The sequence below is a fragment of the Parabacteroides sp. KHUB-02 genome, from assembly GCF_056640955.1.
In genome coordinates this window covers 4,440,197-4,497,867 of the sequence record NZ_JBWQEV010000001.1, presented here as the reverse complement: position 1 = coordinate 4,497,867, position 57,671 = coordinate 4,440,197, and the positions used below count along the sequence as shown (strand labels likewise).

50 protein-coding genes and 1 riboswitch (2 of these 51 running past the window's edge) are annotated in these 57,671 nt (G+C 44.8%); of the genes, 14 read left to right on the top strand and 36 right to left on the bottom strand.

Annotated elements, in window-relative coordinates; translation table 11 throughout:
- The 8 genes from ACYIA1_RS18905 to rimP form a co-directional block, all read right to left on the bottom strand.
- Positions 1–572 carry the 5' portion of a GNAT family N-acetyltransferase gene (locus ACYIA1_RS18905; RefSeq protein ID WP_087342189.1) on the bottom strand. Its footprint begins 265 nt before the window's first position, so only the first 572 of its 837 coding nucleotides appear in the window; the start codon lies at positions 570–572; its stop codon lies beyond the left edge, outside the window.
- Positions 573–683: 111 nt separating this feature from the next.
- Entirely contained in the window at positions 684–2,036 is a 1,353-nt protein-coding gene (gene sufD / locus ACYIA1_RS18900; protein WP_480336253.1) for a Fe-S cluster assembly protein SufD, read from the bottom strand.
- Positions 2,029–2,784 (bottom strand): Fe-S cluster assembly ATPase SufC, encoded by a 756-nt coding sequence (gene sufC, locus ACYIA1_RS18895; protein WP_005859388.1) that lies wholly within the window; start codon positions 2,782–2,784, stop codon positions 2,029–2,031. Before sufC ends, sufD begins: the two co-directional genes overlap by 8 nt.
- 42 nt (positions 2,785–2,826) lie before the next feature.
- Entirely contained in the window at positions 2,827–4,272 is a 1,446-nt protein-coding gene (sufB, locus tag ACYIA1_RS18890; RefSeq protein WP_005859390.1) for a Fe-S cluster assembly protein SufB, read from the bottom strand.
- A gap of 30 nt (positions 4,273–4,302) precedes the next feature.
- Positions 4,303–4,794, bottom strand: a complete 492-nt coding sequence (locus ACYIA1_RS18885; RefSeq protein WP_005859392.1) for a CvpA family protein — start codon at positions 4,792–4,794, stop codon at positions 4,303–4,305.
- 2 nt (positions 4,795–4,796) lie between these two features.
- Entirely contained in the window at positions 4,797–7,718 is a 2,922-nt protein-coding gene (gene infB, locus ACYIA1_RS18880) for a translation initiation factor IF-2 (RefSeq protein ID WP_008772780.1), read from the bottom strand.
- A gap of 20 nt (positions 7,719–7,738) precedes the next feature.
- Entirely contained in the window at positions 7,739–9,004 is a 1,266-nt protein-coding gene (gene nusA / locus ACYIA1_RS18875; RefSeq protein ID WP_005867586.1) for a transcription termination factor NusA, read from the bottom strand.
- A gap of 4 nt (positions 9,005–9,008) precedes the next feature.
- Positions 9,009–9,476, bottom strand: coding sequence for a ribosome assembly cofactor RimP (gene rimP, locus ACYIA1_RS18870; protein ID WP_005867585.1), 468 nt, complete (start codon positions 9,474–9,476; stop codon positions 9,009–9,011).
- A 237-nt stretch (positions 9,477–9,713) separates the two neighbouring features.
- Positions 9,714–9,824: riboswitch (TPP riboswitch) on the top strand.
- A gap of 42 nt (positions 9,825–9,866) precedes the next feature.
- Here rimP and ACYIA1_RS18865 point away from each other — a divergent pair.
- Genes ACYIA1_RS18865 through ACYIA1_RS18855 form a run of 3 tightly spaced genes read left to right on the top strand, consistent with a single transcriptional unit; the run spans position 9,867 to position 13,364 of the window.
- Positions 9,867–12,065, top strand: a complete 2,199-nt coding sequence (locus ACYIA1_RS18865) for a TonB-dependent receptor (RefSeq protein WP_480336250.1) — start codon at positions 9,867–9,869, stop codon at positions 12,063–12,065.
- A gap of 34 nt (positions 12,066–12,099) precedes the next feature.
- Positions 12,100–12,687, top strand: coding sequence for a nicotinamide riboside transporter PnuC (gene pnuC, locus ACYIA1_RS18860; RefSeq protein WP_009016917.1), 588 nt, complete (start codon positions 12,100–12,102; stop codon positions 12,685–12,687).
- Between the two features lie 17 nt (positions 12,688–12,704).
- On the top strand, positions 12,705–13,364 hold the full coding sequence (locus tag ACYIA1_RS18855) for a thiamine diphosphokinase (protein WP_009016916.1): 660 nt from the start codon (positions 12,705–12,707) through the stop codon (positions 13,362–13,364).
- Between the two features lie 80 nt (positions 13,365–13,444).
- Here the strand turns inward: ACYIA1_RS18855 and ACYIA1_RS18850 are convergent, their stop codons facing one another.
- The 14 genes from ACYIA1_RS18850 to ACYIA1_RS18785 all read right to left on the bottom strand — a co-directional run bounded on the left by ACYIA1_RS18850 (position 13,445) and on the right by ACYIA1_RS18785 (position 30,182).
- On the bottom strand, positions 13,445–13,825 hold the full coding sequence (locus ACYIA1_RS18850) for a hypothetical protein (RefSeq protein ID WP_009016915.1): 381 nt from the start codon (positions 13,823–13,825) through the stop codon (positions 13,445–13,447).
- Positions 13,826–13,876: 51 nt separating this feature from the next.
- A complete protein-coding gene (locus ACYIA1_RS18845; RefSeq protein WP_480336248.1) occupies positions 13,877–15,361 on the bottom strand; it encodes a DUF3868 domain-containing protein in 1,485 nt (494 codons plus the stop codon).
- 8 nt (positions 15,362–15,369) lie between these two features.
- Complete coding sequence (locus ACYIA1_RS18840) at positions 15,370–15,927, bottom strand: DUF3575 domain-containing protein (RefSeq protein WP_480336247.1); 558 nt, start codon at positions 15,925–15,927, stop codon at positions 15,370–15,372.
- Positions 15,928–15,969: 42 nt separating this feature from the next.
- Entirely contained in the window at positions 15,970–16,257 is a 288-nt protein-coding gene (locus ACYIA1_RS18835) for an HU family DNA-binding protein (RefSeq protein ID WP_121960654.1), read from the bottom strand.
- 265 nt (positions 16,258–16,522) lie between these two features.
- On the bottom strand, positions 16,523–16,837 hold the full coding sequence (locus ACYIA1_RS18830) for a hypothetical protein (RefSeq protein ID WP_480336245.1): 315 nt from the start codon (positions 16,835–16,837) through the stop codon (positions 16,523–16,525).
- Positions 16,838–16,991: 154 nt separating this feature from the next.
- A complete protein-coding gene (locus tag ACYIA1_RS18825; RefSeq protein ID WP_347172325.1) occupies positions 16,992–17,807 on the bottom strand; it encodes an Rpn family recombination-promoting nuclease/putative transposase in 816 nt (271 codons plus the stop codon).
- A 521-nt stretch (positions 17,808–18,328) separates the two neighbouring features.
- Positions 18,329–19,855, bottom strand: a complete 1,527-nt coding sequence (locus ACYIA1_RS18820) for a hypothetical protein (protein WP_347172324.1) — start codon at positions 19,853–19,855, stop codon at positions 18,329–18,331.
- 50 nt (positions 19,856–19,905) lie between these two features.
- Complete coding sequence (locus ACYIA1_RS18815; protein WP_347172323.1) at positions 19,906–21,048, bottom strand: hypothetical protein; 1,143 nt, start codon at positions 21,046–21,048, stop codon at positions 19,906–19,908.
- A gap of 278 nt (positions 21,049–21,326) precedes the next feature.
- Complete coding sequence (locus ACYIA1_RS18810) at positions 21,327–23,366, bottom strand: DUF4906 domain-containing protein (protein WP_480336244.1); 2,040 nt, start codon at positions 23,364–23,366, stop codon at positions 21,327–21,329.
- A gap of 254 nt (positions 23,367–23,620) precedes the next feature.
- Positions 23,621–25,147, bottom strand: a complete 1,527-nt coding sequence (locus ACYIA1_RS18805; protein WP_480336243.1) for a fimbrial protein — start codon at positions 25,145–25,147, stop codon at positions 23,621–23,623.
- A 54-nt stretch (positions 25,148–25,201) separates the two neighbouring features.
- Complete coding sequence (locus tag ACYIA1_RS18800) at positions 25,202–26,329, bottom strand: fimbrial protein (RefSeq protein WP_480336241.1); 1,128 nt, start codon at positions 26,327–26,329, stop codon at positions 25,202–25,204.
- A 41-nt stretch (positions 26,330–26,370) separates the two neighbouring features.
- Complete coding sequence (locus ACYIA1_RS18795; RefSeq protein WP_480336239.1) at positions 26,371–27,282, bottom strand: FimB/Mfa2 family fimbrial subunit; 912 nt, start codon at positions 27,280–27,282, stop codon at positions 26,371–26,373.
- A gap of 42 nt (positions 27,283–27,324) precedes the next feature.
- A complete protein-coding gene (locus ACYIA1_RS18790) occupies positions 27,325–28,626 on the bottom strand; it encodes a fimbrial protein (protein ID WP_480336237.1) in 1,302 nt (433 codons plus the stop codon).
- 227 nt (positions 28,627–28,853) lie between these two features.
- Positions 28,854–30,182: an ATP-binding protein gene (locus ACYIA1_RS18785; RefSeq protein WP_211738937.1), complete on the bottom strand. Its 1,329-nt coding sequence runs from the start codon at positions 30,180–30,182 to the stop codon at positions 28,854–28,856.
- Positions 30,183–30,314: 132 nt separating this feature from the next.
- On the opposite strand from ACYIA1_RS18785, the gene ACYIA1_RS18780 reads away from it, so the two are divergent.
- From ACYIA1_RS18780 to ACYIA1_RS18760, 5 genes are all read left to right on the top strand, one after another.
- The gene (locus ACYIA1_RS18780) at positions 30,315–31,352 is read left to right on the top strand and encodes a phage integrase SAM-like domain-containing protein (RefSeq protein WP_480336235.1); all 1,038 of its coding nucleotides are present in this window, start codon (positions 30,315–30,317) and stop codon (positions 31,350–31,352) included.
- A 216-nt stretch (positions 31,353–31,568) separates the two neighbouring features.
- On the top strand, positions 31,569–32,954 hold the full coding sequence (locus ACYIA1_RS18775) for a hypothetical protein (protein WP_004312638.1): 1,386 nt from the start codon (positions 31,569–31,571) through the stop codon (positions 32,952–32,954).
- A gap of 4 nt (positions 32,955–32,958) precedes the next feature.
- Positions 32,959–33,825: a DNA adenine methylase gene (locus ACYIA1_RS18770; RefSeq protein ID WP_004312637.1), complete on the top strand. Its 867-nt coding sequence runs from the start codon at positions 32,959–32,961 to the stop codon at positions 33,823–33,825.
- On the top strand, positions 33,822–34,712 hold the full coding sequence (locus ACYIA1_RS18765) for an AAA family ATPase (RefSeq protein ID WP_004312636.1): 891 nt from the start codon (positions 33,822–33,824) through the stop codon (positions 34,710–34,712). The genes ACYIA1_RS18770 and ACYIA1_RS18765 overlap by 4 nt, the downstream gene beginning before the upstream one ends.
- A 75-nt stretch (positions 34,713–34,787) precedes the next feature.
- Positions 34,788–35,387 (top strand): hypothetical protein, encoded by a 600-nt coding sequence (locus ACYIA1_RS18760; RefSeq protein WP_008640975.1) that lies wholly within the window; start codon positions 34,788–34,790, stop codon positions 35,385–35,387.
- Positions 35,388–35,553: 166 nt separating this feature from the next.
- Here the strand turns inward: ACYIA1_RS18760 and ACYIA1_RS18755 are convergent, their stop codons facing one another.
- From ACYIA1_RS18755 to ACYIA1_RS18730, 6 genes are read right to left on the bottom strand one after another with little or no spacing between them, the layout of a single operon-like run.
- Complete coding sequence (locus tag ACYIA1_RS18755) at positions 35,554–36,876, bottom strand: sigma-54-dependent transcriptional regulator (protein WP_004312633.1); 1,323 nt, start codon at positions 36,874–36,876, stop codon at positions 35,554–35,556.
- Positions 36,869–39,097 carry an ATP-binding protein gene (locus ACYIA1_RS18750; protein WP_217315537.1) on the bottom strand — a complete coding sequence of 743 codons (2,229 nt, stop codon included), beginning with the start codon at positions 39,095–39,097 and terminating at the stop codon, positions 36,869–36,871. The genes ACYIA1_RS18755 and ACYIA1_RS18750 overlap by 8 nt, the downstream gene beginning before the upstream one ends.
- Before the next feature lie 15 nt (positions 39,098–39,112).
- Positions 39,113–40,474 carry an efflux transporter outer membrane subunit gene (locus ACYIA1_RS18745; protein WP_004312631.1) on the bottom strand — a complete coding sequence of 454 codons (1,362 nt, stop codon included), beginning with the start codon at positions 40,472–40,474 and terminating at the stop codon, positions 39,113–39,115.
- On the bottom strand, positions 40,475–43,588 hold the full coding sequence (locus ACYIA1_RS18740; RefSeq protein ID WP_005822092.1) for an efflux RND transporter permease subunit: 3,114 nt from the start codon (positions 43,586–43,588) through the stop codon (positions 40,475–40,477). It lies immediately after the preceding gene.
- A complete protein-coding gene (locus tag ACYIA1_RS18735; RefSeq protein ID WP_004312628.1) occupies positions 43,585–44,703 on the bottom strand; it encodes an efflux RND transporter periplasmic adaptor subunit in 1,119 nt (372 codons plus the stop codon). The genes ACYIA1_RS18740 and ACYIA1_RS18735 overlap by 4 nt, the downstream gene beginning before the upstream one ends.
- Positions 44,704–44,718: 15 nt before the next feature.
- On the bottom strand, positions 44,719–45,273 hold the full coding sequence (locus tag ACYIA1_RS18730) for a GNAT family N-acetyltransferase (protein ID WP_004312627.1): 555 nt from the start codon (positions 45,271–45,273) through the stop codon (positions 44,719–44,721).
- A 281-nt stretch (positions 45,274–45,554) separates the two neighbouring features.
- Between ACYIA1_RS18730 and ACYIA1_RS18725 the strand changes: the two genes are divergently transcribed.
- Both ACYIA1_RS18725 and ACYIA1_RS18720 read left to right on the top strand, forming a co-directional pair.
- Complete coding sequence (locus ACYIA1_RS18725; protein ID WP_433741555.1) at positions 45,555–46,646, top strand: sensor histidine kinase; 1,092 nt, start codon at positions 45,555–45,557, stop codon at positions 46,644–46,646.
- Positions 46,627–47,382, top strand: coding sequence for a LytR/AlgR family response regulator transcription factor (locus ACYIA1_RS18720; protein ID WP_004312625.1), 756 nt, complete (start codon positions 46,627–46,629; stop codon positions 47,380–47,382). Before ACYIA1_RS18725 ends, ACYIA1_RS18720 begins: the two co-directional genes overlap by 20 nt.
- A gap of 220 nt (positions 47,383–47,602) precedes the next feature.
- Here the strand turns inward: ACYIA1_RS18720 and mobA are convergent, their stop codons facing one another.
- The 3 genes from mobA to ACYIA1_RS18705 form a co-directional block, all read right to left on the bottom strand.
- A complete protein-coding gene (gene mobA / locus ACYIA1_RS18715; RefSeq protein ID WP_004312624.1) occupies positions 47,603–48,037 on the bottom strand; it encodes a conjugal transfer protein MobA in 435 nt (144 codons plus the stop codon).
- 279 nt (positions 48,038–48,316) lie between these two features.
- On the bottom strand, positions 48,317–48,784 hold the full coding sequence (locus ACYIA1_RS18710; protein WP_004312623.1) for a DUF3408 domain-containing protein: 468 nt from the start codon (positions 48,782–48,784) through the stop codon (positions 48,317–48,319).
- 260 nt (positions 48,785–49,044) lie between these two features.
- The gene (locus ACYIA1_RS18705) at positions 49,045–49,281 is read right to left on the bottom strand and encodes a hypothetical protein (RefSeq protein ID WP_005822095.1); all 237 of its coding nucleotides are present in this window, start codon (positions 49,279–49,281) and stop codon (positions 49,045–49,047) included.
- 65 nt (positions 49,282–49,346) lie between these two features.
- On the opposite strand from ACYIA1_RS18705, the gene ACYIA1_RS18700 reads away from it, so the two are divergent.
- Both ACYIA1_RS18700 and ACYIA1_RS18695 read left to right on the top strand, forming a co-directional pair.
- Complete coding sequence (locus ACYIA1_RS18700; protein ID WP_004312622.1) at positions 49,347–49,658, top strand: helix-turn-helix domain-containing protein; 312 nt, start codon at positions 49,347–49,349, stop codon at positions 49,656–49,658.
- A gap of 46 nt (positions 49,659–49,704) precedes the next feature.
- The gene (locus ACYIA1_RS18695; protein WP_005822096.1) at positions 49,705–50,010 is read left to right on the top strand and encodes a helix-turn-helix domain-containing protein; all 306 of its coding nucleotides are present in this window, start codon (positions 49,705–49,707) and stop codon (positions 50,008–50,010) included.
- A 290-nt stretch (positions 50,011–50,300) separates the two neighbouring features.
- On the opposite strand, the gene ACYIA1_RS18690 is transcribed toward ACYIA1_RS18695, so the two are convergent.
- From ACYIA1_RS18690 to ACYIA1_RS18680, 3 genes are read right to left on the bottom strand one after another with little or no spacing between them, the layout of a single operon-like run.
- Positions 50,301–50,723, bottom strand: coding sequence for a virulence RhuM family protein (locus ACYIA1_RS18690; RefSeq protein ID WP_004313907.1), 423 nt, complete (start codon positions 50,721–50,723; stop codon positions 50,301–50,303).
- Positions 50,724–50,744: 21 nt separating this feature from the next.
- Complete coding sequence (locus tag ACYIA1_RS18685) at positions 50,745–51,965, bottom strand: site-specific integrase (RefSeq protein ID WP_004313906.1); 1,221 nt, start codon at positions 51,963–51,965, stop codon at positions 50,745–50,747.
- Between the two features lie 13 nt (positions 51,966–51,978).
- Entirely contained in the window at positions 51,979–53,208 is a 1,230-nt protein-coding gene (locus tag ACYIA1_RS18680) for a site-specific integrase (protein WP_004313905.1), read from the bottom strand.
- 150 nt (positions 53,209–53,358) lie between these two features.
- Here ACYIA1_RS18680 and ACYIA1_RS18675 point away from each other — a divergent pair, with 150 nt between their 5' ends.
- Positions 53,359–53,670 (top strand): tyrosine-type recombinase/integrase, encoded by a 312-nt coding sequence (locus tag ACYIA1_RS18675; protein WP_480336231.1) that lies wholly within the window; start codon positions 53,359–53,361, stop codon positions 53,668–53,670.
- 103 nt (positions 53,671–53,773) lie between these two features.
- On the opposite strand, the gene ACYIA1_RS18670 is transcribed toward ACYIA1_RS18675, so the two are convergent.
- Positions 53,774–54,136, bottom strand: coding sequence for a PD-(D/E)XK nuclease family transposase (locus ACYIA1_RS18670; RefSeq protein ID WP_122143914.1), 363 nt, complete (start codon positions 54,134–54,136; stop codon positions 53,774–53,776).
- 160 nt (positions 54,137–54,296) lie between these two features.
- Here ACYIA1_RS18670 and ACYIA1_RS18665 point away from each other — a divergent pair, with 160 nt between their 5' ends.
- The gene (locus tag ACYIA1_RS18665) at positions 54,297–55,664 is read left to right on the top strand and encodes a fimbrial protein (protein ID WP_005867551.1); all 1,368 of its coding nucleotides are present in this window, start codon (positions 54,297–54,299) and stop codon (positions 55,662–55,664) included.
- An 857-nt stretch (positions 55,665–56,521) separates the two neighbouring features.
- Here ACYIA1_RS18665 and ACYIA1_RS18660 read toward each other — a convergent pair.
- Positions 56,522–57,671 carry the 3' portion of a fimbrial protein gene (locus ACYIA1_RS18660; protein ID WP_480336229.1) on the bottom strand. 215 nt of this gene lie beyond the right edge of the window, so the window shows 1,150 of its 1,365 coding nt (coding positions 216–1,365); its start codon lies beyond the right edge, outside the window — the gene reads right to left on this strand; it ends in the stop codon at positions 56,522–56,524.

The following is a 57,671-nucleotide window of genomic DNA, read 5'->3' as shown; positions in this document are numbered from 1 at the left end:
GCAAGGTTCATGATCTCCGCCTTGCCACCCTCCTCCTTGCGAACCACGATCACGCCGGCAACGGAATTTCGTACCGTAGCGATAAAGCAATCCGAATCCTTTAGGTAAGCCTCTACTTTCTCCCGATCCGGATCGGCTTCCAGCAGTAACTCATAAGGAGGAAATAAAGCTACTTGTATCTCCGGCTCCCCGTTAGCGACGATCTCTACTATATTTCCGTCAGGATCTCGGATTACACCCTCATAGTAACCATCCCCGGAAGTGCGGGTCTCACCGGCGATCGTGTATCCATCCATCCGGAAACGTTCGATCATTTGATCCACTTGCTCCTTCGTATCCGCATGAAAAGCCAGATGAGCCAAGCCGATATGATCCTTGTCGTAAGCCTCATTAATATCTTGCCGTTGCATGATCTCCAAAGCGGGGCCACTCTCGAAAGAGACGAAATAGGAGGCGAATCCTTTTTTCGAATTCACATATTTCTCGTTACTCTTACCATTGAAATACTTTACATAGAAATCCCGTAAACGTTCCAGATGATTCGTCCATAGGGCGATGTGTGTTAACTGCATAAGTTGGAGGTTTTAATTTGTCACTGCCAAAGATACGAAAAATCAGACATGGTTCCCTACATTATCGTCGGGATAATCCATGCCTGATTATAGTTTTCCTCTTATTCGCAATTATTTACAAATCCGGCAACCGGCGCATTTGGCCAGCTCACCGCGGAAACGTTTCTCTACCAGTTTATGCAAACGGTCTTTCAACGCCTCCAAGCGTACATGGTCGATCACGTCGGAAGTGAAAGCCACGCTCAATAACATACGGGCCTCGTCACGCGGGATACCGCGACTTTGCATATAGAACAAGGCGTTCTCATCCAACTGGCCGGTAGTCATACCGTGCGAGCATTTTACGTCGTCCGCATAAATCTCCAATTGCGGCTTGCTGTACATACGGGCCTCACGGGTAGCGCACAGATTACGGTTCGTCTGGTAAGCGGCAGTCTTCTGGGCATCCTCTTTCACCAAGATACGTCCACTGAAGACACCTACGGCATGATCATTCAGTACATTCTTGAACAACTCGTTGCTGGTACAATTCGGGACCGCATGGGTAATATGGCTATAGGTATCCATCTGTTGCTCCTTGTCCAGAACGGACATACCGCATAAGGTAGACTCGGCATACTCGCCATTCAGTTCCACGTAATAATTGTTGCGAGTCAAGCCATTCGTCAACGTAATACCGTTTACCAAGACATTGGTCGAAGCCGCCTGCTTTACGTGTACGGAAGAGAAACGGGTCGTAGACTCGCTGCTTTCTTCCAAATCATAATAATCAAAGCGAGCACCTTCCTCCGCGAAAATCTCAACCACTTGAGTCGCCAAGAATTTCACGTCGTCGATACTATGATCGCAAACCAATAGCTTCGCTTCCGAATGAGGTTCCATAATCACCAGAACACGACGGTTCGCCATCGTATCCACATCGCTACGGAAAATATTCACCAATTGGATAGGACGCTCAACTACGACATTTTTCGGTACATACACCACGAAACCATCTTGGGCTAACATCGTATTCAACGCGATAATACCATCCTTGCTACTCGGCGCCGCCTTTCCGTAATACTTGGAAGCGATCTCCGGATATTGCTCCGTAAAAGCCTTCAACCCTCCAGCATACACGCCTTCCGGCAAATGCGCTTTCGGTAAGTCCTTATCGTAAAACGTATCGTTCACGACAAAGTATAACGACGTGCTTAAGTTCGGCACGTCACAACGGAACACGTCATAAGGATTCACCGGGATAGCGACCCGGTTGATATTCAAACCGTAATCCGGAGCGAACGCTTGGGCTACATCCGTATATTTATAATCCTCGCTTCTCGTGGAGGGGAATCCGAGTCGATCAAAGTTCGCCAAGGCATCAGCCCTAAGGGCATTCATCACCGGCGTACTATGACGACATACCAGATCCTCACATTGGGCGAAAAGATCGATATATTGTTGCTCGGCCTTCATATTACTCATCTCCCATCTCTTTCTTGATCCAGTCGTAACCTTTCTCTTCCAGTTCCAAGGCCAATTCCGGACCGGCGGTCTTCACGATACGGCCTTTGTAAAGCACATGAACCACATCCGGCTTGATGTAATCCAGCAGACGCTGATAGTGCGTGATTACGATAGCGGCATTCTCCGGAGTCCTCAACTGGTTCACGCCATGCGCTACGATACGCAAGGCATCGATATCCAAACCACTATCCGTCTCATCCAAGATCGCCAATTTCGGCTCCAGCATCGCCATCTGGAAGATCTCGTTCCGCTTTTTCTCTCCACCGGAGAAACCTTCGTTCACGCTACGGCTGGCTAGTTTATTATCCAGCTCGACGATCGCACGCTTCTCACGCATCAATTTCAAGAAGTCCGTAGCCGAAACCGGTTCCAGACCGTTATATTTACGGTGCTCGTTCAACGCCGCACGCATAAAGTTCACCATACTAACTCCCGGGATCTCGACCGGATATTGGAAGCTCAAGAAAATACCCTCACGGCTACGATCCTCGGGAGAAAGATCCAGCAGATTCTTACCGTTGAAGATAACCTCTCCTTCCGTTACCTCAAAAGCGGGATTACCTACCAATACACTACTTAACGTACTTTTTCCGGAACCGTTCGGTCCCATGATAGCATGTACCTCACCCGCTTTCACCGACAGGTTGATACCTTTCAATATCTCTTTGCCATTTACGTTGGCATGTAAATTCTTAACCTCTAACATCTTTTCTAATTGAAAATTGAAAGTTGAAAATTGAAAATTATTCTATCCTACGCTGCCTTCCAGCGAGATCGTTAGTAATTTCTGAGCCTCGACGGCGAACTCCATCGGCAACTTATTCATTACCTCACGGGCATATCCATTCACGATCAAACCGACAGCCTCTTCTACCGAGATACCCCGTTGCTGGCAGTAGAACAATTGCTCCTCGCTGATCTTACTCGTCGTAGCCTCATGCTCCACGATCGCCGTCTCATTCTGAATATCAGCGTAAGGGAACGTATGAGCTCCACAAGTAGAGCTTAGTAACAAACTATCGCATTGGCTATGGTTACGGGCGCCTTCCGCACGGGCGGACACCTTTACCAATCCCCGATAGCTATTCTGGCTATGACCGGCAGAGATACCCTTGGATACGATCGTACTTTTCGTATTCTTACCCAGATGGATCATCTTCGTACCCGTATCGGCCTGTTGGTAATTATTGGTCACGGCAACCGAGTAAAACTCACCTACCGAGTTATCACCTGCCAAGATACAGCTCGGATATTTCCAAGTGATCGCCGAACCGGTCTCTACTTGCGTCCAAGAGATCTTGCTACCCTCACCTTTGCACAAACCTCGTTTCGTCACGAAGTTATAGATACCGCCTTTACCTTCCTTATCACCCGGATACCAGTTCTGTACGGTAGAATACTTCACCTCAGCACGCTCGTTCGCCACGATCTCCACGATAGCGGCATGCAATTGGTTCTCGTCACGCATCGGTGCCGTACATCCTTCCAGATAACTTACATACGCCTCATCGTCAGCGACAATCAAGGTACGCTCGAACTGTCCGGTATTAGCGGCATTGATACGGAAATACGTACTCAACTCCATCGGGCAACGTACGCCCTTCGGTATATAAACAAACGAACCGTCCGAGAACACGGCCGAATTCAAGGCGGCGAAGAAATTATCACGATAACCAACCACGCTGCCCAAATATTTCTGCACCAAGTCCGGATGATGTTGTACAGCCTCGCTGAACGAACAGAAAATAATCCCCTTCTCCGCAAGATTCTCCTTGAAAGTAGTCTTCACGGAAACACTATCCATCACGGCGTCTACCGCCATTCCGCTTAAATGCTTCTGTTCTTCCAAAGGAATACCCAGTTTATCGAATGTTTTCAACAACTCAGGATCTACCTCATCCAAGCTCTTTGGTCCCTCTTTTTTCTTAGGGGCGGCATAATAGATAATGTCCTGATAATCGATCGGCGGGATATTCAAGTGAGGCCATGTAGGCATCTCCAACGTCTGCCAATGACGAAAAGCCTTCAAACGGAACTCGAGTAACCATTCCGGCTCGTTCTTCTTGGCAGAGATAATACGGACCGTCTCCTCGTCTAATCCACGATGGATCACCTCCGTATCAATATCGGTAACGAAGCCGTATTTATAATCTCCGCTCGTTACCTCATTAATTATATGATTTGAATCCTGCATAATTAAAAATTAACCATTGATAAAAGCCCTTCATTCTCCTAATGAAAACAAATTATGTGGGAAAATTGTTGGTACTATTTGCTTCACGCTATAATAAAAACGAGATTCTATCTTTGATTGGCGATGAATCAAGACCGATCCACGATCCACGAACTCCAGCGCGTTCAACAGCAAACTGGTAAAGACCAAAACGACCAGCAACCCGAAAAAACCACCAAACAAATGGTTGATAACGCTCAACGGTGTCGCCCCTACCACCTTGGTAACCAGTTCTCCCGCTAGAATAAACACCCCCATAATCAAGATAAAACCCGCTATATAACTCAAGATCGTAACCCCTTCTTCCGGAAACCAACCCAACGCCAAGATATATCCTTTCAGCCAAGCCGCCGCTTTTCCGCAGAAAAAGATCGCGATCACTAGGGCTATAAGCGAAACAACCTGTTTGATGATTCCATCAAACAGGCCTTTCACAAATCCTATCCCTGCCAGACATAGCAATGTAATGTCCAACCAGTTCATCGTTATAACGTCTTCTTAATTTCTGTCTCTTCGTAAGCCTCGATCATATCGCCCACTTGGATATCGTTGAAGTTCGTAATATTCAAACCGCAATCCAAGCCAGCCACGACCTCTTTCGCATCGTCCTTGAAACGTTTCAAAGAACCTAGCTCGCCGGCATAGATAACGATACCGTCACGTATCAAGCGGATCTTGTTCGTACGTTTAATCTTGCCTTCCTTAACCATACATCCGGCAACCGTACCGACCTTGGTGATCTTGAATACCTGCTGAACTTCCACATAAGCGGTAATCTCCTCCTTGATCTCCGGAGAAAGCATGCCTTCCATAGCGCTCTTCACCTCCTCGATCGCATCGTAGATGATAGAGTACAAACGGATCTCCACACCTTCCTTCTCGGCGTTTCTACGCGCTTGCAAAGACGGACGGACTTGGAATCCGATAATGATAGCGTTCGAAGCCGCTGCCAAAACCACATCCGACTCGGATATCTGGCCAACCGCCTTATGAATTACGTTCACCTGAATCTCCTCGGTAGACAAACGGATCAAGGAGTCGGACAAAGCCTCTACGGAACCATCCACGTCACCCTTCACGATCACGTTCAACTCTTGGAAGTTACCCACGGCGATACGACGTCCGATATCATCCAAGGTAAGCATCTTCTGCGTACGAAGACCTAACTCACGCTGCAATTGCTCACGACGGTTAGCGATCTCACGCGCCTCTTGCTCAGTCTCCAATACATTAAATGTATCACCGGCCTGAGGAGCACCGTTCAGACCGAGGATCAATACCGGCTCGGAAGGACCAGCCTTCTCCACCCGTTGATTACGCTCGTTGAACATCGCTTTGATACGTCCTTGATGAGTTCCCGCCAAAACGATATCTCCCATCTTCAACGTACCGTTCTCCACCAATATGGTAGATACATAGCCACGTCCCTTGTCCAAAGAAGACTCGATGATAGAACCAACCGCACGTTTTTTCGGATTCGCTTTCAAATCCAACAGGTCGGCCTCCAACAGTACCTTCTCCAACAACTCCTCGACACCGATACCTTTCTTAGCGGAGATCTCTTGACTCTGGTACTTACCCCCCCAGTCTTCCACCAAGTAATTCATATTCGCCAACTCCTCCTTGATCTTCTCAGGATTAGCATGTGGCTTATCGATTTTATTAATAGCGAAAACAATAGGAACACCGGCAGCCGAAGCGTGATTAATCGCCTCGATCGTCTGAGGCATCACGTTATCATCAGCGGCCACGATAATAATAGCGATATCCGTCACCTTCGCGCCACGGGCACGCATAGCGGTAAACGCCTCGTGACCCGGAGTATCCAAGAACGTGATACGGCGGCCATTCTGCAACTTCACGTTGTAGGCTCCGATATGCTGCGTGATACCACCAGCCTCACCGGCGATTACGTTCGCGCTACGGATATTATCCAATAAAGAAGTCTTACCATGGTCAACGTGTCCCATCACCGTTACGATAGGCGGACGGGCTACCCAATCCTCCTCGTTATCATCTTCCTCATCAGCGTTGATCGCCTCGACAACATCCGCGCTTACATATTCAGTCTTATAACCGAACTCCTCAGCCACGATATTGATCGTCTCCGCATCCAGGCGCTGATTGATCGAAACCATAAGGCCGATGCTCATGCAAGTACCGATAACCTCCGTTACAGATACGTCCATCATGTTCGCCAAGTCGTTGGCCGTAACGAACTCGGTCAGCTTCAATACCTTGCTTTCCAGTTCTTCCTGTTCCATCAACTCGTGCTCACGTTTCACAGCGGCGTCACGTTTATCACGACGGTATTTAGCCCCCTTATTATTCTTATTATTCTTGTTGGTCAAGCGAGCCAAAGTCTCCTTGATCTGCTTTTGAACATCCTCTTCGCTAACTTCCGCTTTCACCGGCTTCTTCAAGCGAGGCTTACGGTCGTTATTCGGACGATCGTCACGATTCGGGCGCGGATAATTCGTACCCGGCGTATTATTCACGTCTACCCGATCTTTCTTGATACGTTTACGCTTCTTCTTAGCGTCACCTTCCTCACCCGGTTTGGCGGGAGCGTTCGGTTTAATCAAAGTAGGCGAATTCGGACTCTTATGAGGAGCGCCCGGACCGTTGCTATTATTACCCGGCCGATTGTTATTAAACTTTTGCTTCTCATCACGCTCTTTCCGCTTCTCCTCCTTCGTTTTCTTCTTCGGACGAGTCGATTGGTTAAGCGCATCCAAGTCAATCTTACCGGTTACCTTGATCTTTGATTCCAATTTAACCGAGTTCAAACGGAAAAGATTATCGTCTTTTTCCTCGGTCTTCTCTACTTCCTGTTCCGGTTTCACACTTTCCACCTTAGGTTCCGCAACAACCGGTTGCTTCTCTACGGTTTTTTCTTTTTCCACTTCCACTACTATAACTTTTTCTTCTTTTTTCTCCGTGGGAGCCTGCGCAGGCTGCGCGGGTTTAACAGGAGCTTGAGCAGCGGGAGCGGCAGGCGCTTCCTTCACTTTCGGCTCTTCCTTTACCTTAGGCTCTTCTTTCACCTTCGGCTCCTCTTTAGCCTTCGGCTCTTCCTGCTGTTTTTTATGTTGTCCACCATCCAAATCGATATGACCCTTCATTACGATCTTAGGCCTGAATTCTTCCGGTATCACTGTCTTTATTTCCGCAGTCTTCTCTTCTTTCACAGAAGGAGCCTCTTTCTGCGCACGATCCGCCGCAAAATTACGATCTTTCTCAGGCAGATCCTTTCCAAACTCTTTTACGAGCAAAGCATACTGTTCATCACTGATCCTCGTGTTGGGATTATCCTCAACCGAGAACCCATTCCGGTGCAGGAACTCAACCACCGTGTTGATTCCCACGTTCAATTTTCTCTGTACTTGAATTAATTTTATAGGCATATCTAACTTTGTCGTAATACTTATTCGTTACCTTCATCTTCAAATTCCGCGGATAAGATAGCTAAAAGATCGTCCACGGTCTGCTCTTCCAGATCGGCACGTTCAATAATCTCATTGCGGTTCATAGCAAGGACGCTCTTCGCCGTATAGCATCCTATATTCTTCAGTGCGTCGATCACCCAGCTGTCGATCTCGTCGGAGAACTCATCCAAGTAGATATCCTCCTCGTCCGCTCCTTCGATATCACGGAATACGTCAATCGTATACTCAGTCAACATACAAGCCAACTTAATATTCAGACCACCCTTACCGATCGCTAAAGAAACCTCCTCCGGACGTAGATAAACCTCAGCTTTCTTTTCTTCCTCATTTACACGGATAGAAGAGATCTTAGCCGGGCTTAAAGCACGCTGGATAAACAAAGAGAGATTTGAGGTGTAATTAATCACATCAATGTTCTCGTTTCTCAACTCGCGAACGATTCCGTGGATACGAGAGCCTTTCATACCTACGCAAGCACCCACCGGGTCAATACGGTCATCGTATGACTCGACAGCCACTTTGGCACGCTCTCCCGGGATACGGGCGATCGCCTTGATCGTAATCAAGCCGTCATTAATCTCCGGAACCTCCAACTCGAACAACCGCTGCAAGAAGACCTTATCCGTACGGGAAAGAAGGATCTTCGGGTTGTTATTATAGTTATCCACACGTTGAACGATCGCACGTACGGTCTCTCCCTTACGATAGAAATCGGTCGGGATTTGCTCGGATTTCGGCAGTAGCAACTCATTACCATCGTCATCCAGCAACAGGATTTCTTTCTTCCACACCTGATAAACCTCAGCGGCGATGATGTGGCCGATTTTATCCTTATACTTAGCGTACAAGCTGTCTTTCTGCAATTCAAGTATCTTTGAAGCCAAAGTCTGGCGCAAGTTTAAGATCGCACGACGTCCGAAGTCCGCGAAATGCACCTCGTCGGTCACTTCCTCGCCCACCTCACAGTCGGCGTCGATTTTACGGGCCTCCGTCAACGTAAGCTGCAAGTTCTCATCCTCCAATTCATCATCAGCCACAACCGTACGGTTTCTCCAGATCTCGAAATCACCTTTCTCAGGATTGATAATCACGTCATAGTTCTCATCCGTGCCAAACATCTTGGCGATCACGTTGCGGAACGAATCTTCCAAAACGCTAATCATCGTATCTTTATCGATATTCTTCAACTCCTTGAACTCCGCAAGGGTGTCAATCATACTGATTGTTTCCTCTTTCTTGGCCATAATCTTACTTGAATCTTATTAAGTATTTTGTATATTTTATTTCATCAAATGTATACGACTCATCCTCTATCACGGTTACCTTCCGCTTAGCGCCCTCCGGTTTCACCTTCTTCTCGACAGAGACAACCACACCGTTCTCGTCGGCAGATTTCAACACACCTGTCAGCTTCGAGCCGTTTTTCAACAGCATCTCCACCTCGTTTCCGATGTTCTTGACGTATTGGCGAAGTACCTTAAAAGGAGAAGTAATGCCGGCGGAGCCAACCTCCAGCTCATAATCCTCGACGTCACGATCCAGATGCTCCTCCAAATACCGGCTCAACTCAGCGCAATCATCAATGCTTACCGCTTCATCGTTATCAATTTCAACGACTATCAGGTTCCCCGGTTTAATCACTACGTCTACTAAATAATTGCTTGAAGAGGCTAGTTTTTCCTCTACTAATTGGCTTACCACTTTCTTTTCTATCATACACATATCTGTTAAGAACAAAAGAAGGGGACTACCCGCCCCCTCCTCAACTTCACTTAATCGCCCGCAAATATACAAAAAATCAATGAGTTCTCAAAATATCCTCATCTTTTTGCAGAAAAAATTAATACGACACAAACCGGATTACGATCGATAGTAATCAGAATTAATATCTATAGAAATCCGATTTACTATTGATAGTAATATTTATTAACATTTTTATGCCTATCTTTGCTGCCGAATACGAAGGGGTGCTCGCGGAATCCTTCACGAAAGGAGCGGGCTGAGATCATACCCATAGAACCTGTACAGGTAATGCTGTCGTAGGGATTCATGCTTCTCCGATCCTTTCTATTCATCTATTTAGTTTTAAAGCAAAAAGATGAAAAGATGAAAAATGTATTGGTTATCTTGGCCGGCTCCTTGCTGGCTACAACCGCCAAGGCACAAATGCCCAGTCCGGTCGACTCCTTGAAAATCTCAAAAGACGTATCTTTAGATGAAGTGGTTATTACCGCTACCAAAGTCGGGAAAGAGACCCCGGTAGCTTATAGCGACATCTCCAAACAAGAACTAAGCAGCCGGAACAACGGGCAAGGTATCCCATTCCTTATCTCCCAATCCCCGTCTGTTATCATGACCTCGGATGCCGGAACGGGTATCGGTTACTCCGGTTTTCGTATCCGGGGTACAGACGCGAACCGTATCAATATCACGATCAATGGCGTACCGGTTAATGACTCCGAGTCTCATACCGTATTCTGGGCTAATATGGCCGATATAGCTTCCTCGGTAGAATCGATCCAGATCCAACGAGGTGCCGGAACCTCTACGAACGGAGCCGCGGCTTTTGGCGCTACGGTCGCCATGCAGACCGAGAAACCGTCCTTAAAGCCTTACGGCGAATATTCCGTATCAGCAGGTTCTTTCAGTACGCTGAAGCATACGGTAAAAGGCGGCACCGGATTACTTTACGATCATTTCGCTTTTGATGCCCGCTACTCCAATATCCGTAGCGACGGCTTTATCGATCGTGCCTCCGCCCGTATGAGCTCTTACTATGCCTCCGCCGCTTTCTATGCCGATAATACATTGATTAAATTCCAAGCCTTCGGGAACAGCGAGAAGACCTATCAAGCATGGAACGGCGTTCCGTCTTATTTACTTGACACAGATCGTAGCTATAATCCATGCGGAGAATATGAGGAAGATGGAGTGAAGAAGTTTTATAACAACCAGACGGATAATTATTGGCAACACAACTACCATTTAATGGCCAGCCAGCGTATCGGAGATTTCTGGAATATGAACCTGACCCTTCATTACACCGACGGAAATGGATATTACGAGGATTATAAATCGAAAGCCAAATTCAGCAGTTATAAGCTACCGGAATATATCGATCCGGAGGGTAATACCGTAAAAAAGACCGACCTCGTGCGCCGTAAATGGCTCGACAATTATTTCTATGGGGCCGTTTATAGCGCGAACTATCAACGTGACAATACCCGCCTTACGCTGGGAACCGCCGTCAACAACTATGTAGGCGATCATTTTGGCCGGGTAATGTGGACCAAAAGCGCAAACGTCTTGCCACAACCGGATTACGAATATTATCGCAATACCGGTAAGAAATTAGACTACAACGCATACGCTAAATTGACTCAACGTCTTTCCCCTCTTTTCACCGGCTATCTGGACTTACAATACCGTGGGATCCATTACACCATTAAGGGAAACGATGACAAAGCCGGGGAAGGACTGGACATTCGTAAGAACTGGAACTTCTTCAACCCGAAAGCCGGAATAAACTTCCATAACAATGGCCATAACGCCTTCGTCTCTTTCTCCGTCGCTAACCGGGAACCGAACCGTGACAATTTCACGGAGGCAGGCCCCGAGGAACGTCCTACCCACGAGACCTTATATGATTACGAGGCCGGTTATAGTTTTGGTAACGACCGTTTCCGGGTTGGAGCCAATCTCTATTTCATGGATTACAACAACCAATTGATCCTGACCGGCAAGATCAGCGAGATCGGCGAGGCACTCACTTCCAATATAAAGGATAGCTACCGAATGGGCATCGAGCTTACCGGAGGTGTACAAATCACCTCTTGGCTGAATTGGAACGCGAACGTAACCCTCAGCCAAAATAAAATCAAGCATTTCGTGGAATACGTGGATAACTGGGATACCGGAGGACAAGAGATCAATGATCTAGGCACAACGAATATAGCTTTCTCACCCAATCTAATAGCGAACAGCATGTTTGATTTCGTTTACAAAGGGTTTATCGCGAGTTTCAACTCACAAATAGTAGGCCGCCAATACATAGACAATTCAAGCAGCAAGGATCGTTCCATCGATCCCTACTTTATCAATAGCCTACGTATCGGTTACGCCTTCCAGCCTAAGTTCATGAAAGAAATAACCCTAGACGTGACTATCAACAACCTCTTCAACGAGAAGTACGAGACCAACGCATGGGTATACTCGTATATCGAAAACGGCACACGTAAAAAGGATGACGGTTATTTCACCCAAGCCGGCACGAACGCCATGGCCAGGATCACCTTCAAATTCTAACTTAATTTTCAATTATCAATTATCAATTACTAAAATGGTTTGGCTAGAATACTTCGGAGTAATAACTGGTCTGCTCTATCTCTTTCTAGAGATTAAACAACATAAGGCCATGTGGGTGGTGGGATTCCTCACCTCCCTCGTGTATGTCTTTGTCTTCCTGTCCGCTAAGATTTATGCGGACATGGGATTGCAAACCTATTACGTAGGAATCAGCATATACGGTTTCTATCAATGGACCCGGAAGAAACATGAGATACACACGGAAAACGACAGTCTTCCCTCCGACCGTATCCTATACACCCATCTGAGCCTTCCGCTTTTCGTGGGGATTATCGGGACATTGGCCGTTGTATTCGCCATCTTATGGTATCTCCTTCATCAATTCACGGACTCTCCCATCCCCGTAGGCGATGCGTTCACCACGTCGGTAGGCATTGTCGCTACTTGGATGCTGGCAAGGCGAATTATCGAGCATTGGATTTTTTGGGTAATCGTAAACCTCGTTTCCGTATATCTTTATTACCTTCGGGGCTTGTATCCAACGATGCTACTCTATTTTTGCTATGCGACACTAGCCATTGTGGGCTATTACAATTGGCGGAAGAAAGGGGAAGAGTTTTAATTTATAATTTATGAATTATGGGAGATAATACGGAAGTGAAGGAAAGAGGATGTGTGATCGTAGCGAATGGGAGATTTCCTTCCGCTGAGTTACCCTTGAGATTATTAAAGGAAGCGAAAACGATTATCGCTTGTGATGGAGCCGTAAAGACACTTTATGAAAAGGGTATTCATCCGGACGCTATCGTAGGAGACTTGGACAGTATACCCGCCGATCTGCGCAAACGTTACGCAGACCGAATCCACCATTTAGAGGACCAAGAGATCAACGACCTCTCCAAATCCATCCGCTTCGCCCATGCCCAAGGCTATCGAGAAGTTCTCATATTAGGAGCTACCGGATTGCGTGAGGATCATACATTGGGAAATATATCCCTTCTTATGGAGTATGCCCCCTTATTCAAGCGGGTGGAGATGTTATCCGACTATGGTCTTTTCACACCTATCTTAGAAACAACGACTTTCGCTTCTTATCCGGGGCAACAAATCTCCATTTTCGTTCTTTATCCCGAAGGGGAGATTAGTACAGAAGGACTCCGCTGGCCCATTTGCCAACGAAAGCTCACCTCATGGTGGCAAGGAACTCTCAACGAGGCTTTAGGAAATCAATTTACCGTCACCCTCTCCCCGGATTGCCGGGTGATCATTTACAGGGAAGCTCCCTATACAGAAAAATAGTCCTGAAAAGTATCACTACTTTTCAGGACCGTTACACCCCTCAACTTTACATGCTTAAATAAGAAGCGTTCGCTTCCTTATCAAGCAGATAATTTTTTTAACTCATTCTCTTTCCATTCGGAAAAACCTTCTACCCTATCCCTTATCTGGAACTGTAGCTTATCGTCGGCAACCAACTTCAGCACAGCCGTAGGAGAAAGGGGCAAATACATATCATTCACGGCGAAAAAAGCTTTCAGTAAAACCACGTCATAGTCATCGTGGATTACTTCTTTCTTTAATACAACCGGAACCTCCATCTGAGTCAGATAGTAGGCTGAACGTTCGTATGCGCACCAAGCATCTCCTTCCAGATACAGATAGACATTGTTTGGATTATCTACCTCATGAGGCAGAACCAACTCTACTACATCTGATGCTTGTTCCATATAAAAGAAATTATTATTAATATTTGTCTTCATGACATTTACAAATTAAGTGCCTTCTACCCTATACATAGGGAGGAATAGCTATCATTTTACAGCGTTGAAACTATCAAATACCGCATTATCCTCTATTTTCTTGCGCAATTCCTCTAAATTTATCGCCGCGGCCTTTACTCCCATATCCTGAGCCTGCTTCAATAGAGATTCCGCTTCTGTCAAATCACCGGTCAACATACTTAACACTCCTTTCGCGTGAACCGCCTCCGGGGCGTTCCCCGCTTTCGCCAAATAGTTCTTAGCGGAAGCATAATCACCCTTACCCATAGCGATATTCGCGGCGTTAAGATTCGCTACCGGATCATTCGGAAACATACGGACAGCGATATCAAATACATTATTATATTCGTCACTACTGATCTCATAGCTGTTAGCCACCGCGAACATCTCCCCTAAACTTAGCTGTTGCGGACGAGTCTTGATGATCTCACGCCCCTCATCCACCGTAAACTCACGTACCGTATAATCAATCTTATATTCCGAGCGACGTAACGAAGGGAAAATATCTTTCAGCACATAACGGAAAGCGGCGCCACCACCCAAGGCACGTAACTTAGCCTCCTTGCGATCCGGATCATCCGAGCTATCGATAATCGCCAATACCTCGCTACGATTCGGTACATTCGGATCGGCCTCTACCTTTTCCTTAAAACCGACCCAGTCTTCCGGTTCCGAGCTCATCGTGAAGAAATCAGCCTTGAAGTCATTCTTCTGGCGGATATAGTCACGTAACGCTTTGACACGATTATCCGCCAATTTCTTATTACTAGCGTAAGAGCCTTCCGGTGAGGCATATCCTTTCAGTACGATACCTGTCGGTTTCACGTTCTTATCCTCTGTAACGGTACGAATCGTATTATTGATCTTCGCCAACTCCACCGCATTATTACGGAAATCAGGAAGAATCTGATATTTACCCACTTGGAAGTCTAAGAAAGCCGTACCGACCTCCGCACGATGCTTCTCCGTCTCTGCCATCGGCGTGATATAAGAGAATGTAGGCTGAACCTCATAGCGCTTATCCGGACGACGACGAATCTTGTCCGCAATCAATAACGGACTACCGGCCTCTTCCTTACCGCAACCGCATAGATTCGGGTCTAACACGACACGTGCGTCTTTCATCCAATCCTCAAAAGGCACGGCGGTTTTATAACTTACCACTTGATCTTCCTTCCCGGCTTTCAAGATAGTATAATGAGGTACGTCGTTCAAATTATCCAAGGCGACCTCACGGTTATATACTTTCTGGCGGATACGTCCGTTCACCAAAATAGAAGGAAGCCCCTCTTTTTGCGAAGCCGATTCCAAGACGGGGGTCAGTTCCAAATAGCTACGGGATTTCACCGCATCGCTACTTACCGTCACCACGGCATCGATATATACCGAGTCGCCCTTCTGTACCACGTCGTTACAAATCACTTTAACCCCATCCGAGGCAGTCTGTCCCATGATCGCCGGAGACACGACGGCCATCATAGCCGCCATCATATATGTATTTATCTTCTTGTTCATCGCTTGGGTCATTTAATAAAGTAAATAATAGAAATAGCCGCCTTCGTAACCCCGAAATAGTCTTTCGTTTCGCTTTTCAATACGGTTCCGCAAGTGGCACAAGGATATTTATCATAATCCAGATGCGCCCAACCAATACCCAACACGGCTTCCATGCTCCACCGATCGCTTAACAACCACTGATAACCATAAGAGAGTCCAGCGCCATACAAATTACCTTGATAACGGTGATTCTCCATATTCTTGCTCAAGAACTTTAGGCCTCCAACATTGTAATCCGCATAATGCGCATGCAAGCCGAAGAAATGTCCATTAAACTTCTCGCACAACCAATAACGAGCTTCTGGTTGTACCAGCCAATGTTTCATACGAGCCTCATCGCCAAACTTCCATCCATTATAGTTACCGGATAGATCTAGCGACCACTTTTTCGCCAAGCCAATCTCTACGCCCAAGTTGATCGTAGCAGTCGCATCATAGAGCAAGTTCGACTTTACCGCGAACTTCTGGCCGTAAACGCCTGTCGTAGCTACCAAGAGCAGGACTAGGAAAAGAATTCTCTTCATATCGAATATTTTTTCGTTTTTATTATACATACGTGAATGCCTTCACTTCGACGAGCTCGCATTCAACCGTTTAAGTAATAACTTACCAGGCTTAAACTTCACGCTTTTACGAGCTCTTATCATATAAGCCACCCCATTCTTAGGATTTCTGCCGATCCGTTCGGTTTGTTCCCAAGCGGAGAGCGTCCCAAAGCCCAATAGCATCAAAGAACCATCACTTTCCAAAGCCTCTGTCGTAGTCTCTTCCCAAGCTTGAACAAAGCGCATCGCCTCCGCTTGCGTAACCGACAATTTATCAGCCAATGTTTTCACGAGTTCTCTCCTATTCATCCCTTTCACTTTTAATTTGTATCACAAAAGTAGATTATAACATTTCCTAGCACGATAGGTGTGAGTTTCAACTTTAAAGGGTAAACCTACCAACTGTCCTTGATTGATAAGAACACCTATTCATTTCAAAGAAGGTGATAGGAACACCGATACTTTAGAAAGAGAATAAGGGGCATACTCGTACAAGTATGCCCCTTACAGCTAAAAAGTGAAATAAGAGCTAACTTCTTTAGCTACCGGTTCGCATTAATCCACAATCCGTATTTTAAAGTTCCTCTATCTCCTCTAGCGAAATGCCCGTACATTCCGAGATAATATGCGGATCGATTCCTTCTCGCTTACAGTTCGCGGCGATCTGAAGGTTCCTTAATCGCTCAGCTTCCTCTAGGCCCTTCTTCATGCCTTGCTCCACCGCATATTCCAGCGCGTTTCGCCAGTCACGGTAAATCTTCAAATTCTCTTCGTATTCGGCACGCTCCTTGGGAGTCATGGCCTGCGGGTTGACAACATCCAGCACGCGAAGAAAATCCTCGTTTTGCTCCTTGAAGGGAGACATCTCAAATAAAAAATTCAAATCCATGTTCTTCAATCTATAGTATCTATGCCGTAAAGGTAAGGGCTATTTCCCGGATAAACAATATCATCCCGTGGGGGTAATGGATTCACGCAAAAAAGCTCCGGGAAGACCTGAAATAGGTCTAACCGAAGCCATTCGTTTATCCACAATCCGCATTTTAAAGTTTCTCTATCTCCTCTAGCGAAACGCCCGTACATTCTGAGATAATATGCGGATCGATTCCTTTTCGCTTAAGGTTCGCAGCGTTCTGAAGGCTCCTTAATCGTTGGCCTTCCTCCACCGCATATTCCAGCGTGTTTCGCCAGTCGCGGTAGATCTTTAGGTTCTCGTCGTATTCGGCACGCTCCTTGGGAGTCATGGCCTGCAGGTTGGCAACATCCAGCAGGTGGCGAAAAGCCTCGTTTTGCTCCTTGAAAGGAGACATGTCAAATAAATTCATATTCTTCAGCATATAAACCATTGTTTCCAGATCATCAGAGCATTCCTCGTCTCGCAAGGTAAATTGCTCAAAAGAAATATATACTTGCTTGAACCTGATCTCCCGGAACGGCTCGCCCGTTCGCTCGTTCGCAAGGACAACGTCCGTGCGCCACGTGGGGAACTCCGGAAGCTTGAAGTTCAGTAGATATATACCATATACCGGAAGCAACTCATACTTCCAGTCGGAACCTATCTCACCTTGACGGGAGACTATACGGCAAATGTAATAAAATCCGCGGTTAAAGAAGTAACGTTGGGAACAATTCTGCATCTCAAGGATGAACTTCGTGCCATCCACATCCTCGCAGAGGTAATCGAATATGACGGTTCGCCGGTCTTGATGCTCCGGCTGGATCTCCTTGTCCAGGTAAGTCAGATCCTTTACTTGCCGCTCGCCCTTCAAGGCGGCGTTGATGAAATTCATCGCTACTTGTTTATCTCCGAACACGGCCTTGAAGCCCTTGTCGGACATGATGTCTACATACTGTTCCATAGTTATATGGTTTTAGTCGGTTGGTCGCTTAACGGCAAGCGATAGGGCAAAGGTAGGATTTATTTGATAACGAGCAAGACCTTTTCTAGAAAACATCCCGGTCTGAGCCATGGTCAAGACTGGAAATCGGTTATAACCAGAGATCTTCCTGTCGGCCAAACCGGCGCTATCCGATCCTTTTGATCGAAATAAGAGCTGTATCGTGACATATCCTTTTTACGAGAAGGGCGAAATAAGGGAAAGATGATCGCTATAAGTGACGTTTTTCGCAGGAAAAAGCGCTCTTTAGGATACGATAGGCGGCGAAAGGCTATGCGACAGGTCGCGTTGGGCAACGCCAGTAGTGCCGCTGGGCATCATAGAATCACGGATCTAACGCTTATGTTTTATATGGAAGAGAATTCTTTCGGAAATTCATCTTCCATATAAAACATCGGAAATAAATTATAACATCTCATTCTACGATAAGAATAAATTCAAACAAAGATTATCAAACCATCAATCTCTCCATGGATTCACTATTAATCAAAGGTAAATTTAATCTCTGGAGAATAAGGTGTCGCAGGGGCTATATTTACATCCAACATTCCATTTGCCGGTAAGCGAGATGTCGATAAAGTTCCTGTCACTACGTATTGATTCCCTCTTACAAAACCATTAGTCGCACAATCATTCGACTTGACAGGGTTAATGCTTAAATTATAGGTCAATTCCTGCTGTGTAGTCTCTATATCCTCAATATTTTCAGTAGGATCGCCTTCTACCTTTTCGTTAAAAGGTAATAGCTCAAATTTATCAAACTTTCCCCAACTTGTAGGAGCACCCTGCGCATCTAAAGCGATGGCATGAACAACTTCTAAGTTGTATTTTTGAGTAACCACTCGCGAACCCGTAGCCAACTTACCTTTGATTGAGACGTTCAACGCTTTTGAGATGTCTACGGTATATAAAGATTTTTCATACGTATAGAAGGTCAACTGTAAACGACTGGTAGGACTAGAAGGGGAAATACTTATCGTATGATTCTTCAAGTCGGTTAAATCTTCGTTACGCATCATTAATAGACTTCGTGTCTCCACATTATTAATAACAATAGACTCTATTGATAAAACTTTCACATTAGGAGTTGTTGTCACTACTTTTTTACTAGCCCCTGTTAAATGAGCTATTTTTGTACTATTGGGATTAATTGTTTGTCCATTATATGTTGTTACATGGTTTTTACAATTATATACAGTAGCGACGTAATTATCGACCTTATTTTCGCTAAAAGCTAAAGTACCATTATTATCATAAATATATCCCGGATTTCTTTCGTCTTGCAATTTATTTATATTAGTTCCAAATGCTTTAACTATCTCATTAGGAGTCTTTCCCCCAAAGTCATATATCGTCTCCGAAGTCTCCGGCTTCGTTTCAGGATTCTCCACCGTCAAATCCAGATCCACCCTAGCCGCTAATTGGGTCAGATGGAAAACACCGTCTTTAATAGCACCTTCCTGCCTTGTGATAACACCCTTCGCATCAAATTGAATGGTTCCTTCTCCCACTTTAACCAGTGATTTAGGATTAAAAGTGTAATAAAGGCTTCCACCCGAAAGAGTACCACCCAAAGTACCATATGTAGTGCTAAAAGCATGAATAGAGCTGTAAGCCCCCGTAGTCTCCCAGCTAGCTCCTCCATCCAATACGGGAGGATTAGCTACGGCCACAATTTTCAGGGGAGTATTTATAGGTAAACTAGGAATATCAATCGCAAATTGTCCAGATTGATTAACAGTATAAGTTTGCCAACTAATTAACCGATCCCATCCGTTACTTTCTCCCGAGTAAATCGCGAGGAAACAATCTCCGACATATAATTCATCCTGTGTAGCGATCTGTCCCGCCGCTTTCGTAGTGATATTCCCGGCGGTAGTATTAGCCAAGAACGACAGGGAAAAAGAAGCGGTCTCAATGCCTTCGTTCTCTATTATAATCTCCTCGTTACAAGCCGTAAAAGCCATTAGTAAAGAGAGACAACCTATGAATATATTTCTTACTTTCATACTATTTATATTACCCTTATTATTATTTCGGAATCAACTCTCTTATTATCCTATTTCATCTCAGGATCTATCGGCCCCAATTTTATAATATTCGAAATCCAATCATCCACTACAAACCGGATATCTTCCGTATGATGGGTGATAGTTACGTGCAATTTATACAATTTACCGGCATCTACCCTCTCTACAGGTGTACCACCGGAATCCCCCGGAGACTTTATGGTATAAGATCTCTCATATTCGGCATCATTTATCTTATATTGAATGGAAAGATAAGTTTTATCTTCTGACGTGGCAGGGTTCTCATACGTATAAAAACGGGTTCCTCTAGGAGCATAACCATAAGCATCAGCAATGTCATCGGTGGCCGCTCCTCTCACTTTCGATTGAAGCACTACATTTCCTAATCTCACGCCTGTTATATTCTCCTCAGTCGCAATTGTCTTACCAGACTCATCCAAAACCTTGAATTCCGCCAATTCTACCGCAGCGGAACGCTGTCTCACACCAATCTCAACCTGATTGCATGAAGTTGGGGTATGTTCGTATATCAGTTTATCGGTAGTCGTGATACTTTTCCCATCTAATGTCTTCTCACCTACTTTCACGAATACCGTAGGATTTTCCAGTAATACGGTATTCATCAATTCGCCATAAGTTGCCGCCGCCTTCAATGCATTCAAACTACTAGTCTCCGCATAAGCTCCACTATTCGGATTTACTTGAGCTACCGCGACAAACATTAAATCCTTACGTTTAGACAGGTCATTGGGGACTTTCAAGATCACATGGGTACCTAATTGATGCCTAAGGCTATTACTTTCCTCTATTGGCCATATTTTATCAAAAGTATTATTTGCGCTATTTTCATACCATTGAGTAGCGATTGGTTCGCTATCCTCTGAAACCTGACCATTAGAGCATTCAAATACAGCAAGGAAACAACGAACTACAGAGCTTTCATTTCCATTGGCATCTTCTGTCTGATCAGAACCATCTTCATTTTTAGGTATTTCCGCAGTAGGACCTTTGGTAGACACACCATTACCTGCGGCCAAAGAGATTTCAAACTCTGCGGTTGTCTCCGACTGAACCTGAATCTCCTCACCCACATTATCAATATCTTCGTCCATAGAGCAGGATGCCGCAATGAACAAAGCGCTTAAAGCAAATAATATATTTCTTACTTTCATAATGGATTGAAATTTCGATTGTTTTACAGAAGCAAAAGTATAAGAATCCATTAAAAATGACGATAGGCGTAACTTTCAACTTTAAGGGGTAAAACTAGCATAATATAGCAAGTCTTTTGAAACGATAGCATAACCTATCTAAGGCGATAGGGATACCTATGTAAGGACATCTTAAATGAAAATAGCCCAAGTTTTTAGACTTGGGCTATTTTTATTATACTAATATCATTCAAATTAATTATCATCAAGTTCCTTTGAACTACTATTAGTATTACATCTTATCGCCTTTTTTGATATACACAACGTACATAAGCCTTCTCTATGTCTGTAGCTCTTCTAATAGGTTTCTCCCAATAATATATCCCGTCAGTAGTCCAGTAGGGTGCGCCATCTTGAGGTTTCAATGGTCCAGTTTCCAAATCCACCATTTTTTGTAATTGCACTGGAGTAGGCACATAAGAGTATAAACTCGAAGATGGAGCCGAAGATGGATAAAAATATGGATCAGTAGGGCCACCATGAGCTGTACAAAGAGCAGGACGAGTTAGCATTCCATCCCTAAATTCACTTACCATTGCTATATCTTTCGTAACCAAACTTCCGCCATCTTCGCTTTTACGGTCTATACGTTGAGCATATTCCGCATTGGAATCACTCGGACCATAACCCGTACTTGTTAAACAAAGCAACGGATATTCTTTAACGATCAACTTTGCTTCATCATTAGACAGGTCAAATATTCTTGTCCTATATATATTCCCTGCTACAATATCTTTAATCTCATCAACATTTGAGGAATAAGTATAGCTCTTAGCATTCCCATTTTGTTGATACCTGTTTCCATCAGTATTATATGCCGTCTGTCCCAATATACCTAAATTAATACTTTTAACTCTATATTCTTTAAATGTCCCACCAATAATATTTGCTAGATTTTGAGGTAGCTGATTTGTAAACTGCCAAGGATAATATAGATATGAATTATCGTCATAATAACCCACTTGCATATCACTACCTGTGAACCCAGAAGTTGTTATTGTTTGGCTTTTCGTAGAACTATTAATCACAAAAAACTTAAAGAAACTATCCGCAGACCCATCAATTTCCAGAGTACCGGATGGAATAAACGTTACATCATTCAATTGAGCATTCACACGCCATTCATATTTCAACTCATCATAACCACCGATTCCAGAGAATACAAGCTGTACCTTATAATGCATATTTCTTTTCACATCAAAGTTCTTAAAGGCATCACCCCCTAAAAAGAAACGATAATGAATATCACCGGTCCCCATTACCGTTGCCGATTTCCAAATAGAATATTTACCTTCTACTTCTATATAAGTACACGCTGTTTCTCCTGCCCAATATTTATTCCATTTTTCATACGATAAATTCATATCTCCACTACTTGCCGGGCCTTTGTCTGCAAATGGACTTTTCCAAGCTGCGTTTTCGTTATTTTTACTATCCCCTTGTAAATTCTCATACATATAGAATTCACAACTTGATGCACCTTCCATGATTTTTGTGCGGCCCGGATCAACATCATCTGTTCCCAAAGTCTTTTCCGGAAATGGATACAAAGAGTACTTCTTAGGCAAATTCCTCACATAAACATTCGATATCTCAAGTTGTACCTTTTTATCCATGTCCGTATGGATATTATTCACTACCTCGAATGAGATTTTAGAATAAGAAGGTATGACACTCGCTTGTATATTTCCATTAAGGGCAACAAGATCATTTCCTTGTTTCTTATACATTTTATCAACATCAATAACTAATTCAGATACAGTTCCAGCCTCATAAGCGACTACACTTGCACCATAATCAGCATCTACGAAACCTAACATAGGGGAACTTGTTGGCTCTTCGGTAGAAATTTTGGCGGCTGTCGATGACCAAGTTTTCAAGCTAGCCTCAGCCGCAAACCTCTCTTCCAAAGAACCCTCTTTTAAATCCCAATTTGCGATTACATATATTTTCTTCGTGCCTGTAGTAGTAGGCAATTTCAAATTGGTTTGCTCCGAGGCAGCTCCCCCCGTAAGCGTCAATGGAACCACCTTCAGTTCATTGCTTTTATCCACATCATAGATCAAGGCATGCAATGAAGTAATTGAACCAAATTGCTCACCACCTGCTTTTGTTTCCACGACCGGAGCGTTTGGGGTGTTCAAACTCAACGTGATAGTAACCGGCTTACCAATCTCCACGTCCTTACCCGCATCTCCCAACTCAATTATATCCTCATTCGTGCAAGCGAACAGAACAAGGAGAAAGCATACTAATGCTAGTATATTCTTTATTTTCATAATGGATTGAATTTTTCTCTTGTTTTACGCTAGCAAAATTAGAGGAATCCATTATTCGACACGATAGGCGTAACTTTCAACTTTAAGGGGTAAAACTAGCATATTGGAAATAGCATTTTAAGGGTGTGGTTAAAGCTATCTTAGGCGATAGGGATACCTATGCAGGGTGCAAATCCATCCATCATAGGACAAAAAAACGGAGCCCGGAAATTCCGAACCCCGTTCTCGCTATTAATCGTTATGAAAGAGTTTAATCAATTCACGTCTGTCTCGGTTTGCGTGATGACCGTCCAAGGCTCAACCTTAATACTGAAACTGATACAAGCGTTCAACTCGCTTGTGTCAGGGTCCTTTGAGCCTTCACCGGTTATCGTAGCGTATATCTTATAGATGGTATTACGTTGTACACCAATAATGCCACTAGCCGCATCTTGCTTAATTGGTATACGGTAGTAGCGATCTTTTTTAACCACATCATTACCGAGTCCTTCCGTTTTTCCTTTTGGATACCAATCGCCTCGAAGAATTAACATGGTCTGTATATATCCAGATGGAGTATCACTTTTACCCGGATCTGAAGGCATATCTTTATCCCCCTTCATTTCAAACACATAAAATTGAGGCATATCTTTACGTCCTTGTTCATCACCGCGAATCGTTTGATCATTAAAAGAGAACCAATTTTTAGCATTATAATCTATGGAACCATCGGCGTTCAAATTAGAAGAATGACTATGACCCGTCATTGCGATAAGTACCCCCTCATCCATTTCACAATGTAAAGAAGCTACATTTTTACTACCGTTCACTAAGAAATAGTCATCCCGGTTATAGCTACAACCATGAGAATACGCTTTAGCATTGTCCAAACTATACGGTTCCGCGTCAGCATAGATAAGGGAAGTATTGCTAGCGTTCGCAATATATACATCTTTCAACTCAAATGACGCGTTAGCATAATTGTTCTTGAAGTCGCAATCAATAGCTTGAAGTTGGACACGGGCTACATGGCGGGTTAATGGGATTTTATCAGCATCTGGAATACTTGCCGGATCATAAGAGGAACTTTTTTCAGTCCATCCTTCCGCTCCACTTGTTTTCTCAATCACCCTATGTGCTGCACCTACTGCCGCATTGTTTGTATATATAATAGAAGGGGCTGTAGCTCCTTTCACCCAATTATCATATGTTGTTCCTGCCAGAAGCTTATAACTACTACCTCCACCAATCGTAACTATCTGGCTGAACATCGGTACATAGTATCGCATACCACCCATATGCACATACGAAAAATCAACGAGATCTTCAAGTTCGGCAGTTTTCATATCCCCCAAATTAGAAGGAGGCGTAGCAAGTTTCGTATTCGCCAGAAATATCACTTTCAATTGCGTATCGGAAAGTTCACCTGCCGCCGTAGCCTTTACCTTAACAACGATATCCTCAATGGTTTTCACGGAGTTGGTGCCATCCGAAGTTACCGTTTTCATAGCGGCGAATTTATATGCATCCTCGTTCCCCCCATTGTCTACATAGAACAAATAGGCGGTTAGTTCATTAATAAATTGCTCGTTATTACTGCCAGATTCTAGCACAGCATCACCGCCCTCTTCCGTTGCACCTTTTGTCTGTATCCCATCCAAAGCCGTAGCGGTAAGAGAGACGTTCGCATCTATCATCTGATAGTTCTCTTCCGGTATCTCGATGCCATTCGAGCTATCGTCCGAGCAGGAGGCGAAAGTGCATGCGGCGAAGGAGGCTAATAATAAATGTCTTAGTTTCATATCCTTTTGTTTTTTCTTGTTTATACTAAATTTCATTCCCTATGATTCCATAATTTAGTCTATTACCGGATGCTGCATTACCGGGCCCCAGCCTACTACCTGCACGGCTATATTCAAGTTGGTATCTACCTCGGGTTCCGGATCCGGACCTGGGCCCGGGTCTGGCGTTACGGGAATATTGTCGAAACTTTCGCCGTCAAAATAAATACGGAGACGGTAAACGTAGTTGCGACGGATGAAATTATGATCATAGCCGTTCTGCAAGCCACCCGCATTGATCACCGCCGTGAAGATTTTCGTATGGTCCTGATAACTGGAATTTCCCCGTAAGGTAGCTTTTACGGCGATCATCGTGTGATCGTCGCTTTTCATATTTTCCATTACATAATGAACGAATGGCGTATTGGATATCGAAGTGCCATCATTTACCAACAGATCCTCGAACGAGGTATCTTCCGAATTTCGCACGGCATCGGGAGCCTCTGTCTCTCCCCAATCCGCCTCACTGAAATAGTAAGACTTTGTCTTCATATTGTAGATGCCTACCGCATCGATTCGCACCTCACGTCCGGCGAACGGCGTTCCGGCAAAACGAGTGGATATATTCACCAAATCAATACGTGCGGCTACACGGGTCAAAAGGATCGGGTCGGAGATGCCATCCACATTCTGATCGCCAAGATCCGTATATCCTAAATAGTTATCTTCCTCAGATAAAGTGGATTTTGTAACGATCACTTGACTACTCATCGTTAGGTTCGTTTGCGATTGCGAGGAGAGGTCTACCAAGCGAGTCTGGAACTCATCATATGTAGAAACGGTAGATAATAAATCTCTCGGTACGTTCGCCAAGACAATGATCCGTACCCGGACAGCCTTCGTTGTCGGCACATCGGCTATTATGGCGGAATGTTCCGCCCCGGAAAGAGCCTCCCATTTATAACCGAGCAGTTCCGTGCCGGTCTCATTAAATACTACCACTGCCAAATTATTGATATAAGCCTCACCCTCCAACTCATTCACGTCATTGGGATTATAGGCTTTCGTAGCCGTACCGGACGCCTTGACAGCGACGGACAGCTTAGCGCCTTCTAAGGGAAGAACCGGATCCTCATCTTTAGAACAACTCACACAAGCGAGAATCGCCAAACCGGATAAAAATATGTTCGCTAATAATTTCATGTTCGTATCGTATTTCTTATTTATATATGATGAGGTACCCTTTAATGCATCGGAATATCTTCTTCCACTACTCCCCAAGGACGAACGGTTGCCCGGACGGATAAGGTTCCGCCCTCACCCCATTCAAGGATCAGATGGGTATTCTCTCCCGCGCTCGTATAAATAGGATCACCGTTCTCGTCTACCTTGGCCGAGCCTAACGATACTCCATTGGCGCTTATCGACACAGCCATATCCTGTCCCGGACAAGCGGTTTGCATAGTAGGAGTTATCCATTCAACCCCGGACTCGTTCCACGCACCTTCCGGATTATAATATACGCTATCGCCAATCTGCGTGCCACGGTAATCAAAACCACTTAATGTATTATTCAAGTAGAAGTCGCAATCCGCGGAACTTCTCAACCCCATCCTGCCGAGTTGCTCTTGCAACCCTCGGGTCTCGATCGTGACCGTACCCACTTTCGGACGAATCACGATCTCAGTCTCCTTCGCTACGCCTCCGGCTTTTGTCAACACTTGTTCGCTACCATAATAAAGGCTATCCGGGGTAACCGCCAAACCATCTTGGCTTTTCAACATCACTTTCAAGTCCTCTATGGTCTGGGCCTCCGATACGGATTGCTTTTCACCCAAGGCATTCACGTTGCCCCATGCCACGATACGTAGACTACGATCGGCGGTATAGCCATCCAATACGATCTCATTGCGGGAACGGATAAAGTTCTTATCCAAGCGACGTTTCTCCAAGTAATTCAGATTCTCGTCGAATATATACAGATCGGTAGATTCCATCCATCCGTATTCCGTTATATCATCTCCCTTGATATTCTCGACCTTCAGTTTGAGCGTATAGCATTGATCCAAATCCTCCTTGATGCAGCTAGTCGCTATCATAACGAACAAAGCCACAACTAAGAGAAGCAATTCCTTTATAAACAGTATGTGTTTCATAATCCTAATTTTTTCTTATCAATTATTTTACCCAATATTGCTTTATTCTACTTCCTCATGGATAGTCTTCACGTTCCATGGCTCCACTTTCACGGATGCGCTCACATTGGTGGAGATCATCGGGTCGTATGGGATCTCGGAACCGGGGCCGATAATCGTTAAAGAGATCGCGTATTTGTAGTTACGTTGAACATAGAAACCTTTTTGAGTTCCAGTTTTCCCGTCAATCGTAACTTCCGCTCCTAGAGGTATCGCATAATAACAATTTTCTTTTTTCACATAATTAGTTTCAGTATCAGCCAAACCATTCGGCAGATAGGTATAATCTCCTTTTACGATCAATAAGGTGTGGTTAGCGTAATCCCGGTTCGCGGAAGCTTTGTCCGCTTCAGCGATCTCTCCCAATTTATTTTCATAGACATAGAATTCATGATTCAAGGCTGTATTGTCTTTTGTATGAGCCTTTGCTAATTCATCTCTTTTTGTCTGAGTTCCTTTTTTATAAGAACCCTCGTCGATATTCGGAGATCCTGAGAATTCTTTACCTACCATATAATTTGAATATCCAAAACCTGTGTTTGTAAAGTCAAATGTTTTCTCTATCCCCCCCCAATTGGATGCGGAAGCCACATTAGAAACACCTTTCGCGCTAGCGATAAAGACTTCTTTTAAAACGAAGCCTTTACTTATATAATTCGCATTTTCCAGATTATCTACCTTAAATTCTTTCAAAGCGATCGAAGCGACATCGCGGACTAATTTAACCGGGCCTGCTCCGTAAACTTCTTTACCGGCTTGACCTCCTACGGTTATATCGCCCGGCTTCGTACTATAACCAATATAATTAGTCGTATTCGCGACCAAAGTTACTGTAAGCACCTCGCTGCTCATAGTCAAACCTTTTTTCAGAGTTTCCTCCTCCAGCTTAATCACCGTAGCAAGAAACGCGTCTTTCGTACCGGCATTGGCCAACGCTGCCTGAACATTTGCCGAAGCATTGGCCACGACAACAACTTCTGCCGCACCCGCATATACCTCTTTCGGACCGATTTCTTGCGTGGTCACATCTGTACTTGTAGAGGTCGTTATGTCCTCACCGCTCACCGTATATACCATACTCCAACCCGTACCGAACACCCCGACCGTAAGCGTATTCACGTCCGCGTCCGTAGGAGTAGCCTCCTCTCCCGCCTTCGTCATCGCACCCTTCTCGCTCTTGATCGCCAAGGCCAGTTGCGCTTTCTCCAGTACCGGCGCTTCCGGAATCTCTATCGTGTTATCGTCCGAACAAGCGACCAGACCACATAACACCAACGATAAAAGAATATATCTCTTGAATCTCATTGTATAATATTTTTTTATTTCCACATTTAATATGTGGCAAAAATAGGAAGGATATATCGTGGCGCTGATAGGCAGAACTCTCTATAATAAGAGACAAATGTATCAATTTCATAAAAGTGATAGGTTTCCCTACCTTTTGCAACTTTCACCTATAGAAAAAGGCTCAATCCGTGTATTTTATGCTACCGGGATGGTACTCGGATCATCCTAGTAACAAATATACATAATCACTTAAATTCAGCAAAATCATGGCAAGAAAAAAGCAAGACCCATTTCCATGCAGGGATCACCTTGATCTCCTTGCCTTCTCTATTGAATGTATTTTCCTCGTCTTTCGTGACAATGATAAGATTCTCGCATCCGGTCACCGAGGCGGCTTCCAGCAAGCCTTTGATTTCCCTTTCTCTCGTACTCGCATCCACCATATCCCAAGTGACCTGTATGAGTTGTATCACGTTATCCTCCCGTTGAAGCACAAAATCGCACTCACAATTTCCTTGATAGTAGGCAATCTTGTCCGAAGGGAGCCGCATCCGGTTCAGTTGCATGAACACGGTGTTTTCCAGATTTTTCCCATTGTCGTTGCTCTGCGGCATAAGCACGGCACCACGCATACCGTTATCTATACAGTAGTATTTATCAAGCGATTTCTGTTCCTTTACCAGCGAACGGTCGTATTTGGAGATTCGTGCGAACATGAAGATGTTACAGATATAATCAGCCCAAAGATACAGGTCATCCTTACTGACTTTAAGCCCTTGGGACTTGATGTCCTTGTAGATGGCATTGATGGAGGTAGGCTTGGTGAGATTGGCCATGACGCGCTTGACGAAATACCGTACCACACCCGTATTGGATATCTTGTAATGTTCGGCCAAGTCTTTCAATATCATCGTGTCGAAATAGCCGTGAAGCAGTTTCAACTGCTCCGACCGGGATGACGTCAATACGATTTCGGGAAAAGCGCTTGCTTGATTGTATGCCTCGAAAGCCATCTTCAATCTAGCCCTGTCCTGTTCCAAATAGCTATTAGTGGTGATCCCCTTGAAGCGGCAATATTCATTGAACGAAAGCGGGTAGGTCTCGTATTCCAAGGGATATCCGCGCAGAGCCGAACTTAACTCTGTGGACAGCATGGTAGCATTGCTTCCGCACATATAAATGTTCTTACAATAAGATTTATAGACACGCAAGACGAAGTATTCCCAATCCTTAATCAATTGAATCTCGTCGAAAAACATATACACATCTTTTATGGGTATATCCGGAAACATCTCCATGTATGAAACTATCACATCATCCAAATCATCGGATGACATATTTTTCAAACGCTCATCATCAAACCCTAGCCATAATATATTTCTAGGGGAAACCCCTTCACGGACAAGCCCATTGATAGCGATCTCCATTAATGTGGACTTACCGCAACGACGCACACCCGGAACCGTAATGATCTTGTTTCGGTTGATCGGTAACTTTATGTCTCGCTCAATCACATCAAACGGAATTTCGCTTTGCTTGATGGCAATAAGAGATTTGATGACATCTTTCCTCATGATTTTCTTTTTTTATAGGACAAAGATAGGATTTATTTCCTAAATTACAGGAAACAAACATATTGATATTTCCTTGAAATTAGGAAATACTATACTGAAAAACTTACATAATCACTTAAATTCAGCAAAATCATGGCAAGAAAAAAGAATGAGGTGAAAGCGAAAGAGCCCGTAAAGCTCCGGTTCAAGAAACTGTCGAATGCGAACCAGTCCATATATCTGGACATCTATTACAAAGGAAAGAGGTATTATGAGTTCCTCAAGCTCTACCTCACCCCGGAACGTTTCCCTGAAGACCGTGATAAGAACCGGATCACTTTGCGCTTGGCCAATAGTATCAAGGCACAACGGATCATTGATCTTCAGAACGAGATTTATGGTGTCCGTATGATAAACGGGCTCGGGAAAAAAACACTTTTAGAATTCCTCTCGGAATTGTACACCGATAAATCCGCGCATGGCGACAAAGCCTATTCCCTACGATTAAGAAGTCTGGCCAATCATCTTAGAGACTATATGCCGCAATGCTTGCTTAAAGACATAGATACCGGTTTCGTGAAAGGTTTCATCGCTCACTTGCGTAAACAACCCAACCTCAAAAGCGACTTCACGATTCACGGTTATTACCGGCTCCTGAATGTCACACTCAATAAGGCGGTCAAAAAAGGGCTGATCCTCTCGAATCCTTGTGGTTCGCTGGATACAGACGAAAAACCCCACAAACCTACCAGCCTGCGTACTTATTTGACCCTAGAGGAACTAAAGAGGTTAATCCGGACAGATTGCGCATGCCCAGAGGTAAAAAAGGCTTTTCTGTTCTGCTGTTTCTGCGGACTCCGGATCAGCGACTTGACCGCTCTTAGATGGGAAGATATGCAAAAAGAAGGAAATGATAAATTCCGTTTACAGATCATACAGAGAAAGACGAAAGAGGCTATTTATCTCCCATTGTCCGAGGAAGCGATAAAATACCTTCCCGCAAGGGAGAATGACAATGACAGGGTCAGCTTGATATTCCATCTACCTAGCCTCACGATTATATGTCAGGTATTAAAAGGCTGGACTTTAGCCGCCGGCATCAAGAACAAGAAAGTGACCTTTCACGTAAGAAGCCATAGTGTATTTTCTTTTTTCTTAAAAATCAATAGCTTACAAAATATCCCAGTTTGACAGGTAACGATTTAGAAACCAGCGAAAATCTGTATTCCACTTCGTTTTGCAGTAATTCAAAAGAACGCCTTTTAGCATTACAAAGATAGGCATTATAATTGGATTATAATAGGTTTTAGCCTACAAAAAGTGAATTCCATATATTTTTATTGCTCAATTACTGCTAACTTCACTAAAAATGAGTAATTTTGTACTTTAATAAGTATGAGTGTTACCATGGTTGTAAAAACAATAAAATTGACATCACTATTTGTCAATACTGAAAATTATAGATTTGAGCCTCTGTCTTCACAAAAGGAAGCGATAGACAAGATGGTAGAGGACCAAGGGGATAAATTATATTCTCTTGTAGACGATATTGTAACTAATGGTCTTAGTCCAGTCGATTTAATCATTGTAACGCCTAACGAAGATAACAACAAATATATAGTACTCGAAGGTAATAGGAGAATAACATCATTAAAATTATTAAACAATCCAACATTAATTGATGACAAGTACATTTCTTTAAGGAAAAAATTTCAGAAATTGCAAAAAGAAAATCCTAATGCTATTTCTGAATTGAAGAATATTGCTTGCGCTGTTTTTGAAAACCCAACGGAAGCTGATATTTGGATAAAACGTAAACACTCGGGAGAGCTGAATGGTATCGGTACAGTTACTTGGAATGCTCAACAAAAGCAAAGATTCGAGGAGAAGACAGAAGGAAAATCATCGATTCCATTGCAAATTATCACTTTATTGAAATCACAAGATAATGTTTCTGATACGATTAAGGATTCGTTATCCAAACTAAATATTACCAACCTGCAACGTTTGATGTCAGACCCTTATGTTAGAGAACACCTTGGTTTGGGAATTAACAATGGAACTTTAGTTTCAAAGGTTGAAGTGTCAGAAGTCGTCAAGGGGCTTATAAAAGTTGTTACGGATATTCTTAATCCAGAATTCAAAGTTTCAGAAATCTATAATAGAGAAAAAAGGAAGCAATATATTGACAATTTTGACACGAACCAAAAGCCAGACCTATCTAATGAAGCGTCTGAACAATGGAGTGTTCAAGATATTGTAGACAATAAAGGGCAGGTATTAATAAATAGTGAACGCAGAGAAATAAAAAAGGCTAATAATCAGAAAGCTAGAAACAGAGCTGGCTTAGTGCCCAAGACTTTGATTTTGCATATCAACAACCCCAAAATCAATAAAATTTTTGAGGAGTTAAAACATATCCAAGTTAAAACATGTCCTAATGCATCTTCTGTACTGCTGAGAGTGTTTTTAGAATTGTCAGTTGATGCTTATTTGGAAAGATATGATTTGGTAAAAAACAATGCTATAACTGCGTGTTCTTCCAAAGAGGATTTGAACGGGAAAGTTTGTAAAGTATTAAATCATATGACCCAATTAGGAACAATGAGTAATGATTTATCTAAAGGTATAAGGTCTGAAATAAATGATAAAAATTCAGTCCTATCCATTGAATCCTTGAATGCATATGTTCATAATGAGTTTTTCTATCCTAAAGCAGACAATTTGATTATAGGATGGGACAACATAGAAAGTTTTTTTATCCAATTATGGGAATCTATAAATAAAGAATGACATTATGGAGTTTTTATCACCTTTAAGATATCCCGGTGGAAAGGCAAAAGTCGCTGATTTCGTACAGTGTTTAATCAAAGAAAATGCATTGCTTGATGGTACTTATGTTGAGCCATATGTAGGAGGTGGTTCTGTTGCTTTATCCTTGCTCTTTAATGAATATGTTAGTGATATATATATAAACGATAAAGACATATCTATTTATGCCTTTTGGTATAGTGTTCTTAATAACACGGATGCTCTTTGCCAATTAATTAAGGATACTCCCATAAATGTCGAAACATGGTTTAAGCAAAAAGAGTTTCAGCAGAATAAAGAAAATAGAAATGTTGATTTATTAAATTTAGGGTTTTCCACTTTCTTCCTAAATAGAACAAATCGTTCAGGAATTTTAAAAGCTGGAATCATAGGTGGATACGACCAAACTGGAAATTACAAGATTGATGCGAGGTTTAACAAAGAAGATTTGATAAAAAGGATTCAACGTATAGCAGACTACGCGGAGAGAATTCATCTAACAAATGACGATGCTGTTACTTTAGTGCAACGATTAAAAGATGAATTACCTTACAATACTCTATTATATTTAGACCCGCCATACTATATAAAAGGAAAAGGGCTTTATCTGAACTACTATAATGACACAGACCATCAAAACATCGCAAATGCTATAGGTGCAATAGTAAATTGTAAGTGGATTGTCTCTTATGATAATGTGCCATTCATAACCAACCTATATTCAAAATATAGGCAACAATGTTTTGAATTGAATTATAGTGCGAGTAACTCAGGAAAAGGTGAAGAAATAATGATATTTTGTGACGATATAGTTATTCCCAAACACAAATTATTTAATCATTCAACAAAGTGAAAATAACTCACATTCATATCGAAAGGTTTCGAGGCTTCCAAAATGAAGACTTTGAAGTAGGCTCTCAATTAACAGCAATTGCAGGACAAAACGGAACTCAAAAGTCAACATTACTGGGTATTGTAACACAAACCTTCACTCTTAAGCCTGAGGATCCAATGAGAGCGGAAAAACCTTTGTGTGGTGGTAGCTATATTTCTGCATTCAAAGATAAGTTTAGATTATCGCCCATTTTTGATAGACCTAAAGGTCATGAATGGACCATTTCTTTTGATATAGGAGTAGATGACTTTACTGTCGAAAGCATCAAACGTACTGGAGACCCTAATGTGCGATTTTGGAAGAAAGGAGCAAGGCAAGAAGGGGATGGATATATCTCCTTTCCCACAATCTTTTTAAGTTTAAAGCGGTTAGTTCCTATGGCAGAGGAGGCCAAGATTATAACTGATGACACATTATTAACTCCAGAGGAACTAAGTGAGTTTAAACAATTACACAATAAAATTCTAATAGTACAAACTCCCATTTCTTCTGCAACAACAATAACCTCAAAAAATAAGCAATCTATAGGCGTATCCACTGAATTATACGATTGGAATCAAAACTCTATGGGACAAGATAATCTGGGCAAAATTATCTTGGCATTATTTTCTTTTAAAAGATTGCATGACAAATATCCCCAACAATATAAAGGTGGAATTCTTGCCATTGATGAGATGGATGCTACAATGTATCCAGCGTCTCAAGTTGAGCTATTAAAGATTTTGCGCAAATATGCGTCTAAACTTAATTTGCAAATTTTATTTACTACTCATTCAATGTCTCTTCTTAAGGTTATGGACGATTTAGTTCAAGAAGTAAGTAAACAAGAAGAAACAGCTAAGTAGGTAAAGATTCTTTATCTAAAGAAAGTCGATGACAAGATAACAATCAAACAAAATGTAGATTTTAAAGGTATTAAATTGGATTTGAATGTTGTTGCAGAAGGAAAAAAACGTAAGAAAAACAAAATTACTGTATATACAGAGGATAATGAAAATATATTATTCGTTAAAGCTATTTTAAAGACTAAAGCATCTATATTAGATTTTGTAGATGTAACTCTGCCGTGTTCAACCTTAACTGAACTTGTAAATAAAAACATACCTGCATTTAAACACCCATATTCTATCATCATATTGGATGGAGATGTTAGGATGAATAGGGCGTATCTTAAGAAAATAAAAAATGCAGATAACATTTTAATATTGCCAGGGAACAACTCTCCTGAAAGACTGCTGGCATCCTATTTGTATAATCTCTCTGATGCAGATCCATTATGGGGCAATATAGCAAATGGATATACCAAACAATTATGTTTCCGAGACTATACTATGGAACAAATAAATGCAGGAGGTGAGTTGGGGCGTCAAGATGCAAAAAAATGGTTTAATGGTCAGTTGGAATATTGGGGACGAAATGGTAATAAGGTTTTTAATCCCTTTTTACGTTCGATTCCTATCGAAGTACAAGAGTTTAAAAGAAATTTTGAAAATATGATAAAACGGTATATTTATGACTAAACTTCCGGTGACCACAATAAAGGAGCTTAAATGCCGAAAGTATTCTTTGGGTTCTTGGTCGATATATAATCAGAATCAGACTTTCTCTTTCATTAACCGAATAAGATACTGTTTCTTTTAGAGCTTTTGCTCAGGCACACTCAGTGAAACAGTGTCTGATTATCAGTTATGATTGCTTGAATTTATATTTAAGTCCATACTCTTCAAGTTTACTGTATAGTGTAGCTCTGCTTATTCCCAACAGTTCGGCGGCGGCACTCCGGTTGCCGTTTGTCTGCTTTAACGCACGCATTATCCGCTCCTTATCCTCCGCATCATTGCGCAGGGCGAAGCTGACAGGTGAGGTCGGTTTCGTCACGGCAAGTTCAAGATGCTCTTTCGTGACCACACCTTCCTGAGCCTGCAACACGGCTCCCATGATTTTCTGCCGAAGCTCCCGCACGTTGCCCGGCCATGCGTGGGTCAGCAACGCTTTACGGGCTTCGGAACTGAAACCGCTCACATTGCACTCCAGTTCCTTGTTGGCTATCTCGCGGAAGAACTCCGCCAACGGCATGATGTCCTCCTGACAGTCACGCAAGGGCGGCACGGTTATCACGAAGTCTTGCAGACGGTAGAGTAAATCCTGCCGGAAACGCTTTTCGCTCACTGCCGCCTCCAGATCCTCGTTGGTGGCGGCGATGATGCGGACGTTGAAACTCTTGTCCGATTTGTCACCGACCGGGCGATACCGCCTCTCCTGTATGGCACGGAGCAACATCTGCTGGGTCTCCAACGCAAGGTTGCCCACCTCGTCAAGAAACAGCGTGCCTCCTTCCGCCTCATGGAAATATCCTTTCTTGGTGCTGTCCGCACCCGTGAACGCGCCTTTGACGTGTCCGAAGAAAGCCGACGGCGCAAGTTCTCTGGATAGCGAACCGCAGTCCACCGCCACGAAGGGCTTGCCAGCCCGTTTGCTCTTGTCGTGCAGATGGTGGGCGATATGCTCCTTGCCTGTGCCGTTCTCTCCGAATATCATCACGCTCATGTCGGTGACGGCTACCAACTTTATCCTGTGCATGATTTTCTGAAAGGCGGAACCTTCACGGGCGAAAACGGGCATCCGGCTGTGTCTCGACTGACGCTCTTTCTGTATGGAGCGGATAAGGGGGACGAGTTTGTCCTCTATCAGTTTCTTCGGAATATAGTCTATCGAACCGAGTTTCATGCTTTCGACTGCCGTATGCACTTCGGCGTAGTCGGTCATTATGATGAACGGCTGCATCTTTCCCTCCTTGCGCATCCAGCGCAGCAGGTCTATTCCGTTGCCATCGTTTAGGCGCAGGTCAGAAACTACTATATCATCATCCGTTGCCTGTTGCAGATGTTTCTTCGCTGTTGACAGGTGGTAAGCCTTCACGGTACTGTATCCCTCCCGTGCCAGCAGATTGCAGACATATTCGCAATACACGATGTTATCCTCCACCACGATTATTCTTGTCTTATCCATTTTCGTATTTTCTCCTTTCCTCCTTTGCCAACTGTATAATCTCCGCTCCTTTATCCAACACGGTGGTCACGGAATTACTTAACGCCTCGTTATCGGACTTATCCTTTCCATGAAGCACACCATAAAGCACCTTCAGCGGCTGGTCGGCACGGAGTATCTCCCACGAACTGCGTAAGTGGTGTGTCAAGGCATCAAGTTCTTGCAGATCGTTTCGCATTGCCGCATCCCGTACCGCCTGCATTTCTTTCTCGGTTTCCGTTATCAGTTTTTCCAGCATGACAACTTCATTGCCGTAGGACAACAAGGCGGAAAAATCCGGTTTACCGTCCTGTGTCGCTTTAATGGCGCACTTGTCGGAAATTTCCAGCAGTTCCGATATGGAGAATGGTTTGAACAGGCATCCGGCAAAGCCTCGTTCCAAAAGTTCCTCCGCATCGCAACTGCCCGAAGCGGTTGCCACGACCACGGGGATTGTCTGTGAATTGCCAACATTGGACGATCGGAGCAGTTCCAGCAGCTCGAAGCCGTTTATGCCGGGCATATTCAAGTCCGTCAGCAACAAGTTGTATTCTTTTCGGCGTATCATTTCCATCAGTTCCGCCGCATCGGTGCAAGTGTCGCAATGTATTCCCTCCTGTGCATACATCTCTTTCAACATCAGGAGCAGCACCTCATCATTGTCGATGGCGACAACATTGAGGTTTCTCTCCTCCCGGTGGATATAAGTCTGTATCTCTTTTTCCGGTATTTCTTCGGCTTTCTGCATGGGTATTTCCACTGTGAAACGACTTCCTTTCCCTTTCTCGCTTTCCAAATGGATTTTGCCGTCAAGCATCGCCACTATGTTATGCACGATGGCAAGTCCAAGTCCGAAACCGTCTTTTGCGGCGGCGTTTGAGAGGCGTTCAAATGCCCCAAATACACGTTGCTGTTCATCTTCTGTCATGCCTGTGCCTGTATCCTCGAAAATCAGTGTCAGCACTCCGTTGGTATAATCGATAGTCAGCGACACACCGCCTTTCTCCGTGAACTTGATGGCATTTGACAGCAGATTGTTTCCAATTTGGATGATTCGCTCCTTGTCGGTCAGTACAACCGCATCGTTTCCGTTCTTTACGGTCAAGGAAAGCCCCTTGTTCATGGCGACGGGCATGAACTCCGTTTCAAGGGTATGCGTGATTGTGGAGATGCGGCAGGGCAACAGTTTGGGCTGCTCCTTGCCGTTGTCCAAGCGGAAGAAGTCCAGCAGGGTGTTAAGCATATCCCGCATACGGTCGGAAGATTGTTGTATGCTTTGAAGAAAATTCACATTGTTCTCCTTGCTGCACTCTTTCTGTAACAGCTCAGTATAACCTGTTATTGCCGTTAGTGGTGTGCGCAGTTCGTGGGTGATGGTATGTACCGCTTTCTTCCTTGATGCTATCAGTGCCTCGTTCCGTTGTACGGATTGTTCCAGTTGCCCTATCAAATCCGTTGTCTTGCGCTTGTATTGTTTGATACTCTTTGCATCACGGTGTATGATGATGTAGGAAATTAACAACAGCAGAAGGACGAATCCCATTAAACCGCCTACCTGCATAAATGACTTTCCACGCATGGCAACTATTTCGTCTTCCCGCCCTTGCAGGTCGGCTTGTTCCGACAATCGACGGCTTTGCTCTTTCTGTTCACTGACCATGCTTCTATTGGGTGAACGAAGCGTAGTTGTTGTTGTCGGCGGCTTCGTTTCCTCTTTTTTGCCGAATATGCCCAAGAACCCTTTTCGTTTCGGTTTCTTGGGCTGTTCCTGCATACTTGTCTGAACAATGAGAGGTACTTGACTGGCAATCTTCTTGTTGATGGATTGTTGTTCGTCTATTAACCGAACAATCTGAAACATCTGCCGTTCCTTATCTTCCAAAAGACTGCGCACACTGTCAATACGTCCAATTACATGAGTTTCATTGAACAGGCACAATGTGCTGTCCAATGCAATGCGTTGGGCATGGTAATTCTCCAAATCCGTTTCGTCCCAATCCAATGCAGTTTCTCCTAATAGCGAAAACTCTATCAGTTGGATATGAATACGGTTTACCTCCTTCCTGAATTCATCTATATGCCGGTTGCCAACCTCCAATGCTTCCACTTCCTGCCATTCATTATGACAAGTAAATGCAATGGCTACTACTATTAGAATTATGAAAGTGTGACTTAATGCTATTGCCTTACGTACAAATTCCATCTATTCTCTTACGAATTAAAATCGTCCTCCTCCCAACGCGTGATAAAGTTTGATTACACTTTGTATGCGTTCAAAACGAGTTTGCAGCTGTTGCACTTCCGCTTCAAGGAGAGATTGCTGGGCGGTCAATACTTCCAGATAGGTAATATTGGAATGACGCATCAGTGATTCTGTTTTCCGCACGGCATCGCATAATGTTTCCACCTGCCGAGCATTGATTTCAAGTTGCGATTTCGCAGTCTGCCATGCGGTCAAAGCATCGTTTACCTCTTTGCCTGCGTTCAACAAAGAGTGTTGGAACAGTAACTTCGCTTCTTCCTGGCGGATTTGGGCAGTCTTCAGGTTGGCGATGTTTGCGCCTCGATTGAACAAGGGCTGTGTCAGGGAACCGATGGCATTGAGCAACCATTGTCCGGGATTGGTGATTATACCGCCACCGTTATTGGTCCATCCAAGTGTTCCCGAAAGGGTGATATGGGGGTAGAATGCGGCACGTGCCGCATTGGTTGTGTAGAACGCCTGCGCCAGTTCCATTTCTGCCTGACGCACATCGGGACGGTTGGAAAGTAACTGCAAGGGGACTCCGATAGAGACGGTATCGGGGAAAGCTGCTTCGACCAGATTACTTCGTGCTATTGAGTGTGACGGCATGGCAAGTATTGCAAACAAGGCGTTTTCTGTTTCGGAGATGCTCTTGCGGATGGATAATAGGGACGATTCGAGCTGCATCACGTTCGCTTTTGCCTGCAATACACCGGCTTCGTTTGACTGTCCGGCTTTTTTCAATGCTTCGAGAGTGCGCACGGTAGTCTGCCAGTTTTCAAGGGTGCGGTGGCTTATTGCCATTTGCGCGTCGAGCATGGCAAGGGTATAGTAACTGTCGGCAATAGTGGCGACAAGCTGAGTCTGTACGGCTTGCCGGTAATCACGGCTTCCTTGCAAGGCGGCAGCGGCACCACGTTTTGCAGCTGTGAGGTTGCCGAAGATGTCCAGTTCCCAGCTTGCTGTCGCTCCTGCATTATATGTCTTTGCCGTTGCTCCATCGTGCTTGCCGGCATTACCTTCGGCATTCAGTCCGAGTGAGGGTAGATAGGAGAGTTTAGCTGTCAGCAAGGCGGAGGCTGCCGCTTCCACCCGTAGCCGTGCCACATTGAGGTCTGTGTTTCGGTCAAGTCCTGTTTCAATCAAGGACTGAAGTTTAGGGTCGGTAAACATTTCCCGCCACGACAGGGAGGCCAGAGTGGTGGTATCGGCGTCTGCCGGAAGGGTGCTATACAGATTCTCCATCGAGAGGTCGGGGCGATGATACCGGCTGTACGTGCCACAGCCGGTAAGCATCCATCCTGACAATATGATATATATTGCTGTCTTTTTCATTTAATTATGCTTAATACGTTCTTGGATATATTGGAAGACGATGAACAATGAAGGCACGAGGAACAACAGAGCCAATGTACCTACAATCATTCCGCCGATTACACCTGTGGCAAGCGAACGGCTACCGTTGGCACCCACTCCGTGAGCCAGCATCAGCGGGATAAGGCCGAACACCATAGACAACACGGTCATCAGGATGGGGCGCAGACGGACTTTTGCCGCACTGTATGCCGCTTGTGCCAGTGTCATGCCTTCCGACCGCCGCTTGCCTGCATATTCGGTAAGCAGGATGGCGGTCTTGGCAAGCAGGCCGATAATCATAATCAGACCGGTCTGCATGTAGATGTTGTTCTCCAGACCGAAGAGCCATGCGAACAGGAAACTGCCCATCAACCCGCAAGGCACTGCCAGCAGAACCGCAAAGGGAATAAACACGCTTTCGTACAAGGCACACAGAATCATATAGACCAGGACCATACAGAGCAGGAATATCAGCGTGGCATTGTTGGTTGTCTTGCTCTCCTCGCGCGAGATGCCGCCAAACTCGTAGGTGTAATTTGCCGGGAGAACCTTGCGTGCCGTCTCACTGATGGCTTCGAGCACCTGCCCCGAACTGTAACCCCGGGCCGGAGACCCATTGATGGAGATGGCATTGAACAGGTTGAAGCGGGTGAGGTCTGACGGACCGTTGGTCTTGGTCAGACGCACGAACCGGCTCAACGGTGCCATGCCGCCATCAGAGGTGCGTACATAGATATGATGAATGGACTCTGCATTCACACGGTATTCCGCCGGAGCCTGCATGGTGACGTGGTAGAGCTTGGAGAAGCGATTGAAGTCGGAAACATATTGTCCGGTATAATAGCCCGACAGGGTGGAAAGCACCTCTGCGGGCGACACTCCCGACTGCTCGCATTTGGCGGCGTCGATATCCACCCAGTATTGCGGATAGTCTGTGGCAAAGGAGGAATAGACTTCGCCTATTTCGGGCCGCTGCGACAAGGCCTCGACAAACTTGTCCGCCTCTTTCTTGAAAGCGGTAATGTCTCCGCCTGCCTTGTCCTGCAAGTAGAGCTCAAAGCCGTTCCCCATGCCATATCCGGCTATCATTGGGGGCGACATGGCAAACACCGTGGCATCAGGGATGTCGGAGGTGGCGGCATAGATTTTTCCGATGACGTCGTTGACCGACTGCCCCTCTCCCTCACGCTGTTCCCAGTCTTTGAGTGTCACGAAATACATGGCCTGCGACGGACCGGAACCGCTGAAAGAGAAGCCGGCAACCGCACCGTTGTATTCTATCTCGCCGATACTGTCGAGGCGGCTGTTGATGCGCTCCATCACCTTGACGGTCTGCGCCATTGACGTGCCGGGCTTCGTATTCATGCTCACCATGACCGTTCCGGTGTCTTCTTCGGGGATAAGGCCCGTCTTGGTGGCGTTGACCAGCAGCACCAGCAATACAAAGGACACTGCTATAGAGCTCCACATCAGCCACCGGCGGTGGAGGATGAACATCACTCCACGCACATAGCGTCGGCTCAGACGGTAGAAAACGGCATTGAACGCCTTTCGGAAACGGGCTGCAAAGTTGTCCTTTGTATTGCCGTGCTCGTCGATATAGGGCTTCAGCAACAGGGCGCAAAGTGCCGGTGAGAGGGTGAAGGCATTGATGGCCGAGATGCCCACGGCAACCGCCATCGTGATGCCGAACTGCGCATAGAAGGCTCCCGAAGTGCCGCCCATCATGGCAACGGGAAAGAACACTGCCATAAAGATGATGGTAGAGGTCAGAATGGCCGATGAAACGTCTTTCATGGCATCATCGGCCGCAAGCACCGCCGACTGGTAGCCCTCATCAAACTTCGCCTGCACCGCTTCCACCACCACGATGGCATCGTCGACCACGGTGCCGATGGCAAGCACAAGCGCAAACAGGGTGAGCAGGTTGATGGAAAAGCCTATCATGGACATCACGGCGAACGTGCCGATGATGGAAACGAAGATGGATATGGCAGGAATAAGCGTTGACTTGATGTCCTGCAAGAATACATATACCACTACGATAACCAGCAGTATCGCCTCCAGCAAGGTGCGGATGACCGAGCGGATGGAGGCATACAGAAACTTGTTGGTGTCGGTAAGCACTACGAATTCCGCTCCTTCGGGCAGGTCACGGTCCAGTTCGTGGAGCACTTCGTGAATCTCGTTGATGGTGCTCGACGCATTGGACCCTGCCTTCTGGTTTATCATCATCATGGCTGCCGGATGGCCGTTCACTTGGGAGGAGTAGTTGTAGTATTCATCGCCCAGCTCCACATCGGCAACCTCTTTCAGCCGAAGCACGTTGCCACCCGGCAAGGACTTGACTACCAGTTCGCCAAACTCATCGGCACCGGACAAGCGTCCGCGGTACTTCATTGTGTATTCGTTGGCCGTGGGGTGATTGGCACCGAAGGAGCCGGTGGCGGCTTCGATGTTCTGCCGCGCGAGTACGGCGGATATGTCGTCGGGTATGAGCCCGTATTGCGCCATACGGTCGGGCTTCAGCCAGAGGCGCATGCTGTAATTGGAGCCGAACAGTTGCGCCTTTCCCACGCCGCTGATGCGCTTCAGTCGCGGTTCGACATTGATTTTCATGTAGTTGTTCAGAAACGTCTGGTCGAAGCGGTCATCGGGCGAGTAGAGGGCAAAGGTCAGCAGCTCGGCATTCTGCTGCTTTTCGGTGGTGACACCGGTCTTGGTGGCTTCTGCCGGAAGCTGGCTCAATGCGGCGTTCACACGGTTCTGCACGTTCACGGCTGCCATGTCGGCATTGGCTCCTTGCTTGAAGTAGATGTTGATGGAGGCGTCTCCCGTGTTCGATGCCGTGGAGGTCATATAGGTCATGTCTTCCACGCCGTTGATGGCTTCTTCCAGCGGCACTATCACGGCTTTCTGCACGGTTTCGGCGTTGGCTCCGGGATAGGATGCCCATACATTGATGGTGGGCGGGGCGATGTCGGGATATTGCTCCACCGGCAGGGAGAACATGGCGATGACGCCCAACAGCACAATCACCACCGAGATAACGCCCGAGAACACCGGGCGGTCTATAAAAAATCGTAGCTTCATTTCGTTTCGTCTTTAGGGGTTATGCTCATGCCTTCTCTCACCAGTCCCACGCCTTCGGCGATGAGGGTGTCGCCGACCGAGAGACCTTCTTTTACGATAAACCGGTTGCCATCGTTCAGGCGGTCCACCGTGAGATAGGCAGCTTCCGCCCGTCCGTTTTTCAGTCGGTAGGCGATGATTTTGTCTTGCAGTTCCACGGTGGCGGTCATGGGAATGGTGATGGCATCCGTTTGGGGGTTCCGAAGGACGATGTTGCCGATGCTGCCGCTCAGCAGTTCGCGTTCGGGATTGGGGAACAGGGCTTTGATCTGCACCGCTCCGGTCGCAGGGTCCACCACACCGCTTACGGTCTCGATGCGTCCCTTCGCTTTGTACAGACTACCGTCGTTGAGTTGCAGGCTCACTTCCGGCATCTTGGCTATCAGGCTGTCAATCGAGCCGTAGCGAGTGGATAGGTGTCGCAGCATGTTTTCCGACACGGAGAAGTAGGCATACATCTCCGCATTGTCGGACACGACCGTGAAAGGCTGCTCCATGTTGGGACTGACAAGCGCACCGATGCGGTAGGGCAATGTGCCTACCACGCCGTTACTCGGACTTTTGATTTCAGTATAAGAGAGGTTGTTTCGTGCATCCGCTTCCTGCGCCTCGGCCTGTTGGAGTTCGGCAAGTGCCACAGCTAGTTGGTTTCGGGCAAGAGAAAGGTCGTATTCGGATATTACCTTCTCATCAAACAAGGCTTGCTTACCTTGCAGTTCGATTCGTGCCGTTTCCGCTTTTGCCCGTGCTGCGCTGACATTAGCCAAAGCTGTGCGTAAGGCTGCCAGATAGGGTGTTTGGTCTATCACTGCCAGTACTTGCCCTGTCGTCACCCGTGTGCCCTCCTTCACGCATAGACGCGTGATGCGGCCGGATATTTGCGGCATGATATCCACATCTTGTCGCCCGCGGATAGTGGCGGAATAAGATTCGGATATTTCCACCGGCATGGACGATACTGTTATGACCCGATAACTCGGTACCGCATCCTGCTTACCGTCCTGCTTGCATCCAGTCGACAGAAACAGCATGACGGCAAATGCGGCGAAATTAATGATAATGAATCGCTTGTTCATATTCTTTTCTTGTTCTTAATTATTCGTAATTGATTTAGCACTGATTGAATTCCATTCTTTTTTTAGAATGGAATAAACACGGGTATCTTCATATTTCGGGGTGCCGTTAGGATTGTTTATAAATGTCACAAATTCCTTGAAGCATCCTTCGCGGCGCATACCAAGGCGTTCGCATAAGCGTTTGGAGCGAATATTGTCATCTTCCACAAATCCATAGATACGCCGTGCACCCGCCTCCCGAAAAAGATAATCCAACAATCCGATAACCGCTTCACGAGCTAATCCTTTGCCCTCAAAACGTTTGTTGAAATGCCAGCCCACATTGTAAGTATCTTCATTTTCACGCAAAACGAAAACATCACCGATTATAAAGTCCTCCTTTTTCAAACTCACTGCATAGCGTTGCATATCTTTTTGGGAATACTGCATATATACGAATGCCGCCTCTTCAGAACAAAGGCGGTCGGCGGCAAAGCAATTCACACGAGGATTTGAAAGATATTCCAAAAGTCCAACAACGTCTCTCTTTTGAAAGTCTCTGATTACAAGACGTTCTGTTTCAATTTTCATACACTTTTTTTTGAGATGCAAAATTATACCCCTATAAAAGTTCTTGCAATTCAAAGAGTATCGAAGCGGATAAATTAAAGTCCGAACTATCCAAACTGACAGTTAAGACCGAAAAAAGGATAATCTTTCAAGTGCAGATCGGTTTTAACAAATACAATGTGTATTTCACCAATAGTTATTATCGTTTCGATAGTAATTTTATCCGTTTCAGCCTGTTTATCCTATCAACCAAAGGAGTAAAGCCTTATCTTTGCCGAATCAAGAGTAACTTTGCACCCGATATGACCCAAGTGAAAATGAAAATAATGAGTTGGAAGAACGGCCTGTTGCTATCTGCCGTCTCCTATGTATTCTACCTTGTCATGTGGTTTATACTCGATGACAAGACCATCGACCAATTGCCGGGAATGACAATCGCTGATTACATGGTCGATTTTCTGCTGTGTATGCTTTTTACCTACATATCCTTAGGATTCTGTTTTCTGGTCTTCAGGGTATTGCCGTTCAGGACATCCTACGTGTGGGGAATGGTCTATGCATCCTGCCTAATGGCACTGAACAATATCGTTGCGTTCGGTATGATAACCTTGTTCAATTTCCTATGGGACGAAACCGACAACGGGCTTCTCGACGAACTCCTCAACATGAAAGGCGCATACACCTTTGCCATGATATCTACCTTCCTGTCAAGCGTCTATGCCAACTCCTTCTACCTTCAGTCTTACATCAAGGCGCGCGACGAGAAACAAGCACTCGAAATGGCGCTGATGAAGGAAAAAGAGATCGCCTTGCAGTCGCAACTCAACTCGCTGAAACTGCAAATCAACCCGCACTTCATGTTCAACAACTTCAACAACCTGCTGGAACTGATTGAGGGAGATACCGAGCTTGCCGGAAAATTCCTGAGTAACCTATCGAAAGTGTACCGATACATCATCACCAATCTGGACCGCAATCTGATACCCGTTGCCGACGAAATCAAGTTTCTTGATTCATACTTGTATTTGATGAAAGTACGCCACAACGAAGGGGTCATTGCAAAAGTAAGTCCGGGCGTCAGACAATGCAAAGGTTTTCTTCCTCCGGCTGTATTGCAGCTTCTTGTAGAAAACGCAATAAAACACAACAGCTTTTCATCTGAACATCCGTTGGTTATCAACATAAAGTTGTCCGATGATTACATAACCGTCTGCAACCTGAAACGACCTTTGATGTCCCCAATCGAATCAACCGGTTTAGGACTTAAAAATATCATAGAACGATATGCTTTACTTTGTGATAAAAAGGTCAAGATAGAGAATGCCGAAAACTTCTATTCGGTAAGTCTGCCCATCATAAAAAACATCAACCCTTATGAAAATACTGATTCTTGAAGACGAACAGCGCAATGCCAAACGCCTCATAAGGCTGCTGAACGATATTGACAGAACATTTATTGTTGAAGGTCCGCTTGCCAGCATCAAAGAAACAGTCGAATTCTTTCAATCTGGCAAAACCACAGACCTCATCCTTGCTGATATCCGGCTAACTGACGGTTTGAGTTTCGAGGCTCTTAAACATGCCCAGGCAACCGTTCCCATCATATTTACCACCGCATACGATGAATATGCAGTACAGGCATTCAAGTTCAACAGTTTTGACTATCTTCTGAAACCGCTGGATCCGGATGAACTTGAAGCGGCCATTGACAAGGCAGTCAAAGCCGGAAAGAATTATACCGACGAAAACTTGCAACAGCTTTTTGACGCCTTACAGAAGAGCAAGTTCCGTTATAGGGAGCGTTTCCTGCTTCCTTATCGTGACGGATATAAGACCGTGCGAGTTTCGGACATCAACCATATCGAAACAGAAAACAAGATTGTACATCTTCGTCTCAACAATGGCACTTCCGAAGTGGTCAATGTGTCAATGGATGAACTTGAACACCAACTGAACCCGGACTATTTCTTCCGGGCAAACCGCCAATATATCATCAATGTAGAGCACGTTTTGTTCCTCGGTAATTATTTTGGAGGAAAGTTGATTGTCCGTTTGAAAGGTTATCCGAAGACGGAAATACAAGTGAGCAAGGAAAAGGCGCAGAGGCTTAAAGAATGGATTGACAGGTAGACTATTCTTGCAAAAAGAGTATCAAATATATTTAGTTTGTAAATCAAGTATCTAGATTTCTATTTATCAGTTAGAAAGCCAGATACTTGATTCTACTATATTTTCATCCCTTTCAGTTAGTTCTTATTCTTAACAGATGTCCGACAATGACATGGTCGGCAATGAAGTTACCCGTCGGACTTCGTTCACTTGCCGAACTGCGAACCAAAGGGACATCCAGCTATACCATAGAATCATCCCGTCTTTGTTGCCACTTAGCCTCCATTTCTCTTGAAAGCTCCATTATCTCCCGGCTCAGCTTCACAAGGTCGATGGTGCACTCCTCCAGCTTGTAGAGCAACGCCATCGCCTTCTTCTCCGAGAAGTGGATGCGCAGCTCCTTGACGACCTGATTGTAGTTCGTGCCTATGCCACGGAACTGGGCATGGAAATCCGACAGCTTGGTGTAGTAGTCCACCAGCGTCTTGTCCACTTTCAGCACCTTGAACTTCTGTCCGAAGAAGTGCGCCTTGAGAAAGACGGCTTTCGCGTACACGTTAGATTCCTCGTACATCGTCAGGAATCTGTTCCATTCCACATCATCGAAGCGCACCATCACGCAGTGCGTCTTCGGGTTCAACTTGGGATTTCTCCCGTACTTGCTCTTCTTTTTCATACTTCTTATTTTTTCAATTTTATGGCTTGTCCATTGTTTAATCTTTGATTAATGAACCCCGAAATTATCCGACTGCGGAGGATAATTCTGCCCACGGCGGTGAAGGTGTTTTCAGTTACTTAGAATTATTCGGGTAACTGAAAATATATCTTGCTATGTCTTTGAAGACATAACAATCCTCCGCTTGTCGGATTGTTTTCCGAGTGTAATCACTCATCTTGGGTATCGGTTAAGCCGATGAAGTGTATTCACCAGCCTAACCGACTTTCTGTAATCCCGTCAGAGCTTGCGCCACTGCTCGATGTCGTTCCGATAGGTGTCGAGGTGCAGGCGGACGAGGTTTTCAATCAGCCCCGATGCGCTCATACCCTTTCCTCCGAGGAAGCGGACAACCCTGTCCAGTTCGTCACGCACCGTCTCGCTGACAAACACGGGCTTGCGGTTGATAATCTTGGGGACTTGGAGATAGGTGGCGCGGTACTCCTCCAGCGACAGCCTGCGCTGCTTGCTGCTGACACGCTTCTGCGGCATTGCTGTTTCCCCGACCGCCTCACTTGACGGTTCATCCGCCATAGCGGTCTCCGTTTCTTCCGTGACGGTCTTGCCGGGCTGTTCCGGCTCATCCGGCTCCAGGCCGATACGCCTGTAGATGTCATTCATCGACTTGGGAGTGTAGGATTCCCTGCGTCCCATCTTTTCCACGATTTCACGAGCCTGCTGCTCTGTAATGCTTGGTTCTCTCTTCATTGTAAAAAACAAATTGATTAAGTTATTAACTGTGGTCTTGGTAAGCACCTCGACCGATTATCGGGAGCAAAGTAAGATGCTTCAGTGCAGTCTGTCAAGCACTTGGGTTCTCTTAGGCAATTTTGTATGGTTTTGCTTTATGGTGATAGAAATAACGGTGCAGACTTCACCGTTTTGCCGGATGTATATAACCGAAAGGGAAAAAGGTTTAGTTACGGGTGATTTTGAATTAAGCTCTTATTTGGGCTGTGGTGTCCTTATTAAATATAGGAATTAAGGGCTAAGGACTGGGCGGATTGGGCAATCGGTGAACCATGCCTGTGCCAACCTCTACCACCCTGTGCCACTTGCTGCCAGACCAAATTGAATCCATTGCCGGATGCCGGATTATGTATTTCTTTGCGGGAGAAGGAATGATAGCCGCCAAAGGAAAAGTCGGTATCACGGACAATGACTACCGTATCAGCGCAACATGCTACCACTTCCGGGAAACCCATTGTCAAGTAACGGATTATACATTCCTTTGCGGCATAAGAAACAGTAACAACTAAAAAAAGACAATATGGAAATCGTATCAATCGAAAGAAAGACCTTTGAGGAGCTGGTCGCCAAGTTCGACCGCTTCGTCTGCCGTATGGATGCCATCTGCCATCGGCACGGCGAAAAGAAAATGAGCGAGTGGATGGATAATCAGGACGTATGCCGGATGCTCAATATCAGCCCACGAACCTTGCAGACGCTTCGGGACAATGGGACTTTGGCATACAGCCAAATCAACCACAAGACCTATTACCGTCCCGAAGATGTGCAACGTATCGTCTCCATCGTGGAGGACAGACGGAAGGAAGCAAAGTTCAAAGGCAGGACAATCTGATAACCGAATAGAGTAATGACAATAATTCCACTAAATCCAGAGTAATATGAACGAACTGATTAACAAAGACAACGAGTGGATAATCCACTTCATGGGCAGTCTTGACCGTCTGCTGGACAACGTAGAGCATCTGACTGCCAGCTACCGCCCGACACTGAACGGGGAGCGTTTCTTCACGGACAAGGAGGTGTCGGCACGGTTGAAAGTGAGCCGCCGAACACTTCAGGATTACCGCAACGAAGGGCGGATAGCCTACATTCAGTTGGGCGGCAAAATCCTCTACCGAGAGTCCGACATCGAAAGGATGCTGACTGACAGCTACCGTACCGCCTACCGACAGACGGCTATCTGATTTTCTTGAAAGAGCGCAGTTTGCCGTCTGCCCTATGTTTGCGACAGCAATGGTACAATAAAAAAGGAACGGCTTACGGATGAAGCATCAATGTTTAGCTTCGTCTGTAAGCCGTTCCTTCTCTTTCTTCTGATTTCCCGTCAGTCGCTTGTTTCCGTTGCCGGATGCCCAAAATGCGTGTGGTTGGCAGGGGCAAGGTTTTCGGGCTGAATACGCTCAACCCCGTTGAGGAAGATTCTGCCCGAAACGGCTATGCCGCCCGACCTTGCCAATGCTGTCAGAGCCACACGCTACCTTTGCATCCGTGCATCGGGAACAGGTGGCTGACGGGAAGAACCTCGACTATACCATAGGTTGCCATTCTTACCATAGGAAACAAACAATGTAACCGGGATTCCTTTCTTGGTGGTGCAGATTTCATTTATTACGAACCGCCTGAACAAAAGGGTCTCTTTGCTACATATTCTGAAAGCGATGGCTATAATCATTTCAAAATTATACACATCATAACTGATGCCGTCAGTTTGCTTGATATACTTCATCGTATCAGTTTCGTTCAACTCTTTGTTCTTGTAAATTGCCTGTATCATCTTGCGGATATTGCAAGAGAACACCCCGAACAGGTCGGCTATCTCGAACTGGGTCATCCACACTGGGGCTGTCGGTACGGTGACCGCTCCCATTTTACTGATTGTTATTATTTCTCTGCTCATAATCCCTTTATTTTATGATGATTATATACTGTTTTCTTTCTTTTCGCCAGCCGATATTTTCTTTCTTCGCTCCATCAGTTTGTCCATGTCTTTGGAGATTTTATCATCGGTTATCCGTGCATACCCCTGAGTAGTTCTGATGTTGGAATGTCCCATCATCTTGGCGATGCTCTCAATCGGTATATCCGCTGAAATCAGGAAAGTTCCGAAGCTGTGCCGACTTTGGTGATAGCTCAGATTTTCCTCCTTGCCTATGGCAACACCCATCTCGTGGATGTCAAACCAAAGTGAATCACGGCTTGGGAGAGGAAACACGGGCTTCTCATCATCGGTTGTGTTGTACAACGACAATATCTGTTCCGCTATGGGATGTAAGGGTATGAAAGCCTCCACCTTTGTCTTCTTGCGGTTGATGCGGATATACCGTCTGCCCTCCGCATTCGTCCCGATATGATGGGGATGAAGAAGTTTGATGTCCACATACGCCAGTCCCGTCAGGGTCGAGAAGATGAAAGCCCGTCTTGCCAGTTCCATACGCTTGTCATACATCGGGGTGGAAAGTATCTTTTTGAACTCATCGCGGCTGATGTACCTGTGCCTTGCCTCCGGCTTCGGTTCATACTCCAAGTCCTCGCAGGGGTTCACACGGATAATCTCCTTATCGACTGCCAAATACAATAAACGATTAAGCCAGCACATACATTTGTTGGTTTGGGAAGAGCTGAAATTCTTGCACTTCTTCAGGAAAGCTTTATAGGACTTGCCAAAATCCTCCGTCACTTCTTCAAGAGGAATTTCCTTTTTCCCGATTGACGCTATAAAGTCCGTCAGGTATTTCTGATAATACATGGAGTGACGGTAGGAAGAAGTGGAATCTATTTCCTCGGAATGTTTCTTCAACCGCTCCCGTTCCCATTCACCCATTTGCAATAAGGTAGTCGGATGGATATTATTCAGGGAAATATGGTTCTTCAACATTTCCGCACTGACCACTCCTTGCGATTTAAGTATCTCGGTATAGGCTTCCTCAGTCAGACGCAGGTATTCCCGTAAGCGGTTGTTCTCCCTGACGGTCTTTATCTCATTCTTCCTGCCGTTCCAGTCTTCGGGGCGGCAATAGATACCTGTGCTTATGGCGGTCTGCTTGCCGTCAATGGTTATACGGCAGAGTACGGCGGTCGTACCGTCAGCCCTCACCTTGCTGCGGTTAATATATGGCAATAATGAAAATGTGCTTCGCATATTGTTGTTGGATTTATAGGGTTAGTTTGAAATCTTGTGTCGCCTCTATGAACTTGTCCATATCCTCGAAGAGTTTTTTCGGACTGACACGGGCATATACTTGAGTGGTGGAAATGTCGGAATGTCCCAGCATCCGGCTGATGGTCTCAATCGGCACACCCGCTTCGAGCGTTATCAGCGAGGCGAAACTATGCCTCGCCTGATGATAGCACAAATCATCCTTGATGCCAGCCAATGCCGCCAACGCCTTCATGTGTCTTCTAAGATTAGGCCAGCGTAGTAAAGGGAACAATGTGTCCCTGTCCTCACTGTGATACTTTTCAATCAGTGCAATCGCTTCGGGAAGCAACTTCACGCTTGCCCGATGTTCGTTCTTCTTCCTGCGGTATTTCAGCCACAACGCTCCGTTATCGTCCGTGTACAAGTTCTCATCGGTAATGGATATCACATCCGCATACGAGACCCCGGTATAACACCCGAAGAGAAACATATCCCTTGCCAGTATGTGAGATTTACGATGCGGTTCAATTTCCACATCACGGATTTTCTCGAACGATTCACGGCTCAATGCCCGTGGGGTTTTATCCGACTGCTTGGGCAGGGTGAAATGCTGGAAATGGATTTTGTCTGCATAGCCTTCCTTATAAGCCAGACGGCATATTTTTTTCAGTATGGCAAGGTGATGTCGGACAGTATCTATTGCATAACCCTTATTCTCCATAGCGAAAACCTGATAGTCATGGATGAACTGTTCCGTAAGCTGCCCAAATGCTAAATCCTTGACCTTGTACTGATGCCCAATGAACTCACCAAGTGTCAGACGCATATAATGATAAGTCGAGTAAGAAGTTTTCGCACGGTCAATACCAATACGGGCTTTGAGGTCGTCACAGACAACATCAGTCATTCGCATGAGTGTCATCTGCGTTTCCATACTTCCTTGAAAATGATTCTTCACATCGGTGGCATCGAAATCCATTTTACGGCTCACAAGGTTGTCAAAGGCGTTGTTTACCGCCAACAACAGTTTCTCAATCTTGGTGTTGGTTTCCACCGCCTCCTTGCTCTTGCCATTCAGACGGCTTTCACAGGGATTCCACAGTTCGGGAGGGCATGACAGCTTGCATCCGAACTGCGCCATCGTGCGGTTGACGGTAATGCGTCCCATGATGGGAGCCTTGCCCGACTTGTCCAGTCCGCTCTTTTTGAGGTAGAGCAGCACCTTGAATTTTTCTACTTTCATACGCTTATATTTTTAAGTGCAAATTTACTTGCCATATAAGCGTCCCTTGATGCGCAAAACACTGTGTATTAACGCAAACAAAACGGTGGGGATTTCTTTTCATCGCTTTCCGTTACCTGTTCCCGTTTCGGTAACTGCCCGGCTAACGGTTTGGTAACTGAACAACCTCAATATTCCGTTGTCGTTTGCATTTTTTCAACTTCGCAAAATACCGAAATATCGCTTATTCCTAACGGTTTACGTTTAATCTATACCTGTTCGCTGTTGCTTGCTTTGCCGTGTATATTCCACGTAAGCCGCCATACTTTCGCCACTCTTTCACTAGCTCTTGGCATTGACTTGTATACAGTATGTAAATTACTAGGACACAAGAACATCATCTCCACACAAGTATACGCGAAAATCATCGATGCTAGTAAAAGACAGGCAATAGACCGGTTTAATGGCGTATTAGACGCATGAGACGGATATTACTTCAGATTCGTATGGCACGGATCAAGAAAGATACTTCTCCCCAAGATCCGTGTCATCCGCTATAGTTTCAGTCCGCAACTGGCTTATCAGATCAGAGACTTTGTATTATTTCCAACGAAAGCCCCGTGCATTCGGCGATTAATGAAAGATCGACACCGGCTTTCTTCATGTTACGAGCGTTGCGTAGGGTAGCCAAACGCTCACCTTCTGCTTTACCTTTTGTTTCCGCCTCCTCCACGGCGTACTCCATCGTGGCCTTCCAGTCACGGTAGATCTTCAGATTCTCATCGTACGTCGCACGCTCCTTGGGGGACAAGGCATTCACATTCGCTACGTCGAGCAAGCGTCGGAAGTATGCCTCTTTTTCTTTAAATGGGGACATATCAAATAGATTCATATTCTTCAATACATAAATTGTTTTTTCCAACGGAGTCTCGCCCTGACGGGAGATCATACGGCAAATGTAATAAAAACCTCGATTAAAGAAGTAACGTTGAGGGTAATTAATACTACTGAGTTGTTACTTCCCTTCACACAACAAAAGCCTAATCAACTAAAGAACACCCCCCTATAACCATTCCCCAATAGAACTTAGAAATTTATTATTCGGGACAATGATCGCTTGCGCATTTGCGGCGTGTTCAAACGAGGATGATCCTATCCCTAGCGTGGATCCGACACCTACACCGGAAGCAGGCACCGCTGATCTTACGATTGTGGTGAAAAACTTAACAAAGAGCACACAGACAAAAGCCGGCGAGGATGAGAACGCCAAGGAAGGCGAAGCTAAGATTTATAATTTATTTGTAGCCCTTTATAATGAGGACGGAACATTCTTACAAGTTAGTGATCTTACAGCTAATGAGGATGAAGAGGTTACTGATTCAAACAATGAGATTCAGTTTAAGGGATTAAAGGCTGGTGCTTCTTATCGTGCTTTGGCTTTCGCGAATGTTCCAAAGGATGCTCTTACCGCAACCGCTAACTCTTTTGAGTTGACATCTGCTTACTATGTCTTTTCCGGAGAAGGAGCGAATGGGTTACCTATGAGTAGTGGTATTAGCCCTAAATTCACTCTTGCCGAAGGTGAAAATTATTATGGTTACTCAAACACTACAGGAGGACACAGTATTGAATCTGGAAAACCTTTAGGATTAATTAGAAATGTGGCTCGTGTGGAATTGAATGCCCTTGATTTGGATATGACTAAAGTCAAGGTTGATGGTAGTCAAAAATACAAATCAGGAACGATTAAGTTTGTGCCTAAGGATGTTTTTGTATTACATGGTCGTACAAAAGCTAAGGTGGCAGACCAAAGCCAAAGTAATACAGAGTGGTTCAATCTGCCAGATAAGGTTTGGGGTAATATTGCCGCTACTTATGAAACTGCTGATGGAGATGATTATTATTCCGGGACTAACTCTAGTAACTCATTCGGCCGTTTTGCTGGAACTGTCGATGCTGCTAATTATATAAAGGCATTGAGTACAGCAGAAACAACATATACTCAGAATTGGGAAGATGCTACTATTTCCGGAGATAAAGCAATTACTCTTGCGAACTCTTTATATTTTTATGTGTTGCCTAATAATCAGACAGGAGCGGCCAGAGAACAAGAAGATCCGGAAGAGGAAGATCAAGCTTTCGTCCTGGATAAAACAACTTTGGCATCCGAATTGGTTGTCAGTGGTGAAGTTTATATAAAAGCTATAATGAATGATAACACATCTTGGACATTTGGTAAAGAGGATGCTCCTGTCTTGCGCTATTGGCCGATAAAGATTGGTCTCGATGGATTGGATAGCGAAAACATGTATTACGGTCAGGTACATAGAAACGTGGTTTATCAGATTTCTGCTACTATCGCCGGTAATGGTTATGCAGATCCTACGCAGCCGAAGGATGATCCTACAGCCGACTTGTTTGTTAGGACAATGGTCATGAATTGGGGTACAGCTACTCAAGCTCCTGTTATCGAATAATACTTATTCTTTGAATAATAATCAAAAGGCATTCTCTATCAACAGGGAATGCCTTTTTTGTTATAAATATAATATGTCAATGCCCGTTGGCAAAGTTAGAAAGTCAAAAGATTTATGTTTAAGAAGTTGTTCTCTCCGGACACGCCCCAGATGCCATTCTATGTGTAAATAATCCAAATCATCTACCATATCTACCATTATTTATGTAATCTTTTGATTGTAAATAATTTATCTTGTGGTGGTAGATAGTGAACATCTACCACTACAAACTTCGATCTACCATCATTAGGTTACCGGAAAGATTAGCACGAACAATTACTACTAACGATAAATAATGTATAACATTCTGTATTTCAATAAATAATAGTTTTTTGCATAGAAAAACAAAAGTTTTGCTATAGAGAAACTTTTGTTTCTTTAGTATGAAATAAAAGTTTCTTCAGTATGAAACCACTAACTTCACCTATTGAAACTCTTATTGGCTTTAATCCCTTTGTCTGTCTCTTATAAAATCGTATAATACTAAATATACGAGTCCGCAAGCTTGGGAAGTGATTTTTTTGCGTTTCCCATTAAAACATGGTAGATGCAGAATGAAAATTGTAGATGTTATTCCATCTGCAACCACTATATAACATATTTATTTACAATAAGTATGAGGTTGAATTGTAGATATTGTAGATATTCTCATGAAATAATATTCCGGCTCTTAGGTTCAAGACATATGGGATCGCCATCATAAGGAAAAGATAGTAAATTTTGTAGTCTCCGGATCAATTTATAACCAGAATTATACATGCAAAAAAGGCACTCCCGATAAAAGGAATGCCTTTTGGACGTTATTCAAAGAATAGATATTATTCGACAACTGAAGATTGATTTGCGCTACCCCAATCAAGCACCTTTGTCTTAACAAACAACTCAACAAAGTCTGTTGGAGGAACAGTAGGATCATCATATCCTCTACCGGCTAAAGTTGCGTCAATACTGTAAATTATATTACGATGGATCTTTCCATCCTTTAAATACTCAGCCGTAGCTGCTGCCATTTCATTCGTCGCAGCAATTTTAATAGGCCAATATGCTGTTTTCTCCGCATAGTTGTATACTGCATCACTTCCGCTCTTTTTAGCATTTTCGAGCTTATAAGTACCTTTAACTACAATTTCAGTTGCAAGATCCTCTGGTTTGAAATTTTCAGCACCATTCATTTCACGAGCAGCCTTAACTTGGGGATTTTCGAACACATAGAATTTAGGGGCGATTGTGATAGTCGCAGACACACCATCTTCAGTTGCGATATCCTGTACCAATGCGGTGGCTGGTAAACTGGCCTTGTATCCTTCAATAATAGGACCTCTCATATTCGTAAACATAGCGTCATCATTCACGAAATCTCCTCTATAACCTGAAGCATAATCTGTAGCATTAGCAGCATAAGTTGCGGACACATTACCCCATACGGTATTGCTAACGACATTCCACCAGCTATTGTCATTACCCATATCTGCTGCATTGGACTTCGTCCGCCCATGCATGATGAATACACATTCTGGTACAATCGTCGCAATTCCTTCAACGTATACATCTTTTGCAGCTCTAGTCATGTCTAAGCTAAGTCCCGTAAAATCAATGCGCGCTACATTTCTTATCAAGTACAAGGGATCTGCTACAAGAATATGTTCACCTTCTCCCGCTGTTTTAGTATATCCATAATAGTTTTTACCTGCTTGTAAAGTGAATGGATCAGACAAACCACTACTCATTGGTAAATAGTTTTCTGCGAATCCGGCAGCTGGCATCGTATATACAGGAGATACAAAGTTGTCAATTGTTGTACCAGCCAGTGAGATTTCAGGCATATTAGCAAATGCGATAGCACGTAATTGCGCACCTTCTGTCAGTCCGGCAAATTGAACCTCATCATTATCCGCAGCAGCATCCTCATTGGCAATATCAGAGGTTGAAGCGACAAGCGCTCTAGTTTCAGCATCATAAAGAGCAACT

Excerpts from the sequence above, each read along its gene's own strand:
- sufD (WP_480336253.1), bottom strand. The coding sequence starts at position 2,036 with ATGAGTAATATGAAGGCCGAGCAACAATATATCGATCTTTTCGCCCAA.
- sufC (WP_005859388.1), bottom strand. The coding sequence starts at position 2,784 with ATGTTAGAGGTTAAGAATTTACATGCCAACGTAAATGGCAAAGAGATA.
- sufB (WP_005859390.1), bottom strand. The coding sequence starts at position 4,272 with ATGCAGGATTCAAATCATATAATTAATGAGGTAACGAGCGGAGATTAT.
- ACYIA1_RS18885 (WP_005859392.1), bottom strand. The coding sequence starts at position 4,794 with ATGAACTGGTTGGACATTACATTGCTATGTCTGGCAGGGATAGGATTT.
- infB (WP_008772780.1), bottom strand. The coding sequence starts at position 7,718 with ATGCCTATAAAATTAATTCAAGTACAGAGAAAATTGAACGTGGGAATC.
- nusA (WP_005867586.1), bottom strand. The coding sequence starts at position 9,004 with ATGGCCAAGAAAGAGGAAACAATCAGTATGATTGACACCCTTGCGGAG.
- rimP (WP_005867585.1), bottom strand. The coding sequence starts at position 9,476 with ATGATAGAAAAGAAAGTGGTAAGCCAATTAGTAGAGGAAAAACTAGCC.
- ACYIA1_RS18865 (WP_480336250.1), top strand. The coding sequence starts at position 9,867 with ATGAAAAATGTATTGGTTATCTTGGCCGGCTCCTTGCTGGCTACAACC.
- pnuC (WP_009016917.1), top strand. The coding sequence starts at position 12,100 with ATGGTTTGGCTAGAATACTTCGGAGTAATAACTGGTCTGCTCTATCTC.
- ACYIA1_RS18855 (WP_009016916.1), top strand. The coding sequence starts at position 12,705 with ATGGGAGATAATACGGAAGTGAAGGAAAGAGGATGTGTGATCGTAGCG.
- ACYIA1_RS18850 (WP_009016915.1), bottom strand. The coding sequence starts at position 13,825 with ATGAAGACAAATATTAATAATAATTTCTTTTATATGGAACAAGCATCA.
- ACYIA1_RS18845 (WP_480336248.1), bottom strand. The coding sequence starts at position 15,361 with ATGAACAAGAAGATAAATACATATATGATGGCGGCTATGATGGCCGTC.
- ACYIA1_RS18840 (WP_480336247.1), bottom strand. The coding sequence starts at position 15,927 with ATGAAGAGAATTCTTTTCCTAGTCCTGCTCTTGGTAGCTACGACAGGC.
- ACYIA1_RS18835 (WP_121960654.1), bottom strand. The coding sequence starts at position 16,257 with ATGAATAGGAGAGAACTCGTGAAAACATTGGCTGATAAATTGTCGGTT.
- ACYIA1_RS18830 (WP_480336245.1), bottom strand. The coding sequence starts at position 16,837 with ATGGATTTGAATTTTTTATTTGAGATGTCTCCCTTCAAGGAGCAAAAC.
- ACYIA1_RS18825 (WP_347172325.1), bottom strand. The coding sequence starts at position 17,807 with ATGGAACAGTATGTAGACATCATGTCCGACAAGGGCTTCAAGGCCGTG.
- ACYIA1_RS18820 (WP_347172324.1), bottom strand. The coding sequence starts at position 19,855 with ATGAAAGTAAGAAATATATTCATAGGTTGTCTCTCTTTACTAATGGCT.
- ACYIA1_RS18815 (WP_347172323.1), bottom strand. The coding sequence starts at position 21,048 with ATGAAAGTAAGAAATATATTATTTGCTTTAAGCGCTTTGTTCATTGCG.
- ACYIA1_RS18810 (WP_480336244.1), bottom strand. The coding sequence starts at position 23,366 with ATGAAAATAAAGAATATACTAGCATTAGTATGCTTTCTCCTTGTTCTG.
- ACYIA1_RS18805 (WP_480336243.1), bottom strand. The coding sequence starts at position 25,147 with ATGAAACTAAGACATTTATTATTAGCCTCCTTCGCCGCATGCACTTTC.
- ACYIA1_RS18800 (WP_480336241.1), bottom strand. The coding sequence starts at position 26,329 with ATGAAATTATTAGCGAACATATTTTTATCCGGTTTGGCGATTCTCGCT.
- ACYIA1_RS18795 (WP_480336239.1), bottom strand. The coding sequence starts at position 27,282 with ATGAAACACATACTGTTTATAAAGGAATTGCTTCTCTTAGTTGTGGCT.
- ACYIA1_RS18790 (WP_480336237.1), bottom strand. The coding sequence starts at position 28,626 with ATGAGATTCAAGAGATATATTCTTTTATCGTTGGTGTTATGTGGTCTG.
- ACYIA1_RS18785 (WP_211738937.1), bottom strand. The coding sequence starts at position 30,182 with ATGAGGAAAGATGTCATCAAATCTCTTATTGCCATCAAGCAAAGCGAA.
- ACYIA1_RS18780 (WP_480336235.1), top strand. The coding sequence starts at position 30,315 with ATGGCAAGAAAAAAGAATGAGGTGAAAGCGAAAGAGCCCGTAAAGCTC.
- ACYIA1_RS18775 (WP_004312638.1), top strand. The coding sequence starts at position 31,569 with ATGGTTGTAAAAACAATAAAATTGACATCACTATTTGTCAATACTGAA.
- ACYIA1_RS18770 (WP_004312637.1), top strand. The coding sequence starts at position 32,959 with ATGGAGTTTTTATCACCTTTAAGATATCCCGGTGGAAAGGCAAAAGTC.
- ACYIA1_RS18755 (WP_004312633.1), bottom strand. The coding sequence starts at position 36,876 with ATGGATAAGACAAGAATAATCGTGGTGGAGGATAACATCGTGTATTGC.
- ACYIA1_RS18750 (WP_217315537.1), bottom strand. The coding sequence starts at position 39,097 with ATGGAATTTGTACGTAAGGCAATAGCATTAAGTCACACTTTCATAATT.
- ACYIA1_RS18745 (WP_004312631.1), bottom strand. The coding sequence starts at position 40,474 with ATGAAAAAGACAGCAATATATATCATATTGTCAGGATGGATGCTTACC.
- ACYIA1_RS18740 (WP_005822092.1), bottom strand. The coding sequence starts at position 43,588 with ATGAAGCTACGATTTTTTATAGACCGCCCGGTGTTCTCGGGCGTTATC.
- ACYIA1_RS18735 (WP_004312628.1), bottom strand. The coding sequence starts at position 44,703 with ATGAACAAGCGATTCATTATCATTAATTTCGCCGCATTTGCCGTCATG.
- ACYIA1_RS18730 (WP_004312627.1), bottom strand. The coding sequence starts at position 45,273 with ATGAAAATTGAAACAGAACGTCTTGTAATCAGAGACTTTCAAAAGAGA.
- ACYIA1_RS18725 (WP_433741555.1), top strand. The coding sequence starts at position 45,555 with ATGACCCAAGTGAAAATGAAAATAATGAGTTGGAAGAACGGCCTGTTG.
- ACYIA1_RS18720 (WP_004312625.1), top strand. The coding sequence starts at position 46,627 with ATGAAAATACTGATTCTTGAAGACGAACAGCGCAATGCCAAACGCCTC.
- mobA (WP_004312624.1), bottom strand. The coding sequence starts at position 48,037 with ATGAAAAAGAAGAGCAAGTACGGGAGAAATCCCAAGTTGAACCCGAAG.
- ACYIA1_RS18710 (WP_004312623.1), bottom strand. The coding sequence starts at position 48,784 with ATGAAGAGAGAACCAAGCATTACAGAGCAGCAGGCTCGTGAAATCGTG.
- ACYIA1_RS18705 (WP_005822095.1), bottom strand. The coding sequence starts at position 49,281 with ATGGGTTTCCCGGAAGTGGTAGCATGTTGCGCTGATACGGTAGTCATT.
- ACYIA1_RS18700 (WP_004312622.1), top strand. The coding sequence starts at position 49,347 with ATGGAAATCGTATCAATCGAAAGAAAGACCTTTGAGGAGCTGGTCGCC.
- ACYIA1_RS18695 (WP_005822096.1), top strand. The coding sequence starts at position 49,705 with ATGAACGAACTGATTAACAAAGACAACGAGTGGATAATCCACTTCATG.
- ACYIA1_RS18690 (WP_004313907.1), bottom strand. The coding sequence starts at position 50,723 with ATGAGCAGAGAAATAATAACAATCAGTAAAATGGGAGCGGTCACCGTA.
- ACYIA1_RS18685 (WP_004313906.1), bottom strand. The coding sequence starts at position 51,965 with ATGCGAAGCACATTTTCATTATTGCCATATATTAACCGCAGCAAGGTG.
- ACYIA1_RS18680 (WP_004313905.1), bottom strand. The coding sequence starts at position 53,208 with ATGAAAGTAGAAAAATTCAAGGTGCTGCTCTACCTCAAAAAGAGCGGA.
- ACYIA1_RS18670 (WP_122143914.1), bottom strand. The coding sequence starts at position 54,136 with ATGATCTCCCGTCAGGGCGAGACTCCGTTGGAAAAAACAATTTATGTA.
- ACYIA1_RS18665 (WP_005867551.1), top strand. The coding sequence starts at position 54,297 with ATGATCGCTTGCGCATTTGCGGCGTGTTCAAACGAGGATGATCCTATC.